This is a genomic window from Pseudomonas sp. 1121_17 (assembly GCF_052850745.1).
On the sequence record NZ_VXCX01000009.1, the window covers coordinates 1 to 56,585 of the forward strand.

Annotated in this window: 54 protein-coding genes (1 of these 54 running past the window's edge); 31 read left to right on the forward strand and 23 right to left on the reverse strand. The window is 61.9% G+C overall.

Features of this window, described 5'->3' with window-relative positions; genetic code table 11:
- Positions 1–155: 155 nt before the first annotated feature.
- Together FW789_RS16500 and FW789_RS16505 are read right to left on the reverse strand one after the other, a co-directional pair.
- Positions 156–1,376, reverse strand: coding sequence for a CaiB/BaiF CoA transferase family protein (locus tag FW789_RS16500; RefSeq protein WP_446431766.1), 1,221 nt, complete (start codon positions 1,374–1,376; stop codon positions 156–158).
- A 15-nt stretch (positions 1,377–1,391) separates the two neighbouring features.
- Entirely contained in the window at positions 1,392–2,573 is a 1,182-nt protein-coding gene (locus FW789_RS16505; RefSeq protein WP_101322669.1) for an acyl-CoA dehydrogenase, read from the reverse strand.
- A 165-nt stretch (positions 2,574–2,738) separates the two neighbouring features.
- Here FW789_RS16505 and FW789_RS16510 point away from each other — a divergent pair, with 165 nt between their 5' ends.
- From FW789_RS16510 to FW789_RS16555, 10 genes are all read left to right on the forward strand, one after another.
- Positions 2,739–3,656: a transcriptional regulator GcvA gene (locus FW789_RS16510; RefSeq protein WP_207072776.1), complete on the forward strand. Its 918-nt coding sequence runs from the start codon at positions 2,739–2,741 to the stop codon at positions 3,654–3,656.
- A gap of 425 nt (positions 3,657–4,081) precedes the next feature.
- A complete protein-coding gene (locus FW789_RS16515; RefSeq protein WP_186701655.1) occupies positions 4,082–5,203 on the forward strand; it encodes a Re/Si-specific NAD(P)(+) transhydrogenase subunit alpha in 1,122 nt (373 codons plus the stop codon).
- An 11-nt stretch (positions 5,204–5,214) separates the two neighbouring features.
- Positions 5,215–5,529 carry an NAD(P) transhydrogenase subunit alpha gene (locus FW789_RS16520; RefSeq protein WP_101322672.1) on the forward strand — a complete coding sequence of 105 codons (315 nt, stop codon included), beginning with the start codon at positions 5,215–5,217 and terminating at the stop codon, positions 5,527–5,529.
- Positions 5,530–5,531: 2 nt separating this feature from the next.
- Positions 5,532–6,968 carry an NAD(P)(+) transhydrogenase (Re/Si-specific) subunit beta gene (locus FW789_RS16525; protein ID WP_101322673.1) on the forward strand — a complete coding sequence of 479 codons (1,437 nt, stop codon included), beginning with the start codon at positions 5,532–5,534 and terminating at the stop codon, positions 6,966–6,968.
- A 179-nt stretch (positions 6,969–7,147) separates the two neighbouring features.
- A complete protein-coding gene (locus FW789_RS16530; protein ID WP_103435410.1) occupies positions 7,148–8,641 on the forward strand; it encodes an acetyl-CoA hydrolase/transferase family protein in 1,494 nt (497 codons plus the stop codon).
- 396 nt (positions 8,642–9,037) lie between these two features.
- Positions 9,038–9,250, forward strand: a complete 213-nt coding sequence (locus FW789_RS16535; RefSeq protein ID WP_101322675.1) for a DUF1127 domain-containing protein — start codon at positions 9,038–9,040, stop codon at positions 9,248–9,250.
- Positions 9,251–9,542: 292 nt separating this feature from the next.
- Positions 9,543–9,860 (forward strand): DUF2388 domain-containing protein, encoded by a 318-nt coding sequence (locus FW789_RS16540; RefSeq protein ID WP_101322676.1) that lies wholly within the window; start codon positions 9,543–9,545, stop codon positions 9,858–9,860.
- Between the two features lie 88 nt (positions 9,861–9,948).
- A complete protein-coding gene (locus FW789_RS16545) occupies positions 9,949–10,242 on the forward strand; it encodes a DUF2388 domain-containing protein (RefSeq protein ID WP_103435411.1) in 294 nt (97 codons plus the stop codon).
- A gap of 37 nt (positions 10,243–10,279) precedes the next feature.
- On the forward strand, positions 10,280–10,600 hold the full coding sequence (locus FW789_RS16550; RefSeq protein ID WP_103435412.1) for a DUF2388 domain-containing protein: 321 nt from the start codon (positions 10,280–10,282) through the stop codon (positions 10,598–10,600).
- Positions 10,597–12,555 (forward strand): DUF7844 domain-containing protein, encoded by a 1,959-nt coding sequence (locus tag FW789_RS16555; protein ID WP_207072778.1) that lies wholly within the window; start codon positions 10,597–10,599, stop codon positions 12,553–12,555. Before FW789_RS16550 ends, FW789_RS16555 begins: the two co-directional genes overlap by 4 nt.
- 31 nt (positions 12,556–12,586) lie before the next feature.
- On the opposite strand, the gene FW789_RS16560 is transcribed toward FW789_RS16555, so the two are convergent.
- Positions 12,587–12,988, reverse strand: coding sequence for a GFA family protein (locus FW789_RS16560; protein WP_207072779.1), 402 nt, complete (start codon positions 12,986–12,988; stop codon positions 12,587–12,589).
- A gap of 269 nt (positions 12,989–13,257) precedes the next feature.
- Between FW789_RS16560 and FW789_RS16565 the strand changes: the two genes are divergently transcribed.
- From FW789_RS16565 to FW789_RS16605, 9 genes are all read left to right on the forward strand, one after another.
- On the forward strand, positions 13,258–14,565 hold the full coding sequence (locus FW789_RS16565; RefSeq protein ID WP_101322682.1) for a CitMHS family transporter: 1,308 nt from the start codon (positions 13,258–13,260) through the stop codon (positions 14,563–14,565).
- Between the two features lie 66 nt (positions 14,566–14,631).
- The gene (locus FW789_RS16570; protein WP_101322683.1) at positions 14,632–15,402 is read left to right on the forward strand and encodes a TerC family protein; all 771 of its coding nucleotides are present in this window, start codon (positions 14,632–14,634) and stop codon (positions 15,400–15,402) included.
- A 346-nt stretch (positions 15,403–15,748) separates the two neighbouring features.
- On the forward strand, positions 15,749–17,407 hold the full coding sequence (locus FW789_RS16575) for a Na/Pi cotransporter family protein (protein ID WP_446431767.1): 1,659 nt from the start codon (positions 15,749–15,751) through the stop codon (positions 17,405–17,407).
- Between the two features lie 30 nt (positions 17,408–17,437).
- Positions 17,438–18,844: a M16 family metallopeptidase gene (locus tag FW789_RS16580; RefSeq protein WP_446431768.1), complete on the forward strand. Its 1,407-nt coding sequence runs from the start codon at positions 17,438–17,440 to the stop codon at positions 18,842–18,844.
- A gap of 75 nt (positions 18,845–18,919) precedes the next feature.
- Complete coding sequence (locus tag FW789_RS16585; RefSeq protein ID WP_103435417.1) at positions 18,920–19,948, forward strand: DUF5924 family protein; 1,029 nt, start codon at positions 18,920–18,922, stop codon at positions 19,946–19,948.
- Positions 19,949–20,019: 71 nt separating this feature from the next.
- A complete protein-coding gene (locus tag FW789_RS16590; RefSeq protein ID WP_446431769.1) occupies positions 20,020–21,153 on the forward strand; it encodes an MlaE family lipid ABC transporter permease subunit in 1,134 nt (377 codons plus the stop codon).
- Positions 21,147–21,944 carry an ABC transporter ATP-binding protein gene (locus tag FW789_RS16595; RefSeq protein ID WP_411563238.1) on the forward strand — a complete coding sequence of 266 codons (798 nt, stop codon included), beginning with the start codon at positions 21,147–21,149 and terminating at the stop codon, positions 21,942–21,944. Before FW789_RS16590 ends, FW789_RS16595 begins: the two co-directional genes overlap by 7 nt.
- Before the next feature lie 3 nt (positions 21,945–21,947).
- Entirely contained in the window at positions 21,948–22,886 is a 939-nt protein-coding gene (locus tag FW789_RS16600) for an MlaD family protein (RefSeq protein WP_103435420.1), read from the forward strand.
- Entirely contained in the window at positions 22,883–23,500 is a 618-nt protein-coding gene (locus FW789_RS16605; protein WP_103435421.1) for an ABC-type transport auxiliary lipoprotein family protein, read from the forward strand. The genes FW789_RS16600 and FW789_RS16605 overlap by 4 nt, the downstream gene beginning before the upstream one ends.
- Here FW789_RS16605 and FW789_RS16610 read toward each other — a convergent pair.
- The 6 genes from FW789_RS16610 to FW789_RS16635 all read right to left on the reverse strand — a co-directional run bounded on the left by FW789_RS16610 (position 23,482) and on the right by FW789_RS16635 (position 28,885).
- Entirely contained in the window at positions 23,482–24,711 is a 1,230-nt protein-coding gene (locus FW789_RS16610) for a nucleoside recognition domain-containing protein (RefSeq protein WP_207072784.1), read from the reverse strand. The genes FW789_RS16605 and FW789_RS16610 overlap by 19 nt on opposite strands.
- A gap of 148 nt (positions 24,712–24,859) precedes the next feature.
- Positions 24,860–26,194, reverse strand: coding sequence for a glutamate/aspartate:proton symporter GltP (gltP, locus tag FW789_RS16615; RefSeq protein WP_103435423.1), 1,335 nt, complete (start codon positions 26,192–26,194; stop codon positions 24,860–24,862).
- 730 nt (positions 26,195–26,924) lie between these two features.
- Positions 26,925–27,395 carry an inhibitor of vertebrate lysozyme family protein gene (locus FW789_RS16620; RefSeq protein ID WP_103435424.1) on the reverse strand — a complete coding sequence of 157 codons (471 nt, stop codon included), beginning with the start codon at positions 27,393–27,395 and terminating at the stop codon, positions 26,925–26,927.
- Between the two features lie 3 nt (positions 27,396–27,398).
- Positions 27,399–27,560: a DUF1328 domain-containing protein gene (locus tag FW789_RS16625; protein WP_101322694.1), complete on the reverse strand. Its 162-nt coding sequence runs from the start codon at positions 27,558–27,560 to the stop codon at positions 27,399–27,401.
- Between the two features lie 39 nt (positions 27,561–27,599).
- On the reverse strand, positions 27,600–27,887 hold the full coding sequence (locus FW789_RS16630) for a hypothetical protein (RefSeq protein ID WP_103435425.1): 288 nt from the start codon (positions 27,885–27,887) through the stop codon (positions 27,600–27,602).
- A 176-nt stretch (positions 27,888–28,063) separates the two neighbouring features.
- Positions 28,064–28,885: a BON domain-containing protein gene (locus FW789_RS16635; RefSeq protein WP_411562406.1), complete on the reverse strand. Its 822-nt coding sequence runs from the start codon at positions 28,883–28,885 to the stop codon at positions 28,064–28,066.
- A gap of 210 nt (positions 28,886–29,095) precedes the next feature.
- On the opposite strand from FW789_RS16635, the gene algB reads away from it, so the two are divergent.
- Together algB and FW789_RS16645 are read left to right on the forward strand one after the other, a co-directional pair.
- Positions 29,096–30,442, forward strand: coding sequence for a sigma-54-dependent response regulator transcription factor AlgB (algB, locus tag FW789_RS16640; RefSeq protein WP_101322697.1), 1,347 nt, complete (start codon positions 29,096–29,098; stop codon positions 30,440–30,442).
- Positions 30,443–30,450: 8 nt separating this feature from the next.
- Positions 30,451–32,217 (forward strand): KinB sensor domain-containing domain, encoded by a 1,767-nt coding sequence (locus FW789_RS16645; RefSeq protein ID WP_103435427.1) that lies wholly within the window; start codon positions 30,451–30,453, stop codon positions 32,215–32,217.
- Positions 32,218–32,223: 6 nt separating this feature from the next.
- Here FW789_RS16645 and FW789_RS16650 read toward each other — a convergent pair whose 3' ends face one another.
- The 7 genes from FW789_RS16650 to FW789_RS16680 form a co-directional block, all read right to left on the reverse strand.
- Positions 32,224–33,843, reverse strand: a complete 1,620-nt coding sequence (locus tag FW789_RS16650) for an EAL domain-containing protein (RefSeq protein ID WP_371411558.1) — start codon at positions 33,841–33,843, stop codon at positions 32,224–32,226.
- Positions 33,844–33,974: 131 nt separating this feature from the next.
- Positions 33,975–34,766 (reverse strand): N-acetylmuramoyl-L-alanine amidase, encoded by a 792-nt coding sequence (locus FW789_RS16655; protein WP_371918892.1) that lies wholly within the window; start codon positions 34,764–34,766, stop codon positions 33,975–33,977.
- A gap of 63 nt (positions 34,767–34,829) precedes the next feature.
- Entirely contained in the window at positions 34,830–36,839 is a 2,010-nt protein-coding gene (locus FW789_RS16660) for a GGDEF domain-containing protein (protein WP_207072788.1), read from the reverse strand.
- Positions 36,840–36,867: 28 nt separating this feature from the next.
- Complete coding sequence (locus FW789_RS16665; RefSeq protein ID WP_103435430.1) at positions 36,868–37,722, reverse strand: endonuclease/exonuclease/phosphatase family protein; 855 nt, start codon at positions 37,720–37,722, stop codon at positions 36,868–36,870.
- Positions 37,723–37,733: 11 nt separating this feature from the next.
- Positions 37,734–38,369 (reverse strand): thiol:disulfide interchange protein DsbA, encoded by a 636-nt coding sequence (gene dsbA, locus FW789_RS16670; RefSeq protein ID WP_446431770.1) that lies wholly within the window; start codon positions 38,367–38,369, stop codon positions 37,734–37,736.
- Between the two features lie 271 nt (positions 38,370–38,640).
- Positions 38,641–39,258, reverse strand: a complete 618-nt coding sequence (locus FW789_RS16675; RefSeq protein WP_101322703.1) for a c-type cytochrome — start codon at positions 39,256–39,258, stop codon at positions 38,641–38,643.
- Positions 39,259–39,289: 31 nt separating this feature from the next.
- Positions 39,290–39,577, reverse strand: coding sequence for a c-type cytochrome (locus FW789_RS16680; RefSeq protein WP_224785572.1), 288 nt, complete (start codon positions 39,575–39,577; stop codon positions 39,290–39,292).
- A 207-nt stretch (positions 39,578–39,784) separates the two neighbouring features.
- Between FW789_RS16680 and yihA the strand changes: the two genes are divergently transcribed.
- Positions 39,785–40,417: a ribosome biogenesis GTP-binding protein YihA/YsxC gene (yihA, locus tag FW789_RS16685; RefSeq protein WP_101322705.1), complete on the forward strand. Its 633-nt coding sequence runs from the start codon at positions 39,785–39,787 to the stop codon at positions 40,415–40,417.
- Between the two features lie 324 nt (positions 40,418–40,741).
- On the opposite strand, the gene polA is transcribed toward yihA, so the two are convergent.
- On the reverse strand, positions 40,742–43,510 hold the full coding sequence (gene polA / locus FW789_RS16690; RefSeq protein ID WP_446431771.1) for a DNA polymerase I: 2,769 nt from the start codon (positions 43,508–43,510) through the stop codon (positions 40,742–40,744).
- A gap of 74 nt (positions 43,511–43,584) precedes the next feature.
- On the opposite strand from polA, the gene FW789_RS16695 reads away from it, so the two are divergent.
- Positions 43,585–43,872: a DUF2782 domain-containing protein gene (locus tag FW789_RS16695; RefSeq protein WP_101322707.1), complete on the forward strand. Its 288-nt coding sequence runs from the start codon at positions 43,585–43,587 to the stop codon at positions 43,870–43,872.
- Between the two features lie 68 nt (positions 43,873–43,940).
- Positions 43,941–44,891, forward strand: a complete 951-nt coding sequence (locus tag FW789_RS16700) for a homoserine kinase (protein ID WP_103435433.1) — start codon at positions 43,941–43,943, stop codon at positions 44,889–44,891.
- A 43-nt stretch (positions 44,892–44,934) separates the two neighbouring features.
- Here the strand turns inward: FW789_RS16700 and znuA are convergent, their stop codons facing one another.
- A complete protein-coding gene (gene znuA / locus FW789_RS16705) occupies positions 44,935–45,906 on the reverse strand; it encodes a zinc ABC transporter substrate-binding protein ZnuA (protein ID WP_446431772.1) in 972 nt (323 codons plus the stop codon).
- 18 nt (positions 45,907–45,924) lie between these two features.
- Here znuA and zur point away from each other — a divergent pair, with 18 nt between their 5' ends.
- The 4 genes from zur (at position 45,925) to FW789_RS16725 (ending at position 48,790) form a co-directional block, all read left to right on the forward strand.
- Positions 45,925–46,410 (forward strand): zinc uptake transcriptional repressor Zur, encoded by a 486-nt coding sequence (zur, locus tag FW789_RS16710; RefSeq protein ID WP_101322710.1) that lies wholly within the window; start codon positions 45,925–45,927, stop codon positions 46,408–46,410.
- Positions 46,407–47,180, forward strand: coding sequence for a zinc ABC transporter ATP-binding protein ZnuC (znuC, locus tag FW789_RS16715; RefSeq protein WP_186700215.1), 774 nt, complete (start codon positions 46,407–46,409; stop codon positions 47,178–47,180). The genes zur and znuC overlap by 4 nt, the downstream gene beginning before the upstream one ends.
- The gene (znuB, locus tag FW789_RS16720; protein WP_186700217.1) at positions 47,173–47,955 is read left to right on the forward strand and encodes a zinc ABC transporter permease subunit ZnuB; all 783 of its coding nucleotides are present in this window, start codon (positions 47,173–47,175) and stop codon (positions 47,953–47,955) included. The genes znuC and znuB overlap by 8 nt, the downstream gene beginning before the upstream one ends.
- A gap of 127 nt (positions 47,956–48,082) precedes the next feature.
- Complete coding sequence (locus FW789_RS16725) at positions 48,083–48,790, forward strand: PA5502 family lipoprotein (protein ID WP_446431773.1); 708 nt, start codon at positions 48,083–48,085, stop codon at positions 48,788–48,790.
- A 38-nt stretch (positions 48,791–48,828) separates the two neighbouring features.
- Here the strand turns inward: FW789_RS16725 and katE are convergent, their stop codons facing one another.
- A complete protein-coding gene (gene katE, locus FW789_RS16730; protein WP_186700219.1) occupies positions 48,829–50,973 on the reverse strand; it encodes a catalase HPII in 2,145 nt (714 codons plus the stop codon).
- Positions 50,974–51,196: 223 nt separating this feature from the next.
- Here katE and FW789_RS16735 point away from each other — a divergent pair, with 223 nt between their 5' ends.
- From FW789_RS16735 to FW789_RS16745, 3 genes are all read left to right on the forward strand, one after another.
- Complete coding sequence (locus tag FW789_RS16735; protein WP_103435440.1) at positions 51,197–52,204, forward strand: methionine ABC transporter ATP-binding protein; 1,008 nt, start codon at positions 51,197–51,199, stop codon at positions 52,202–52,204.
- Positions 52,204–52,875, forward strand: a complete 672-nt coding sequence (locus FW789_RS16740; RefSeq protein ID WP_103435441.1) for a methionine ABC transporter permease — start codon at positions 52,204–52,206, stop codon at positions 52,873–52,875. The genes FW789_RS16735 and FW789_RS16740 overlap by 1 nt, the downstream gene beginning before the upstream one ends.
- 64 nt (positions 52,876–52,939) lie before the next feature.
- Positions 52,940–53,713 (forward strand): MetQ/NlpA family ABC transporter substrate-binding protein, encoded by a 774-nt coding sequence (locus tag FW789_RS16745; RefSeq protein WP_207072793.1) that lies wholly within the window; start codon positions 52,940–52,942, stop codon positions 53,711–53,713.
- A 90-nt stretch (positions 53,714–53,803) separates the two neighbouring features.
- On the opposite strand, the gene FW789_RS16750 is transcribed toward FW789_RS16745, so the two are convergent.
- The 4 genes in view from FW789_RS16750 to FW789_RS16765 are tightly spaced (at most 10 nt apart) and all read right to left on the reverse strand, a layout consistent with a single transcriptional unit that may run on beyond the window.
- Positions 53,804–54,436 carry an SCO family protein gene (locus tag FW789_RS16750; protein ID WP_101322718.1) on the reverse strand — a complete coding sequence of 211 codons (633 nt, stop codon included), beginning with the start codon at positions 54,434–54,436 and terminating at the stop codon, positions 53,804–53,806.
- Complete coding sequence (cyoE, locus tag FW789_RS16755; RefSeq protein ID WP_446431774.1) at positions 54,433–55,335, reverse strand: heme o synthase; 903 nt, start codon at positions 55,333–55,335, stop codon at positions 54,433–54,435. The genes FW789_RS16750 and cyoE overlap by 4 nt, the downstream gene beginning before the upstream one ends.
- Positions 55,320–56,387, reverse strand: coding sequence for a COX15/CtaA family protein (locus FW789_RS16760; protein ID WP_446431775.1), 1,068 nt, complete (start codon positions 56,385–56,387; stop codon positions 55,320–55,322). The genes cyoE and FW789_RS16760 overlap by 16 nt, the downstream gene beginning before the upstream one ends.
- Positions 56,388–56,397: 10 nt before the next feature.
- Positions 56,398–56,585: the 3' end of a hypothetical protein gene (locus FW789_RS16765; protein WP_446431776.1), read on the reverse strand. Its footprint extends 397 nt past the window's final position; 188 of the gene's 585 nt are visible here — the last part of the coding sequence; the start codon falls outside the window, past its right edge — the gene reads right to left on this strand; the stop codon is at positions 56,398–56,400.

A 56,585-nucleotide genomic window follows, 5' to 3' on the forward strand; every position in this document is an offset into this window, starting at 1 on the left:
CTGAAACTCAAGGAGTTTTCCGCTCCAACTACGCTGGAAGTGGGGCGCATTATAAGGGCTCACAGGAATGCGTCAAGCACTAATTCAACACGTTGCAATATTCCTGTAACAGAGGTGATGAACAGCGCACGCCACCTACAGAAGCATGCACAGTCTTAAAGGACGCCCGCCGCGCGCAGCTGCCGCACTGCCTGTTCATCCAACCCAAGCAGCTCGCTCAGCACAGCCTCGGTATGCTCCCCTAATAGAGGCGGCGCCTGGCGATACTCCACCGGCGTCTCGGACAGTCGAATCGGGCTAGCCACCTGCGGCACGCTACCTGCGAGTGGATGTGGGATACTCAGCGCCAGCCCTCGGGCCAGCACCTGCGGGTCCTGGAACATCTGCGCCAGGTTATTGATCGGCCCACACGGCACGCCGGCCAACTCCAATTGCGCAACCCACTCGGCCGTCGTCTTGAACACCGTCGCCTGACGGATCAGCGGAATCAGCTCAGCGCGATTGGCAACGCGCTGCTTGTTGGTGGCAAAGCGTGGATCATCCGCCCACTGCGGCTGACCAGCTACCTCGGCAAACTTGCGGAACTGCCCGTCATTACCCACGGTGAGAATGAAATCGCCATCGGCGGTAGGGAAGTCCTGATACGGCACTATATTAGGGTGCGCATTACCCAGGCGCCGCGGTGCATTGCCGGTAGTGAGGTAATTCATCGCCTGATTGGCCAGGCAGGCAACCTGCACATCCAGCAGGGCCATATCTATATGCTGGCCGACGCCAGCCTGATCGCGATGGGCGAGGGCGGCCAGAATCGCTACGGTGGAATACAACCCGGTGAGAATATCCGTCAGCGCTACGCCAACCTTGACCGGCCCCGCACCCGCTTCCCCTTCAGGCCGGCCGGTCAGGCTCATCAGCCCGCCCAACCCCTGAATCATGAAATCGTAGCCAGCACGCTTGGCATAAGGCCCGGTTTGGCCAAAGCCTGTGATCGAGCAATAGATAAGCCTGGGGTTGACCGCCTTCAAGCTCGTGTAGTCCAGGCCATAGGCCGCCAGCCCACCGACCTTGAAGTTCTCGATGACGATATCCGACCGGGCCGCCAGCTCACGCACCAGGCGCTGGCCCTCCGGCTGAGTAAAGTCGATGGTCACCGAACGCTTGTTACGGTTCGCCGACAGGTAATAAGCAGCCTCGCTGGTGTTCTCGCCATAGGCGTCCTTGAGGAAGGGCGGCCCCCAGGCGCGAGTATCGTCACCCGCACCTGGCCGCTCGACCTTGATCACGTCGGCGCCAAGGTCAGCGAGGATCTGCCCAGACCATGGCCCGGCCAGTACACGTGAAAGGTCAAGCACCCGCAGATGGGAAAGCGCACCCATGGCCCGGCTCCTCTATTAATAGAACGCCTGGATACCGGTCTGGGCGCGGCCAAGAATCAGCGCATGGATGTCATGGGTGCCTTCATAGGTGTTGACCACCTCAAGGTTGACCAGGTGACGCGCCACGCCGAACTCATCGGAAATGCCATTGCCACCGAGCATGTCCCTGGCCAGTCGCGCGACCTCCAAGGCCTTGCCGCAAGAGTTACGCTTCATGATCGAGGTGATCTCGACAGCTGCGGTGCCTTCGTCCTTCATCCGCCCAAGGCGCAGGCAGCCTTGCAGGCCCAGGGTAATTTCAGTCTGCATGTCAGCCAGCTTTTTCTGGATCAACTGATTGGCTGCCAGCGGGCGGCCAAATTGCTGGCGGTCGAGGGTGTACTGACGTGCGGTGTGCCAGCAGCTTTCGGCTGCGCCCAACGCGCCCCAGGAGATGCCATAGCGGGCCGAGTTGAGGCAGGTGAACGGGCCCTTCAGGCCGCGCACCTCAGGGAAGATGTTTTCTTCAGGGACAAACACGCTGTCCATGACGATCTCGCCGGTAATCGAGGCGCGCAGGCCAACCTTGCCGTGAATCGCCGGCGCACTCAGGCCTTTCCAGCCCTTTTCCAGAATAAAGCCACGGATATCACCGGCGTCATCCTTGGCCCAGACCACGAATACATCAGCGATCGGGCTATTGGTAATCCACATCTTGCTGCCGCTCAGGCTGTAACCGCCCTCGACCTTGCGCGCACGGGTGATCATCGCCCCCGGATCAGAACCATGGTTAGGCTCGGTCAGGCCAAAGCAGCCGATCCATTCGCCACTGGACAACTTGGGCAGGTATTTCTGCTTTTGCGCTTCGCTGCCGAATTCGTTGATCGGCACCATCACCAGCGAAGACTGCACGCTCATCATCGACCTGTAGCCGGAGTCGATGCGCTCGACCTCGCGGGCAATCAAGCCATAGCACACGTAGTTCAAGCCGCTGCCACCGTACTGCTCTGGGATGGTCGCGCCGAGCAGGCCGACTTCACCCATTTCACGGAAGATCTTCGGGTCGGTCTGCTCATGGCGGAACGCCTCGACCACGCGCGGCGCCAGCTTGTCCTGGGCGAACTGATAAGCGCTGTCACGGACCATGCGCTCCTCTTCAGTGAGCTGCTGATCGAGCAGCAACGGGTCGATCCAGTTGAAGCTAGCTTTACCGGCCATGGACGTAATCCTCGAATAGGGGGCAGGGCAGTAGGGTCATGGAATGATCCTAAGCCCGATCATCAGCCACGACAAACGACTATTACGCACCTACTAGTGACATTCCTTCACTCCGTATATCTTCAGCATTCGTAATTGCTGCACATATAAGTGAGGTTGACGTACATGCGGCGCAAGATCCCCAGCACGACCGCCCTGATCTGCTTCGAGGCAGCAGCTCGCCACGAGAGCTACACCAAAGCCGCCCTCGAGCTGGCCCTGACCCAAGGCGCTGTGTGTCGCCAGATCGCTGCGCTGGAGGCGTTTCTCAACGTCGAGCTGTTTCGCCGCTCCAGGCGCGGGGTGCAATTGACCGAGGCTGGCTTGTCTTACAGCCGCCAGGTCAGCACTCAGTTGGATGCTGTCGAGCGCGACACCTTGTCGGTGATGCGTCAGCAGGGCGCCAATGTGATCGAGTTGGCGGTGGTCCCAACCTTCGGCACCCAATGGTTGCTGCCGAGATTGAAGGATTTTCAACAGCGTCACCCCGAGGTGACCGTCAACCTGACCAACCGCACCCGGCCATTCCTGTTCGCCGACACCGCATTCGACGCAGCGATCTATTTCGGCGATGGCGACTGGTCAGGCACCGAGTCGCACCGACTGATGAGCGAGAACCCATTGCCGGTCTGCAGCCCCTCACTGCTGCAGGGCCAGCTGGAGCTGAGCGCTAAGCAGATCGCCGAGCGGCCTCTATTGCAGCAGACCACCAGACCCTACGCCTGGCGGCAATGGTTCAGCAGCCTGGAACTGAACATCGAGCGCGACATGACCGGTCCGCGCTATGAGCTGTTTTCGATGCTGGCTCAGGCGGCCATGCATGACATGGGCATCGCCCTGATTCCCCCATTCCTGATTCAACAAGAGCTGCAGCAGGGCAGGCTGGTGGTCGCTAACAGGCATGCGCTGTCCAGCACCAAGGCCTACTATTTGATGATTCCCGAGCGCAAGGTCGCTTCAGCTTCACTGCGCGCATTCCGAGATTGGCTGGCAGAGCAAGCCCGTATTTACGTAGAGACGCACAGCAGCAAACCGACAAGCTGACCCTGTAGTCAGATATTTTAAACACCTACAGATATACTCTTATGTCGCATATATGAAAACTGTAATGCTGGCTGTCTAAATCGCTATAAAGCCAGTAAAGACGGGGCTTTCAGCGTATTTTACGACCTCAAGCATGCTAGCTGCGAAATCACCAAAAAATAATTCGTTTTATCGCCTAATCTGCCAATGGCACGTGCTAGAGAGCTTCCGCCTGGTTACTTGCGACATACGGTCACAGGGTGACTTGTAGTTATACATCGGTATCACTCCAGAATCGGTTGATGGCCGCTGTGTTCCTCTGCAAAATGCTTCGCCCGCCCGGGATTCGGCGGGTTCGAGCCTTATGGCTGCGTCGCTGGCGTTGCGGTGTTGACCGTGCGCCTGCTGGCTTAAATAACGATAAGAAGGTCCGCAGGAGAAAAGTCGTGCACATTGGTGTTCCTCTCGAGACGCAGACGGGCGAAACGCGGGTCGCTGCGACCCCCGATACCCTCAAGAAGCTGGTTGGCCAAGGCCATCAGGTCACCGTCCAACGGGGGGCCGGGCTTAACGCCAGCATTCCGGACAGTGCCTATGAAGCCGCAGGCGCCACCCTTGGCAGCGCTGCCGATGCCTTTGGCGCGCAACTGGTGCTCAAGGTCGTTGCGCCGTCTGATCAGGAGCTGGCCCTGATCAATCGCGGCAGCCTGCTGGTAGGCATGCTCAACCCCTTCAACAGCGAATTGATCGGCAAGATGGCCGAATGCGGGATCACCGCCTTCGCCCTCGAAGCGGCGCCGCGTACTTCGCGGGCGCAGAGCCTCGACGTACTGTCGTCGCAGGCCAACATTGCCGGTTACAAGGCGGTGCTGTTGGCAGCCCATCATTACCCGCGCTTCATGCCCATGCTGATGACGGCGGCTGGTACGGTGAAAGCCGCCCGCGTGCTGATTCTGGGCGCCGGTGTCGCCGGCCTGCAGGCGATCGCTACTGCCAAGCGTCTGGGCGCGGTGATCGAGGCGTCGGATGTGCGTCCGGCAGTCAAGGAGCAGATCGAATCGCTCGGCGCCAAGTTTCTCGAGGTGCCGTTCGAAACCGATGAAGAGCGCGAATGCGCTCAAGGCGTCGGCGGCTATGCGCGACCAATGCCGGCCAGCTGGATGCAGCGTCAGGCGCAAGCCGTGCACGAACGCGCCAAGCAGGCCGACATCGTCATCACGACCGCATTGATCCCGGGCCGCAAGGCTCCCACCCTGCTCAGCGCCGAAACCGTGGCGCAGATGAAGCCCGGCTCGGTGGTTATCGACCTGGCTGCAGCGCAAGGCGGCAACTGCCCGCTGACCGTGGCCGACCAGGTCGTGCTGGAGCATGGCGTGACCATCGTCGGCCCGACCAACCTGCCTGCCCAGGTCGCGGCCGATGCTTCGGCGCTGTACGCACGCAACCTGCTGGACTTCATGAAGCTGCTGTTCGACAAGGACGGTGCGCTGGTGATCAACCTCGAAGATGACATTGTTGCTGCGTGCCTGATGTGCCGCGACGGCAATGTCATCCGCAACAACGGTTAAGGAGCACAGCTATGGAAGACATGTTGATTTCCCACGGCATCTACAACCTGATCATCTTCGTGCTGGCCATCTACATCGGCTACCACGTGGTCTGGAACGTGACCCCGGCACTACACACACCGCTGATGGCGGTGACCAACGCGATCTCGGCGATCGTCATTGTCGGCGCCATGCTCGCAGCCGCCCTGACCGTTACCCCAGCAGGCAAGATCATGGGGACCCTGGCCGTGGCCCTGGCTGCGGTCAACGTCTTTGGTGGCTTCCTGGTCACCCGGCGCATGCTCGAGATGTTCAAGAAGAAAACCAAGAACGAGGCGCAGAAGTAAGCATGAGCATGAATCTGGTAACGCTTCTCTACCTCGTCGCTTCGGTCTGCTTCATTCAGGCATTGAAGGGCTTGTCACACCCGACCACATCACGCCGCGGCAACCTGTTCGGCATGATCGGCATGGGCATCGCCATGCTCACCACGGTGGGCCTCATCTACAAGCTCGGCGCCGAGCTGGCCACTGCCGGTATCGGCTATGTGCTGCTGGGTCTGCTGATCGGCGGCACTGCCGGCTCGATCATGGCCAAGCGCGTCGAGATGACCAAGATGCCTGAGCTGGTCGCCTTCATGCACAGCATGATCGGCCTGGCGGCGGTGTTCATCGCCATCACCGCCGTGCTTGAACCGCAATCGATGGGCATCGTTGCTGCGATCACTGATCCGATCCCGACCGGCAACCGCCTGGAGCTGTTCCTCGGCGCGGCCATCGGTGCGGTGACATTCTCCGGCTCGGTAATCGCCTTCGGCAAGCTTTCGGGCAAGTACAAGTTCCGCCTGTTTCAGGGTGCACCCGTACAGTTTGCCGGCCAGCACAAACTCAACCTGATCCTGGGCTTGACCACGATCGCTCTGGGCCTGCTGTTCACCTTCACTGGGCACTACAGCGCGTTCACCCTGATGCTGATTCTGGCGTTCATCATGGGCGTGCTGATCATCATACCTATCGGCGGTGCAGACATGCCGGTAGTGGTATCGATGCTCAACAGCTACTCAGGCTGGGCCGCGGCCGGTATCGGCTTCTCGCTGAACAACTCGATGCTGATCATCGCCGGTTCGCTGGTCGGTTCGAGCGGTGCGATCCTCTCGTACATCATGTGCAAGGCGATGAACCGTTCATTCTTCAACGTCATCCTTGGCGGCTTTGGCGGCGCAACCGACAGCGGCGCAGCAGCCGGCAGTCAGGAGCAACGCCCGGTCAAATCCGGTTCGGCTGATGATGCGACGTTCCTGCTGAGCAATGCCGACACCGTGATCATCGTGCCGGGCTACGGCCTGGCGGTGGCCCGCGCGCAGCATGCGCTCAAGGAGTTGACCGAGAAACTTATCCACAACGGCGTGACCGTCAAATATGCGATCCACCCGGTGGCAGGGCGTATGCCTGGGCACATGAACGTGCTCCTGGCCGAAGCCGAAGTGCCTTACGACCAGGTGTTCGAGATGGAAGACATCAACGCCGAGTTCGGCCAGGCCGATGTGGTGCTGGTGCTGGGCGCCAACGACGTGGTCAACCCGGCGGCGAAGAACGATCCCAAGTCGCCCATCGCCGGCATGCCGATCCTTGAGGCATACAAAGCCAAGACCGTCATCGTCAATAAACGCTCGATGGCCAGCGGTTATGCCGGTCTGGACAACGAGCTGTTCTATCTGGACAAGACCATGATGGTGTTCGGCGATGCCAAGAAGGTCATCGAAGACATGGTCAAAGCCGTCGACTAAGCCGCTGCTATATAGATAGTCAAAAACCCCCGGAGCTGTGTTACCGGGGGTTTTTGCATTTGCCTGATCCAGATCAACGGCGCGACGCCGAGACCGCTCATACGACCATGGTCGTGGGACGGAGCAGGGCGAAATCACTAGACTGCGCATCTAGCTTGAGTAGCCTGAGATAACAATCCATGTACCGTGATCGTATCCGCTTGTCCTCCCTGCACAGCAAGGTAATGAGTGCGGCCGATGCCGCTGCCCTGATCGAGGACGGCATGACCGTCGGCATGAGCGGCTTTACCCGCGCCGGCGAAGCCAAGGCCGTGCCGCACGCACTTGCCGAGCGCGCGAAGACCTCGCCGCTGAAAATCACGCTGATGACCGGCGCCAGCCTGGGCAACGACCTCGACAAGCAGCTGACCGAAGCCGGTGTACTCGCCCGGCGCATGCCGTTCCAAGTCGACAGCACACTGCGCAAGGCGATCAACCAGGGCATGGTGATGTTCATCGACCAGCACCTGTCGGAAACCGTCGAGCAATTGCGCAACAAACAGCTGCCGCTGCCGGACATTGCCGTCATCGAAGCGGTCGCGATCACCGAACAGGGCCACATCGTGCCGACCACCTCGGTGGGCAACTCGGCCAGCTTCGCCATTTTCGCCAAACGGGTGATCGTCGAAATCAACCTGTCGCACAACCCCAACCTCGAGGGTTTGCATGACATCTATATCCCAAGCTACCGGCCGACCCGCACGCCAATCCCGCTGACCAAGGTCGACGACCGTATCGGCAGCCCGGCGATTGCCATCGACCCGGCCAAGATCGTCGGCATTGTCATCAGCAATCAGCCCGACTCGCCGTCTACTGTGCTGGCTCCGGATGACGAGACCCAGGGCATCGCCAACCACCTGATCAACTTCCTCAAGAGTGAAGTCGAAGCAGGGCGCATGACCAACAAGCTTGGCCCGCTGCAGGCTGGCATCGGCAACATCGCCAACGCGGTGATGTGCGGCCTGATCGACTCGCCATTCGAAGACCTGACCATGTACTCCGAAGTACTCCAGGATTCGACCTTCGACCTGATCGACGCCGGCAAACTGAGCTTCGCGTCAGGCAGCTCGATCACCCTGTCGAGCCGACGCAACGCCGATGTGTTCGGCAACCTCGAGCGTTACAAGGACAAACTGGTCCTGCGCCCACAGGAGATCTCCAACCACCCTGAAGTGGTGCGGCGTCTGGGTATCATCGGCATCAACACAGCGCTCGAATTCGACATTTATGGCAACGTCAACTCGACCCATGTCTGCGGCACGCGGATGATGAACGGCATTGGTGGCTCGGGTGACTTCGCCCGCAACGCGCACCTGGCGATCTTTGTCACCAAGTCGATCGCCAAAGCGGGCGCGATCTCCAGCGTAGTGCCGATGGTCAGCCACGTCGACCATACCGAGCACGACGTCGACATCCTCGTCACCGAGCAGGGCTTGGCCGATTTGCGCGGCCTGGCCCCGCGCGAGAGGGCTCGAGTGATCATCGACAACTGCGTTCATCCCGATTACCGGGCGGCGCTGAACGATTACTTCGAGCGCGCCTGCCAGCGCGGCGGACACACGCCGCACATTTTGCGCGAAGCGCTGAGCTGGCATGAAAACCTGGAAGAAACCGGGCGCATGCTGGTCGGCTGACTGCAGATGAGTAGGCTGGTTTGACCACCTACGAAGCCGCGTCGTGTACTTTTTGCCTTAGGCAGAAGGTGCTCGAGGCGGCTTTGTGCTACCTGAGTGCTTGGCAAGCAAACGCAACAAAACAGTTTGAGCGCTTCAACTCAAAAAAATTGTACTAGTGTACCGGTAAATACTGGCCAAATCGGCAAGCCAAGCAGCCCTAGCAGCCATTAATGCACCATAATGATGCTCACCAGTACAGTTTCGCCAATTAACAGTGCAACAGTCGTGTTATGCAGTTAACTGAACCCGCCCAATACAGGTGAACTGTACCTACTGTTATGGACACAAGAGGAGGATCATTGGCATCAGTTAAATCACTACCTAATGCCGCCACAAGCGGAAGGAAGACATATCATGGAACGCACCCTCAGTTCCGGTCTGGTTTTTGAAAGCAACAGCCAATCCAACACCTCGCTGCCTCTGCGCGCTCTGTCCACTCTGCTCCTGTGGCAGCGTCGCATTGCCAGCCGCCGTCAACTTGCTCGCCTGGATGGTCGCCTTCTGGCTGACGCCGGTATCAGCGAGTCGCAGCGTTACGAAGAGCTGAGCAAGCCGTTCTGGCGCTAAGCTCCGGCTTGCTGGCCCAGGCCGGCACCGTGAATTCCTGAAACCCGTCACAGGTAACTGTGACGGGTTTTTTGTTTTAACGGCTGATACGTAACCCCATATCTCGACAACCAGTACAATTTAAGGATCTTCGGTTTATACCGGTACAGTTCGCGCGTACGCTGCGTCACATCCAGAAACAGCGACGCGTGATACGCTTGCGTTAACGGCCGGTGAAATAAAGTACCGTTACAGGCCGAGTGAGCGTCCGATAACCACAAGCACACCGCCCTTATCTGCAGGAGTCATCGCCATGTCCCGTAACCACTTGCTGGGCGCCGCCCTGTTGCTGACCCTGACTGGCACAGCCAATGCCACCAGCTTCATCGTCACCACCGATGCCGTAGTCGGCGCCGTTGCTGCCACTACCGATGCCACCTCCGACGTAACTTCGTCATTCCGTGACGACAAGATCGTCAAGGCTGCGCGCGACGATGCCGCCAGCTTTGTTGGCAGCGAAGGTGTGATTCGTGGCGCCAAGCTGGAAAGCGCTTTCCGTCACATCCGCCAGCAGGCGCCAACCCTGCAGGCCAGTGATGCCCAACTAGCGCAGGCGATCCTCGCCCTGTAAAACCGCCCTGCGGCACACCCGGATGCACTGGCTCTGCGCCGTGTATTCGGGTTAGCCTTCGCCCTCCGAGTTCAAGCCTGCCAAGCCCATGCGTTATCTTTCGCCATTGCTGATTGCCCTCGCCGGAATGGGCAGCGCCCATGCCATGGACGTCTCGACCCAGAGCCTGGTTGTCACTGGCTACGTCACCAGCAAGGTGACCAGCGCACCGTTCGATCGCAAGCTGATGGTTCAGGCCCGTGATGATGCCGCAGCCTTTGTTGCCACCGACGGTCTGATCCGTGGTGTACGCCTGCAGGCGGCACTGCACACCTTGCGCCATCATGCTGGCTATCAATCTGCTGACGACCTTGAACTGGCAGAAGCAATTCTCGTCCAATGATTCAATTCGACTCCCTGTATTAGTTTGGAGATGCTCCATGCGTAAATCGCTGATCGCCGCTTCCCTCGGCATGCTGCTCCTGGCCGACCTGGCCCATGCACAGACTCTGGTGGCTACCAGCAATATCATCGTCCGCGCCTTTGGCCGTTCGATCGATTTCACTTCTGACACCACCACTTCGATCCGCGACTCGAAGATCGTTCAGGATGCCCACGACGACGCCGCCAGCTTCGTTGCCAGCCGCGGTGATATTCGCGGTGCACAGCTTGAATCTGCACTCAATACCATTCGCCAGCGTGTGCCTGAAGCACGCGACGCCAGCGATCAGGTGCTCGCCGAAGCTATTCTCGCGCTGTGAAGCGTATGCGTGCCTGGCTGCTGGGCAGCGTCCTGACGCTGCTGGGCGCGCCCGCGCTGGCCGACCTGCAGCTCGATCTGCAGGCCGACGGGCTTGACCAGCAACAACAGCAAGCGACCCAGGCGCTGCTTGATGAAGCGCTGGCAAAGCTGCCGCCGCGGTTCAAGCAGCGGCTGGATCGGCGCGTGCAGGTCAGCTGGAGCGAGCACATGCCCGCCGACGCTTATGGCCAGGCCTCGCTGGTGTCCACGCTTGACCTGAACCGGCGCTTGCTGCCCGCGCTTGCCGACGGCAGCGCGGCCAGCCAAGCCACCGGCCGGCCGCACGGCACGGTACGCCAAGAGCTGCTGGCCACCGTTCTCCACGAACTCACCCATATCTATGACCGCGCCCGCCTGTGGCCCAGCGTCGATCGCCTGCTGATCAACCGCTGCAAGCGCCAGCAAGACACGCTGGGCAAGATCGGCCTGCCAGAGGAGTGCCGCGGCGAAGGCGAACGTCGCTTCACCCTCAGCGATGACCCACGGCTGCTCGACCTGGCCGGCTGGCCGCAGTATGTAGGCCGCCGCGGCGAGCGCGAGCAACACAACAACCAGTTGGTGCGCAGCCCCGACAGTTATGAGCTGAGCAGCCCGAAGGAGTACGTGGCGGTTAACATGGAGTACTTCCTCCTCGACCCAAGCTACGGCTGCCGCCGGCCGGCCCTCAATCAGTACCTGCGGGAGCACTTTGCCTGGGCGCCGCAACAGAACGAATGCGCGAAAACCCTGCCATTCATCAATGCCGGCAATGACTTCGCCCGCCAGCCGCTGGGTGAAATCGACCCCGAGCGGGTCTACGAAATCGACTACCTGCTGGCCGAGGCCAACCAGAACCTGGTCAGCCGCTGGGGCCACAGCATGCTGCGCCTGGTGATCTGCGCACCGGGCCGGCCACGTGGCCCGGATTGCCGGCTGGATCTGGACCAGAGCCTGGTGCTGTCGTACCGCGCCTTCGTCAACGACGTGCAGCTGTCCAGCTGGTCCGGCCTGGTCGGCGCCTATCCGTCACGGCTGTTCGTTCTGCCGCTGAACCAGGTGATCGACGAGTACACCAAGACCGAACTGCGCAGCCTTGCCTCGGTGCCGCTCAAACTCAGCCGCACTGAAGTCGAAAACGTCGTGCGTCAGGCGGCAGAGATGCATTGGAGCTATGACGGCAACTACTGGTTCCTGTCCAACAACTGCGCAGTCGAAGGCCTCAAATTGCTGCGCAGCGGCAGCGCCAACCCGCGCCTGAAAGACCTCGACAACATCATGCCCAACGGCTTGCTCGAGGTGCTCAAAGGCCGCGGCCTGGCCGACACCAGCGTGCTTGAGGACCGCCGCGAGGCACTGCGCCTGGGCTATCGCTTCGACTCCTACCGCGACCGCTACCAGGCCATGTTCGACGTGCTCAGAAAGCAGTTGCCGGTCAAGCAGGTCGAGGTTGAAGACTGGCTGGCGCAAGATGCCGAACAGCGCCAGCCATGGTTCCAGCGGGCCGATCTGCGCACCAGCGCGGCATTGCTGCTGCTCGAACAAGCGGCGCTGCGCCGGCAGTTGCTGCTGGCCCAGGACGAGGTCAAGCAGCGTTACCTGAATTCCACCGCGCTGAAGGACGGCACGGTCGACAAGGCCAACGCCACCTTGCAGCAGATGCTGGCCAACAGCGGCTTCCTCAGCCGCCCGGCAGAGCTGCTGGGCACCGATGGCTACGGCTTGCCGCAGCCCGACGAGCGTAAACAGCTGGAGCAGGTCAGCCGTGAGCGGCAGGCGCAGTTGTTGCGCCTGAGCACCGACCTCGATACCGAAGTCCGCGCCTTGCTCGACCCGGCGCGCGGCAAGGAGATCAAAGCTGTGGAAGCCAACGTCAAGCAGATCGGTGAACACCTGCGCGCCCTGCACAAGGCGGCCGGCGGCTTGCAACTGCCCTGAGGCTTAGGCTGCCGTTGCCAGCAACGGCGGCTTACAGCGCTTCTTCGGCTTCTTCCGGCAACTGTTCATCCAGATGCAGCCAGGCTAACCGGCTGCTGGTCCAGATATGCCGGTTGGCCTGGACCCGCTCCGGCTGATCCAGAGTTGCCACAGTCACATCGATACTCTGCGGGCTGTGTTCGGTACTCAGCGCCAAGTGCGCGCCACAATCGCCACAGAAAAACCGGCTGCAACTGGCAGGCGCCACATACAGCCGCGGCCGCCCCTTGAGCCATTGAAAGTCGCGCCTGGGTAAAGTGATCCACGTCACTACCAGGCCACCGCTGACGCGCCGGCAGATCGAGCAATGGCAATGCGCAACATCGTTCAGATCGCCCGCCAAGCGATACCTGATGGCGCCGCAATGGCAGCCGCCCTCGACAAACTCAGACATGATTACCTCCCGTCACCTTGGCGCCAGCGAAAGCTGGCTGAAAGCTTGCGCTCATAGGATAGCCCCCACTACCGGCACAAGACCGGTCAGCCAGGGTACCCGGACCAGTCCGCACCCGGCCCAATCAACAACAACAATGGTGATTCTGATGTCTTCCTGTGTCCGCCTCTTAGCAGTGCCCCTCCGGCTATTCCAAGCACAGCGCCCCACGCGCTGATCCGCCCGAAGCATTTTTTTTTCATTCGTCGCGCCACGCCTGGAGTACTGCCATGCTGACCTTCCTCGGCTTTGCCATGGTCATCACCTTCATGTACCTGATCATGACCAAGCGCCTGTCGGCCTTGATCGCGCTGATCCTGGTACCGATCCTGTTCGCCCTGTTCGGTGGCTTCTCCTCCGAAATCGGCCCGATGATGCTGCAAGGCATCACCAAGCTCGCGCCAACCGGCGTGATGCTGATGTTCGCCATTCTCTACTTCGCCCTGATGATCGACTCCGGCCTGTTCGACCCGGCTGTGCGGCTGATCCTCAAGGCGGTCAAGGGTGACCCGCTGAAAGTCTCGGTCGGCACCGCAGTGCTGGCCCTGGTGGTCTCGCTCGACGGCGACGGTGCAACCACCTACATGATCTGCTGCGCCGCCATGCTGCCGCTGTACAGCCGCCTAGGCATGAGCCCGCGGATCATGGCCGGCCTGATCATCCTCGCGGGCGGGGTCATGAACATGACGCCATGGGGCGGGCCGACCGCTCGCGCCGCTAGTGCCCTGCATGTAGACCCGTCCGACATCTTCGTACCGATGATCCCGGCCATGGCCTTCGGCGTGGTGGCGATTCTGGTCATCGCCTACATGTACGGCAAGCGTGAGCGGGCTCGCCTGGGTGAACTTCACCTGCCGACCGACGACATCGACCACAGCGCTATCAGTGTGTCGCAGTTCCCTGAAGCACGCCGGCCGAAGCTGATCTGGTTCAACGGTGCCCTTACCTTGGCCCTGATGGTCGCGCTGATCGCTGGCCTGCTGCCACTGCCAGTGCTGTTCATGGTTGCCTTCAGCATCGCCATGATCGTCAACTACCCATGCCTGCAACAGCAGAAGGACCGCATTGCGGCCCACGCCGGCAGCGTGCTGGCAGTGACCGGGCTGATTTTCGCCGCGGGTATCTTCACCGGCATTCTGTCCGGCACCGGCATGGTCGACGCCATGTCGAAAAGCCTGCTGGCGGTCATCCCGGACGCACTCGGCCCGTACCTGGCAGTGATCACCGCCCTCGTCAGCATGCCGTTCACCTTCTTCATGTCCAACGATGCCTTCTACTACGGCGTGCTGCCGGTGCTGGCCGAAGCGGCCAGCCACTACGGCATCACCCCGGTGGAAATGGCCCGCGCGTCGATCGTCGGCCAGCCGGTGCACTTGCTCAGCCCGCTGGTACCCTCGACCTATCTGCTGGTCGCGCTGGCCGGCATCGAGTTTGGTGATCATCAGCGCTTCACGCTCAAGTGGGCAGTGCTGGTGTGCATGTGCATAATGCTCGGCGCACTGCTGCTGGGGACTTTCCCGCTGTTCAGCAGTCTCTAATTCATAAGCCCCATCGCGCTGCGTCCCTATCGGGCGCAGCGCCTTTTTACGTTCGAAGGAATACATATGGAATGGCTGACCAGCCCAGAAATCTGGGTCGCCTTTTTGACCCTGACGGCACTTGAGATCGTCCTCGGTATCGACAACATCATCATGATCTCGATCCTGGTCAGCCGCATGCCCAAGCACATGCAGCCGCGTACCCGGATCTTCGGACTGGCCCTGGCCATGGTCACGCGGATCCTGCTGTTGCTGTCGATCACCTGGGTAATGCGCCTTACCGCTGACCTGTTCGAAGTGTTCGGCCAGGGCATCTCCGGGCGCGACCTGATTCTGTTCTTCGGTGGCCTGTTCCTGCTGTGGAAAAGCTCGCAAGAGATCTATCACGGCCTGGAAGGTGAAGACGAGAGCAGCGACGGCCCGAAAGGCGCCGGTGGCAAGTTCCTCTACACCATCATCCAGATCGCCATCATCGACATCGTGTTCTCGCTGGACTCGGTGATCACAGCAGTCGGCATGGTCTCGCACGTGCCGGTAATGATCGCCGCGATCGTCGTGGCGGTACTGGTGATGATGCTCTGCGCTGGTGCTATCAGTAACTTCATCGACAAGCACCCATCGCTGAAGATGCTCGCGCTTTCGTTCCTGATCGTCGTCGGTACAGTGCTGATCGCCGAATCTTTCGACGTGCATGTGCCGAAGGGCTATGTCTACTTCGCCATGGCGTTCTCGCTGGCGGTAGAAGCCATCAACATCCGTATGCGTACTGCCCGTGCGCGCAAAGAAGGCGCCGAGCCCGATGCGGTGAAGCTGCGTAAGGACGTGCCTGGTCAGTAAGCCTGGCAGTTGCAGATAAAGGCCCTTCGGGGCCTTTTTTATGCCTGTGGGAGGCGGCCTTGTGTCGCGAAAGGCCCGCATCGCGGGCCCGGCAATTGATGCTGCTACACAATCCTGGGCCCGCTGCGCGAGCCTTTCGCGACACAAGGCCGCTCCTACAAGGGCCGCGCAACGGCTGGGGCAGTGAAATGTTTCAAATAGGTTTCAGCCATGCCAAGCTGGCAGCAGACGCACAAAACGACTAAAGCTTGAGTGAGCACTGGGAAAACCACCCAGCCCCGGGCCAGGCTCACGGCTTCATTTTTTTTGGCCCCGCGTTGGGGCAATTGCAACGGGGGCTTTGCCTATGCTGACTTTGCTCAATCTGCTCTCGGCGGTCGCGCTGCTGGTGTGGGGCACGCACATTGTGCGTACCGGGATCCTGCGGGTGTATGGCTCAAACCTGCGCCGGGTGATCAGCCAGAACATGAGCAAACGCCCGCTGGCGTTTCTCGCCGGCATCGTCGTCACAGCCATGGTCCAGAGCAGCAACGCCACTGCCATGCTGGTGACCTCGTTCGTCGGCCAAGGCCTGATGGCGATGACCCCGGCGCTGGCGATCATGCTCGGCGCCGACGTCGGCACGGCGCTGATGGCCCGGGTGCTGACCTTCGACCTGTCGTGGCTGTCGCCCCTGCTGCTGTTCATTGGGGTGATCTTCTTTCTCTCGCGCAAGCAGACTCGCCTCGGCCAGATGGGCAGGGTAGCGATTGGCCTGGGCCTGATCATTTTGGCCCTGCAACTGATCGTGCAGGCGGCTACGCCGATCACCCAGGCACAAGGGGTCAAGGTGCTGTTCGCCTCGCTGACCGGGGATATCCTCCTCGACGCCCTGGTCGGCGCCAAGTTCGCGATGATTTCCTACTCGAGCCTGGCCGCTGTACTGCTCACCGCAACCCTGGCCGGCTCGGACCTGATCAGCCTGCCGGTGGCCATCGGCCTGGTGATCGGCGCCAACATCGGCAGCGGTCTGCTGGCCTTTCTGACCACCAGTATGCAGAACTCGGCAGGCCGCCGGGTGGCGCTGGGCAGCCTGCTGTACAAACTGATCGGCCTGCTGCTGATGATCCCGGTGCTGCACCCGCTGGTCGACTGGATGGACACCCTCAAGCTCAGCCCGCAGGAGCTGGTGATCGGCTTCCACCTGCTCTACAACACGCTGCGCTGCGTGCTCATGCTACCGACCGTGACGCCGATGGCGCGGCTGTGCAACTTCCTTCTGCCGGAGCGCGATAGCAGCAACGGCCAGATCCGCCCGCGCCATCTCGACCCGTCCGCGCTGCAAACGCCAAGCCTGGCGCTGGCCAACGCCGCCCGCGAAACCCTGCGCCTGGGCGACATCGTCGAGAGCCTGCTCGAGGCCATGCTCGCCGCCTTGCGCGGCACTCAGACCGCATTGCCGCAGCAGGTCCGCGCCTACACCGAAGACGTCGACGCCCTGTACAGTGCGATCAAGCTGTACCTGGCGCAGATGGACCGCGAGGACCTCAGCGCCCAGGACAACCGGCGTTGGGCCGAGATCATCGAGATCTCGGTCAACCTGAAGATGGCCAGCGACCTGATCGAACGCATGCTGCGCAAGGTTCAGCAGCAGAAAACCTCGCAGCGGCGCGAGTTCTCCCAGGTCGGCCTGGAAGAGCTGACCGGCCTGCAGGAACAATTGCTGGCCAACCTGCGCCTGGGCCTGTCGGTGTTTCTCAGTGCCGACCCGCAAAGCGCGCAGTTGCTGCTGCGCGAGAAACGCCGCTTCCGCGCCCAGGAGCGGCGCCTGGCCCACGCCCATGTCAGCCGTTTGCAACGCAAAGTGGTGCAGAGTATCGAGACCAGTTCACTGCATCTGGAGCTGATCGCCGACATGAAGCGGTTGAACTCTTTGTTCTGCAGCAGTGCCTATGTGGTACTGGGCGGCTCGGACACCGGCGGGCTGATGCTCGACAGCGTGCCGGACGAAGCCCGCCAGCCCTGACCTGCACCACCTGGAGACCCTTGCTCGCCTATGCGTAGCCTGATGTTGATTTGCCTGCTGATCTGCAGCCTGCCGACCCTGGCCCTCGACCGTTCCAAGGTCGAAGGCTACCTGTTGCCCAACGGCCTGCAGGTCATCCTCAAATCCGGCTACGAGCGCGACCATGTCGCGATCCGCCTGATCGTCGGGGTCGGCCTCGACGACTTCGAGTGCGACCAGCGTGAGCTGCCGCACCTGCTCGAGCATCTGCTGTTCAGCGGCATCGATGAAACCGGCGAGGGCGGCCTGGAAGAACGCATGCAGGCAATGGGCGGTGAATGGAATGCCTACACCAGCAGCGCCGACACCACCTTCGTTATCGAGGCCCCGGCGCGCAACCAGCGCAAGGTGCTCGACCTGCTGCTGGCGGCCGTTCGCGATACCAAAATCGACGCCAAGGCCCTGGCCACTGCCAAGCAGATCATCGAGCGTGAAGACGGCGGCCACTACGGCCACCTGCAACGTTGGCTCGACCGCCAGGACATCGGCCATCGCGCCAGTGACCAATTGGCAGTCGAGCTGGGGCTGAAATGCCCGGCGCGCTCCAATCTCGACGACATGACTCTTGAGCAAGTGCAGGCCCTGCGCGAGCACTGGTACGCAGCCAACAACATGACCCTGATCGTGGTCGGCGGCCTTGACCGCTTGCTGCCGGCCTATCTCGAACGCAGCTACGGCGAGCTGCCGGCGACCGAGCCCGGCGAGCGGCGTAACCTCGACAGCATCAGCCAGCAGGCCGAGCAGCGCCGCGACCTGACCCGCGGCTGGCTGGGCGACAGCGTCAAACTGCACTGGCTGTTCATCGAGCCGGTGCTGAACAGCAGCCACGAGCAGACCCTCGACCTGGTTTCGCGTTACCTGGAGTGGGCAGTCTACGACCAGCTGCGCCTGCGCCACGGCCTGTCCTACGGGCCTTCGGTGCAGCGTGAAAGCTTCGGCGACAGCGGCATGCTCAGCCTCAACGCCGACCTCGAGCGCGAAGACCTCAACGCAGCGATCAAGGTGTTGCAGGAGCTGTTCGAGCACCTGCGCAAAAACGGCCTCGACGCGGATACCTTCGCCCGCATCAAGGAAGCCGCCATCGCCCGCGAGAGCTGGAACAGCCAGGGCAACAGCGCCTTGGCCGACTATTACTGGGGCGCTTTGAACAACTACACCGACGGTCGCTTCAGCGACCCGATCCGCGCATTGCGCCAGGTCAGCCTGAAACAGGCCGACGCCGCCTTGCAGGAGTTGCTCAAGGAGCCGGGTTACGTGCGCATCGAGCAGCCGCTGCTTGGCTATGACGAACTGTACGGCCTGGTGGCCTTGCTGCTCGGTGTGATTCTCGCCCTGGGCCTGCTGCGCCGTCGCCGTCACACACCCAGCAAGCCCAGCGGCGCTACACGCCAGCGCTGATTCAGCGGTATCCTGTGCAGAGCCATCGCGGGGCCGCCGCGATGGTGGCCCCCATCCTCTTTCTGTAGCCCGTCCATGCCGCCCATCCCGCATATCGTCCAGCGCATCATCGAACTGCTCAAACGCTACCCAGGCGTGATTGCGCTGGGCGGCTTCCTCTCCGGGATCGGCAGCTTCATCCTGGTCGACCGCCAGGCCGGACTGGCCAGCTGGGTGGCGATCCTGCTGTTGGTCAGCTGGATATGGCTGATGCTGGAGAACACCCTGACCGGTTTGTTCGCCCGCACCTTCAAGCGCGAGATTCCGCAGCCGCTGCTGCGCTACGCGACGCAGATGATCCACCAGGAGAGCCTGTTCTTCGTCCTGCCATTCTTTTTCATCACCACCACCTGGAACAGCGGCCAGTTGATCTTTACCGGCCTGCTCGGCGCCGCTGGGTTGATCTCGATCGTCGACCCGCTGTACTACCGCTGGCTGGCGCCGCGGCGCTGGCTGTTCATGGCCTTGCATACCCTGACCCTGTTTGCCGCGCTGCTGACGGCGCTGCCGATCATCCTTCACCTGACCACCGCGCAGAGCTTCAAGCTGGCGCTGATCGCGGCCATGGCGCTGTCATTCCCAAGCCTGGCCAGCAGCTTCCCGATCACCAACTGGCGCCGCGGCGTAGCACTGGTGCTGGTGACGCTGTCGGTGGGCGCCGGCGGCTGGCTGCTGCGCTCCTGGGTGCCGCCCGCCACGCTGTGGCTGACCGAAGTGGCGGTGAGCACCGAAGTGATCAACCGCCAGCCAGGTGATTCGCTGGATGAGATCCCGGTCAGCCAGATTCGCGGCGCGGGGCTGTATGCATACACCGCGATCAACGCACCGCGCGGGCTCAACGAGCGGATCTATCACGTCTGGCAGTTGAACGGTAAAGAGGTCGACCGGATTGCCCTGGATATTCATGGCGGGCGCAAGGAAGGCTACCGCGCCTGGACCCACAAGCAGAACTTCCCGCCCAACCCGGTAGGCCGCTGGCAAGTCCGCGTGCTGACCGAGGACGGCCAGGTTATCGGCGTGCTGCGCTTCAAGGTGGTCGACGCTGCTGCGGCCCCAGCCAGCTGAGCAGATCGCCATTGCCCGGCAGCGCCCGCACTGCGCTATGATCGGTGCCTTCCTCGCGCACTGTCAAAAGCATGGAGTCCATGACTACACCGAGCGCCACTCTGGACACCAGCAGCCAACCGCCGTGCCTGCGTATCAGCGGTGACTGGACCCTGGCCCACTACACCCAGCTCAAGCGCGACAGCGAGCGCCTGCGCAGTCAATACAGCAGTGACACCCGCGCCGACCTCAGCCAGCTCGGCCGCCTCGACACTGCCGGCGCGTCGCTGCTGGCCGAACTGCTCGGCAGCGAGCGCCTGTCGCGCTGCACCGATGACCTCGGCGCGGCCAACCGGGCCCTGCTGAAGACGGTCTACCACTCGGTGCAGGACTACTGCATCCCGCTCAAGCAAGCCGAACGGCCGGTGCTGCTGGTGCTGCTCGAACGCATCGGCTGCTCGGTCAACAAGCTGTGGGGCGACACCCTGCAACTGCTCGGCTTCTTTGGCCTGATCATCCAGACCCTGCTGTTGCGTGCGCTGCAGCCACACCGCTGGCGGCTCACACCGGTCGTTGCCCATATCGAGCAGACTGGCCTCAATGCCGCGCCAATCATCGCTTTGCTGACCTTTCTGGTCGGCGCAGTGGTGGCCTTTCTCGGCGCCACGGTGCTCGCCGCATTTGGAGCGACCATCTTCACCGTCGACCTGGTGGCGTTCTCGTTCCTGCGTGAGTTTGGCGTGCTGCTGACTGCCATTCTCATGGCCGGGCGCACTGCCAGCGCCTTTACTGCGCAGATCGGCTCGATGAAGGCCAACGAGGAGATCGACGCCATCCGCACCCTCGGCCTCAACCCGATCGAACTGCTGGTAGTGCCGCGGGTACTGGCATTGCTGATCACGCTGCCGCTGCTGACCTTTGTCGCGATGATCTGCGGCATCGTCGGAGGCGGCGTGGTCTGTGCGCTGTCGCTGGATATCTCGCCAGCCATGTTCCTTTCGCTGCTGCAGACCGATATCGGTGTGCAGCACCTGCTGGTAGGCCTGGCCAAGGCGCCGTTCTTTGCCTTTCTGATTGCCGCGATCGGTTGCCTGGAAGGCTTCAAGGTCAGCGGCAGTGCCGAGTCGGTAGGCGCCCACACCACCTCGGCGGTGGTCCAGTCGATCTTCGTGGTGATCGTGCTGGATGCCGTTGCAGCGCTGTTCTTCATGGAGATGGGCTGGTGAGTGCAGCAACCGAGGCAGTTATCGAGGCGCGCGGGCTGTGCAACCGCTTTGGCACCCAGAGCGTGCACGAGAATCTCGACCTCGATCTGTACAAAGGTGAGATCCTCGCGGTAGTCGGCGGCTCGGGTAGCGGCAAGTCGGTGCTGCTGCGCAGCATCGTTGGCCTGCGCCAGCCCGACGAGGGTCAGGTCAAGGTGTTCGGCCAGGACCTGGCCACCCTCGACAACGAACAGCGCTCGCAGGTCGAGCGGCGCTTTGGCGTACTATTCCAGAAGGGCGCGTTGTTCTCGTCGCTGACCATTACCGAAAACGTTGCCCTGCCACTGATCGAACACGCCGGCCTGTCGCGCACTGATGCCGAGCATCTGGCCGGGGTCAAGCTGGCCCTGGCAGGGCTGCCGATTTCCGCCGCCGACAAGTACCCCGCATCGCTGTCGGGCGGGATGATCAAGCGCGCGGCGCTGGCGCGGGCATTGGCGCTGGACCCGGACATCCTGTTTCTGGATGAGCCCACCGCCGGGCTCGACCCGATCGGTGCGGCGGCCTTCGACCAGTTGATCCTGACCCTGCGTGATGCGTTGGGTTTGAGCGTGTTCCTGATCACCCATGACCTGGATACGCTGTACACCATTACCGACCGCATCGCCGTGCTGTCGCAGAAAAAGGTGCTGGTAGCCGGCCCCTTGGCCGAGGTCGAGCTTACCGACGACCCCTGGATCCACGATTACTTTCACGGCCCACGCGGGCGCGCAGCGGCTCAAGCTGCCAGCCGTGTCGGGCAGGAGCGCTGAAGCATGGAAACCCGAGCTCATCATGTGTTGATCGGTCTGGTCACCGTTCTGGTCGTGGCTAGCGCCTTGTTGTTCGGCCTGTGGCTGACCAAGTCCAGCGTCGACTCGACCTTCAAGGACTATCAGGTGGTATTCAACGAGGCTGTCTCCGGCCTGTCGCGCGGCAGCCCGGTGCAGTACAACGGCATCAAGGTCGGTGACGTCACTACCCTGCGCCTGGACCCGCAAGACCCACGTCGGGTGCTGGCACGCATCCGCCTCAGTGCCGACACGCCGGTCAAGCAGGACACCCAGGCCAAGCTGACTCTGGCCGGGGTTACCGGCAACGCCTTTATCCAGCTCAGCGGCGGCACCCCACAAAGCCCCGAACTCAAAGGCAAGGACGGCCAATTGCCGGTGATCGTTGCCTCGCCATCGCCGATCTCGCGCCTGCTCAACGACAGCAGCGACGTGGTCGGCAACATCAATCTGTTGTTGCACAACGCCAATCAGCTGCTCTCCGACGACAACGTCAGCCGTCTCAGCAACACCTTGGCCAACCTTGAGCAGACCACCGGCGCTTTCGCCAGCCAAAAAGGCGGTATCAGCGACGCCATCGCCCAGCTGGCTGCAGTCGGCAAACAGGCCAACGCCACCCTGGCCGAGACCCAGGCGCTAATGCGCAACGCCAACGGCTTGCTCGGTACCCAGGGCAAGCAAGCCTTCGGCAGCGCCGAACAGGCCATGAACGCCCTGGCCGAGAGCACCGCGACCATCAACGACCTGCTCAAAAACAACCGCGAGGCCATCGACGACGGTGCCCAGGGCTTGAACCAACTGACCCCGGCGATCCGCGAACTGCGCGAAACCCTCAATGCCCTCAAGGGCATCTCGCGCCGCCTCGAAGCCGACCCCAGCGGCTATCTGCTGGGCCGCGACAATGACAAGGAGTTCCAGCCATGACCCCGCTGCGCCTGATCGCCCTGCTGGCCACGCTGAGCCTGGCCAGCGCCTGCTCGATCCTGCCGCAAAGCCCGCCGGTGGATCTCTACCGCCTGCCGGTCAAACAGCCCATCAGCAGCAACGCGCCGCTGACCTGGTCACTGCGGGTGAACAAGCCACTGGCCAGCGAGGCGCTCGCTGGGCAACGCATTGCGGTGATCGCCCAGGGCGACGTGATCAGTGGTTACAAAGGCGCCCGCTGGAGCGACCCGGTGCCGTTGCTGGTACGCAATCGGCTGCTCGATGGCTTCCAGCGTGATGGCCGGGTACAGCGTTTGAGCGCTGACGACAGCAATCTGCAAGCCGACTACGAGCTGGCCGGCGAGCTGCTGGCGTTCAACAGCGAATACCGCGAGGGCAGGGTGGAAGTGGTGATCAGCTACGATGCGCGCCTGGTGCAGGGTCGCAGCCAGCGCATCGTCGCCAGCCGGCGCTTTGAAGTGCGCCAGCCGCTAAGTGCTACTCAGGTGCCTGCGGTGGTCACCGGCTTTGGTGCCGCCAGCGACCAACTGATGAGCCAGCTGGTCGACTGGACACTGGCTCAGGTCGCTCAGGCTCAGGCGAAGAACCAGTAGCAGACGCAGATCGCCGTGATCACTCCGGACAGCTCGGCCAGCAGCGCGCAGCCCACTGCATGGCGCACGCGCTGGATGCCGACCGCGCCGAAGTACACCGCCAGCACATAGAAGGTGGTCTCGGTGCTGCCCTGGATGGTTGCCGCAACCAACGCCGGGAAGCTGTCGACGCCCTGGCTTTGCATGGTTTCGATCATCATGGCCCGCGCGGCGCTGCCAGAGAACGGCTTGACCAGCGCAGTGGGCAGGCCATCGACGAAGCGCGTGTCCAGGCCCACCCACTCGACCAGGTGGCGAATACCGTCCAATGCCAACTCCAGCGCCCCTGAAGCGCGCAGCACGCCCACCGCGCAGAGCATGGCGACCAGATACGGCAGCAGGCTCTTGGCGACGTCAAAGCCTTCCTTGGCGCCTTCGATGAAGGTTTCGTACACCTTGACCCGGCGCAGGGCGCCAACCACCAGGAACGACATGATGATGCCGAACAGGGTCAGGTTGCCCAGGATCGACGACAGGCCTGCCAGCGCAGTCGCCGACAGCGTGCCCAGAAACGCCATGAAGCCGCCCAGCAGCAGCGCGCCAGGGATTAGATAGGCGAGCACCACCGGGTCCCACAAGCGCAGCCGCTGCATCACCGCGACCGACAGCAGCCCGACCAGGGTCGAGACGCTGGTGGCCAGCAGGATCGGCAGGAACACCATGGTCGGATCAGGTGCGCCTTGCTGGGCGCGGAACATGAAGATGGTCACCGGCAGCAGGGTCAGCGACGAGGCGTTGAGCACCAGGAACAGTATCTGCGCATTGCTCGCCGTGGTGCTGCTCGGGTTGAGCTCCTGCAGTGCGCGCATGGCCTTCAGGCCGATCGGCGTCGCCGCGTTGTCCAGGCCCAGGCCATTGGCGGCGAAGTTCATGGTGATCAAGCCCAGCGCAGGATGGCCGCGGGGCACCTCCGGCATCAGCCGGGCGAACAGCGGGCCGAGCATCTTCGCCAGCCACTCGACAATGCCGGCCTGTTCGGCAATCTTGAGAAAGCCCAGCCACAGGGTCAGGGTGCCGAACAACAGGACCATGACTTCGACCGACAGCTTGGCCATGGCAAAGATGCTCTCGACCATCGCGGCGAAGATCCCGGCGTTACCGCCGACCAGCCACTGCGCCATGGCGGAGATGGCCGCGACCAGGAAAAAGCTGAGCCAAAGGCCGTTTAGCATCCGCGTGTTCCCCCGAAAAATGCCACGCATGATAACGCAAGCGGCTGGCTACTTTCTGCAGGCAACAAAAAACCCCGGCATGCGGGGCTCCTGTGGGTCTGCGTTGTCTGGGGCAGAGGCCGCTTTGCGGCCCCAACCACCGCAAATCTTACTGCTTGGCAGCTTCGCCCACAGCGCCAGCAGCCTTATTACCAGTCATGTGCGGCAGCGAGTTGTAATACGCCTCGCCCTTGGCCGAGTCGTACATACCTTCCCAACGAGCGATGACCAGCGCGGCCAGGGCGTTGCCAATCACGTTCAGGGCGGTCCGTGCCATGTCCATGATGCGGTCGACACCGGCGATGAATGCCAGGCCTTCCAGCGGAATGCCAACACTGCCCAGGGTCGCCAGCAGGACCACAAACGACACGCCCGGCACACCGGCGATACCTTTGGAGGTGACCATCAAGGTCAGCACCAGCAGCAGCTGCTGGCTCCACGACAGGTCGATGCCATACAGCTGGGCAATGAAGATTGCCGCGATGCTTTGGTACAAGGTCGAGCCGTCGAGGTTGAACGAATAGCCGGTCGGTACCACGAAGCTGCAGATCGACTTCGGCGCGCCGTACTTCTCCATCTTCTCGATCACACGTGGCAACACGGTCTCGGAGCTGGAGGTGGAGTAGGCGAGGATCATCTCGTCTTTCATGATGCGCATGATCTTGATGATCGAGAAGCCGAACATCCGCGCGATCAGGCCCAGCACCATGAAGGCGAAGAAGGCGATGGCGAAGTACACCAGCACCACCAGCTTTGCCAGCGGCAGCAGCGATGAGAAGCCGAAGTTGGCGACGGTCACGGCGATCAGGGCGAACACGCCGATCGGGGCGTAGTTCATGATCATGTGGGTGACCTTGAACATGGTTTCCGATACGGCCTGGAAGGTGCGTACCAGCGGATCACGCAGGTCAGCCTGCAGGCTCGACAGGCCCAGACCGAACATCACCGAGAAGAAGATGATCGGCAGCATTTCGCCGCGGGCAACCGCTGCAAAGATGTTCGAAGGGATCAGGTTGAGCAGGGTCTCGATGAACGCATGCTCATGCTGCACCTCGGCCGCAGTGGCCTGGTACTTGGAGATATCCACCGTACCCAGAGTGCTCATATCGATGCCGACACCAGGGTGGAACAGGTTGGCCAGGCCCAGGCCGACGACGATGGCAATGGTCGTCACCACCTCGAAGTAGAGAATGGTCTTCAGGCCGATGCTGCCCAGCTTCTTCGCGTCGCCAACCCCGGCGATGCCCACGATCAGCGACGAAATCACGATCGGGACGACGATCATCTTGATCAGGCGAATGAAGATATCACCGGCAGGCTGCAGGACATTGGTGATCCACCATGCCTTTTCTGCACTGAAATGGTTCAGCAGCGCGCCGATTGCAACGCCCAGTACAAGCCCTATGAGGATTTGCCAGGCGAGGCTTAGTTTTGCCTTCTTCATGTCGTTACCTTTTCTTCTAGTGGTCAGGGGCATCGAGCGGAAACGCGCGTACCAGAGCCATTAGAAGCATGCTTGGCAGCGAGATTGGTCCGTACGACGACTCCATCGAAGGTCAGCGCAAGCGAGCGGTTCGGCGCTCTGGCTAGCGAAAAAGGCGGCAACTATTGCTACGCAGGCGGGGCCAGTCTAATGCCGGAAACGACTACCCTATGCCGGATCGGCATAATAGTTCGAGGCAAAACGACGCAGCTGCAAGTCATTGATTTATAACGTTCGGCTTTCCGAACAAGGCCAAAGCGCCATGAAACGGCCAATTTGGCAGATATGGCATGGTCATGCACAACTACTGTTCGACAATCCGAATGGGATGAACAGGGTGTAGGAAGGGGGATGTTACGGAGGAAAATAATTCGATGTACGGTCACGACAAAATGTGTCTTCAGCACGATTTGGCGACAAGCGCTCGGAGCACATCCATAGACGCTTCGGAAGCCAAGCCTGGCACGGTGCATTCGGCACTGCCAGACCTGAGACTTCCGATGCCATCTTTTCCTGACCCGGCCCAATCGATGGAGGCACTCCCTGTACCCCTAGGCCACTCCGACCCTGCAACAGTCAGAACAGCCCGGCCCCATGGTCATGTGCCAACCCTCTTCGAGTCGGCGCATCATAGAAGCCTGAACCTTAGAAAGGTTCGGCTTCTATTGCATTACAGTTGCGTGAACTTTAGTCAGTACCACTTCGGATCACGCTTGAGTTGCTCCTGCAACATCGCCTTCATCCCGTCATCCGGCTTGCCCAGCCAGCGATATTGCGCATGACGGGTTGGCGACTTGTCCTTGGGCAATCCCTCGGGTACTTCCACGAGCATCCCGTAGGCATCGTCCTTGTCCCAGCTAAACGCCACGATCAGACGCTTGTAGGTGCAGTTGTCATCCGATTCGCACAGCGGACCGACAAGGTACTTGTCGCCATCCTCTGTCACCGCCGACATCTGCTCCTGCGAACTGCCGCTGAGGTTGATTACCCACTCGGGCAATCGCTCCTCCCCCTTGAGGGTGTCCTGCCAGGTTTCAACATACTCGCGGTCTGTCGCCAACAATTGGTTGGCGTGGACCTGGCCATCATTGGCCGCCATCGACGCCGCGCTACTGCCCAACAGCAGGGCAGTAGCCAGGGCTTTGCTGATCATCCGCTTCATGGCTTAGCGCCTGCCGCGCCCGAAGAAGAACGAGGCAATGAACAGCACCAGGAAAACGATGAACAGGATCTTGGCAATACCGGTAGCGGCGCCAGCGATACCACCGAAGCCCAGCACGGCAGCGACAATGGCGATGATCAGGAATGTGATAGCCCAACTAAGCATGATGAATCTCCTTTTTCCTTGAAATTGTATGCAGGCGCCTTAGAACACCCAGCGATCCTGCGGTACTACGTTTTGCACAGTGGCGGGGGACGAGGCATTTGGCGACGGCTGTGGATCTGCCGCACGCACCAGATTGTTGGCACGGGTCGCCTGAATCTGGCTCAACAGCGCTGTCTGCGCTGCCACCTGATCGGCCAGTCGTGCAGTCTGCAGGCTGTAGTAAAACTGGCCGGCGGCCAGGGTTACCAACAGGGCAAGTGCCACGAACAGAAACTGACGTACTGGCACTGCGGTGGTCTGCGACTGGTTGACTGGTTGGCGACTCATGTCGATGTCTCCTGCAATGTTCTTGTTAAACGCTATGAACAAGTAATTGCAGCCTGCATGCCAGTCTTGCCAATGTTAAAAAACGTATATATTTCAAACACTTAAAAACACGTAGGCAGTACCTGTAGGACGTATCCTGCACGATGGGGCCGTTAGCGTCGTGCGTATTGCACGACTCAGCCCTCGACCTTGGTCGCTACCTTGAGCAAATCAGCGTCAACCCCGCGCACACCAAGGATTTGCCGCGCTACCTCGACAGCGATGGTTTTCTGCTCCCGGCTGACCACCTCCCCCGCCAAGCGAACCATGCCTTGCTCACTGCTGACCTTCAGGTTGAGGCCATCCAGGTTACGGCTGTAGCCGTAGCTGCTCTGAATCTTGTCGATGATCCAGCTGTCCGAAGGTTGCTCGCCCTGCGCTGCGGCCACCGGCGTTTCCCGCGCTTTGGCCATCGCCGCTGTGTCGAGGCTGATCAGGTTGTTGACCAGGTGGATACCGTCGGTGGTGCGTGCCAGTACGCCTGCCACTTCCTTGGCTTCGACCCGGTCGACGCGGCCGCGCAAGGTGACCACACCATCGCGACTGTCTACTTCAAGCGGCGCCTTGCTGGTTACCTGCGCCCAGGACAAACGCGCACGGACGATAGCCGTCAGGGTCGCATCCTCCAGCCGCTGGGCGTAAGCGCGCAGGTCCAAGGACTGCTCGACCAGACCGGGGTTGACGTGCAACTGGTTATCCACCTGCTCGATGCCGCGGGTAGCCAGCGCTACGTCCTCGGCCAGCTGGCGCTCCACGGCGCTTTCGACCTCACCGGTGAGGCGCGCCTGCTGCTCCTGCACCGCCACCTCGATACGAAACGGATTGAGCAGACGGTTGAGCGACAGTGCGGTTTGCAGCGCGCCTTGCAGGCGGGCGTCTTGCAGCGGATCAGCAAACACCGGAGAGGCGAAAGCGGCGATGGACAGCGCTAAAACGGCGCTTCGTGGGGAAAATGCCATGCTGAGTGCTCCTTTTGAAACAAATCCAAATATCTTCGCAACCACCGTGCCAAGCAAAAAATCACTGGTAAAAACCTTTATATTCAATTGGTTAACCGAATACGCGACCAACGGCTAGCATGCAAAGGACGGAATCCTTCAGAATTGACCATGCAACTTGCCCGATCTTTCCGACACTAACTCAGATCAATCCTAATGGAGCGTAGGAAAATGGAGTCTACCCAGGACAATCAAGGCCGCATTCTGCTGGTAGATGATGAGTCCGCCATCCTGCGAACCTTCCGCTACTGCCTTGAAGACGAAGGCTACAGCGTGGCTACGGCCAACAGTGCGGCCCAGGCCGAGGCGCTGCTGCAACGTCAGGTATTCGATTTGTGTTTCCTCGATCTTCGCCTTGGCGAAGACAACGGGCTCGATGTGCTGGCGCAGATGCGCGTGCAGGCACCGTGGATGCGCGTAGTGATCGTCACGGCCCATTCGGCGGTCGATACCGCAGTAGATGCGATCCAGGCTGGCGCTGCTGACTACTTGGTCAAGCCGTGCAGCCCGGACCAACTGCGCCTAGCCACTGCCAAGCAGCTTGAAGTACGCCAACTGTCGGCGCGCCTGGAAGCCCTCGAAGGCGAAGTACGCAAGCCAAAGGACGGCCTCGACTCGCACAGCCCGGCAATGATGGCCGTGCTGGAAACCGCGCGGCAGGTGGCGACCACCGACGCCAACATCCTTATCCTCGGCGAATCCGGCACTGGTAAAGGCGAACTGGCCCGGGCCATTCACGGCTGGAGCAAGCGTGCGCGCAAGGCCTGCGTGACCATCAACTGCCCATCGTTGAATGCCGAGCTGATGGAAAGCGAGCTGTTCGGGCATACCCGCGGCGCCTTCACCGGTGCCAGCGAAAGCACCTTGGGGCGGGTCAACCAGGCGGATGGCGGCACGCTGTTCCTCGACGAGATCGGCGACTTCCCGCTGGCTCTGCAACCCAAACTGCTGCGTTTTATCCAGGACAAGGAATATGAGCGCGTCGGCGATCCGGTTACCCGCCGTGCCGATGTGCGCATTCTGGCCGCAACCAACCTCAATCTGGATGACATGGTCCGCGAAGGGCGCTTCCGTGAGGACCTGCTGTACCGCCTCAATGTCATCACCCTGCACCTGCCGCCACTGCGCGAGCGCAGCGACGATATCCTGACCTTGGCTGACCGTTTCCTCGCCCGCTTCGTCAAGGAATATGCGCGGCCGGCACGTGGGTTCAGCGACGAGGCCCGCGCGGCCCTGCTCAACTACCGTTGGCCAGGCAACATTCGCGAGCTGCGTAACGTGATCGAGCGTGCCAGCATCATCTGCCCGCAGGAGCGGGTTGAAGTCAGCCACCTCGGCATGGCCGAGCAAACCACCAGCAATGCACCGCGGATTGGTGCTGCGCTGAGCCTGGACGAGCTGGAACGGGCCCATATCGGCGCGGTGCTGGCCTCCAGCGATACCCTTGATCAGGCTGCCAAGACGCTTGGGATCGACGCCTCGACGCTGTACCGCAAACGCAAGCAATTCAACCTGTGAAGTGGCCCATGAAGCTGCGTGCGAGGCTCTTTTTAAGCATTTCAGCGCTGGTCACGGTGGCGCTGCTGGGCCTGCTGCTGGGCCTGGTCAGCGTTTTGCAGATGGCCTCAACTCAGCAAGCGCTGGTGCGTGATACCACCCACACGCTGGAGTTGGGCCTCAAACTGCGGCAGAACCTCGGCGAACAGTTGATTCTTGTTCTGGACGAGGACAGCGACGCCGACAGCCTCAACAACCTGCAGACCCAATTCCAGACCTTGCTCAGCCAGGGCTTGCAGGAAGGCGGCGAGAAAACCGGTTTCAGCAAGGCCAGCAGCAATTACCAGACCTTCCTCCAGGCCTACCGGCAAACCGCCAATCCTGCCCGCAGCATGGCCACCGACAAGCCCCTCGGCGCTGCTTTCAATCAGGTCCGTACTGACCTGATCGAATCCTACAAGCAGTCACTGGAGCAGATATCCCGCAGTGAAGAGGCCAGCCGTGACCGCGCGCTGCTGATCAGTGGCCTGCTCGGGCTGATGGGCTTGACTGTGCTGATCCTCGGCTTTGTCACTGCGCACAACATCGCGCGCCGCTTCGGCCTGCCGATCGAAGCCCTGGCCAAAGCCGCAGATGAAGTCGGCCAAGGCAACTTCAATGTCACCCTGCCACTGTCCCAGGCTACCGAACTGAACCAGCTGACCCGCCGCTTCGGGCTGATGGCAGACGCCCTGCGCAAGCATCAGGCGACCAATATCGACGAAGTCCTCGCTGGTCAGCAGCGCCTGCAAGCTGTGCTCGACAGCATCGACGACGGGTTGCTGATCATTGACCAGCAAGGCCACCTCGAGCATCTCAACCCGGTTGCCCAGCGGCAGCTGGGTTGGGAAACCAGCCGCCACGGCACCAGCCTGGTCGAGGCGCTGCAACGTCCCGAGCTTGAACAGCAACTGCGCCAGGTCTTGCGCGGTGGCAGCCTGGACCGGCCACCGGAAGACTTGAGCATTGAAGTCGAAGACGAAACGCGCCTGCTGTCGTACAGCCTGACCCCGGTCAGCCATCCGCAAGGGCCGATTCTGGGTGCGGTGATGGTGCTGCATGACGTCACCGAGCAACGTGCGTTCGAGCGCGTGCGCAGCGAGTTCGTCCTGCGCGCCTCGCATGAGCTGCGCACTCCGGTTACCGGCATGCATATGGCCTTTGGCCTACTGCGCGAGCGGATCTCGTTCCCGCCACAGGCCCGCGAAAACGACCTGCTCGACACCATCGGTGAAGAAATGCAGCGCCTGACCCAGTTGATCAATGATCTGCTCAACTTCTCCCGCTATCAGAGTGGTTTGCAGAAGCTCGAGCTGGCCCACTGCGGTGTCGAAGAGATGCTTGAGCGGGCGCAGGCGCGCATCGCCGAGCTGACAGCGGACAAACAGATCGAGCTGGTGATCGAGCTCGAACAGCCATTGCCACGTATCCAGGCCGACGTTGCGCAGCTTGATCGGGTGCTTGACAACCTCCTGCACAATGCCGTGCGCCATACGCCTGATGGAGGCAGGATTCGCCTGCATGCGCGGCGCCACGGCGAGCGGGTGATCATCAGCGTCGAAGACAACGGTGAGGGTATTGCCTACGGCCAGCAAGGGCGAATCTTCGAACCCTTCGTTCAGGTTGGACGCAAAAAGGGCGGGGCAGGGCTCGGGCTGGCCCTGTGCAAGGAAATCGTCCAGCTGCACGGTGGGCGCATGGGAGTCATTTCAAGGCCCGGCGAGGGCACCCAGTTCTACATGGCCCTGCCAGTCTGAACCCGCTCACGGCTCATCATCGATGCGCCGTGAGCGGACTCGCCGCCCGCGAGTAATCAGCTCGGCGAACTGGCGGGCGCTGAGTGGATGGGCAAACAGCCAACCCTGGCCATAGTTGACCCCTTCGCTGTTGAGCAGCAGCGCCTGATCTTCGCACTCGATGCCCTCGGCGATCACCCGCAGGTGCAGGTCGTGGGCCATGCGGATGATGTGCGGTGCCACGCCACTGCTGGCGGCATCATGGCCAAGCGCGTCGATGAACGCCTTGTCGATCTTCAGGCAATCCACCGGCAAGGTCTGCAGGTAGGCGAGGCTGCAATAGCCGGTGCCAAAGTCGTCGATCAGCACCTGATGGCCAACGGCGCGCAAGGCTTGCAGGTTGTCGCGCGCCACCACAACGTCGATCAGCCCGCGCTCGGTGACCTCAAAGGCGATCTGGCTGGCCGGGACCCGGTGCAAGGCCAGTAAACGCGCAGCCACCGGTCCGATGCGCGGCACCATCACATCGCACGCGGCAAGGTTGACCGATATGTACAGCTGGCGGTTGGCGCGCAGCAACTGGCCCAGTTGCTCCAGCACTCGCTGCAACACAAAGTCGGTGATTTCGCGGATCTGCCCGGTGTTCTCGGCCAACGGAATGAACAGGTCGGGGCTGGTCAGGCTGCCATCCGGGCGGCGCCAGCGCACCAACGCTTCGGCGCCGACGCAGCGCCGGCTGTCCAGCTCGAAAATAGGCTGATAAAGCACCTGCAGTTCACCCCGGCGTAGTGCGTGCTGCAGCTCGGAGCTCATCGAACGGCGCTGCCGAATCAGCTGCAGCACCAGCCAGCCGATGCAGCACGCCAACAACAAACTGCCCGGAAACAAAAGCCAGAGCAGGCCGTTCATCTTCAGCGGCAGGCCCACACGCGGGGCGATCAGCACCAGCTGATAGTCCGGCGACTTGGTCGGCATGCTGTAGATCAGCCGGTCGCTCTGCTCGAACAATGACTGGCCCGAAGGCGGCGGCCATTCGGCCAGCGGTGGCCACGGCTGGACCGGGCCCAGCACGGGGATCGCCCGGCTGCCATGATCGAGCACTACCAACAGGCTGCCTCCCGGTGGCAGATCGACCACATCGGTCAGATGCCCGCGCGAGGTCGACACCAGAAACTTGCCCCGGCCAAGCATCAACGCGGCCAGGTTTTCATCAGGTTCAGTGGTGGTGTTGAGCCAGTAGCTGTAGGTGGGCCCGCGGATATCTGGTGGGCGCAGCGGCTGCATGGCGCTTTCCTTGCCACGGCTGGAGCAGAGCACGTTGCCGTCCAGGTAAGCGGTTTCGTAGATGAAGCGCGAGCTCAGGCTGACCTGCTGCAACGCCGCCAGCATGCGCCCGTCGCAACCGCGCAAGGGCAGCGCCTGCAGCTGATCGACGCCCTCGCGCAGTTGCCCAAATACCTGCTCCAGACGCTCGAGAAACCGCTCGCCCTGGGCGTTCATCTGCGCGCTTTCGCTTTCTTTCATCTGTTGCAGGGCAACGCCAACGCTGCCGGCAATCAACAGGACGGCGCTGGCCAGGGCCGCGAATGCGGCCAGCAGCCAGGGACGGTGGAAAATTTGGCGCAACCCATCGAGAAAGGTCGGCATCGCACTCATCCAGTTGATTACCAAAGGTATAGCAACGGATCGGGTAATCAGCATGGCCGTCTGGCGTATTACTCACGACTGCCGCCCACGCATAGCTCGGCCGGCACACTCAGGCAGTCGGTGCAGCAGCCTCAGCGCATCTGATTGAGTACTTGCAGCATGGCCGCGGTTTGCGCGTCAGGTTGCCCGTCAAAGCGCTGCGGGCGGAAACGCATCTGGAACGCCGCCAGCACGTGCCGGGTAGCTACATCCAGCTCGCCGGTCTGCTCGATCGCGTAGCCAAACCGCGCCAGCTGCTGCTGATACCAGTTGATGCTGGGCGGATTGACCGCAAAGAAGCCCTGCTGACGCGCGACTGCATTGGCATCAGGCCAGATGCCGAGGCCTGCATCCGCCAGGCGCTTCCATGGGAACAGCGGGCCCGGGTCGAGCTTGCGCAGCGGTGCGATGTCACTGTGGCCAATGATGTAGCGAGGTTTGATGTTATTGCGTTTGACGATGTCTTTGAGCAGGGCAATCAGCGACTGTACCTGCGCCTCACTGTAGGGATACCAGACGCGGCCGTTGGGCGTGTCATCGAAACCGGGATTGACGATTTCGATACCGATCGAGGTCGAGTTGAGCCAGGTACGCCCATCCCACTGACTGTCGCCGGCATGCCAGGCGCGGCGGCTTTCGTCGACCAACTGATACACCGTGGCCGGGCCGTCGCCAATCAGGTAATGACTGCTGACTTCGCCCTTGGTGAGCAGCGCGAGCGAGCGCTCCAGTGAAGCGTTGGTGTAATGCAGCACGACAAACTGGATGCGCTCGTCCTGGTTCACAGAGGTGTGGCTGCGATCAATGCGCAGCCCCGAGCTACAGCCGGCCAGGGCCAGAACGAGCAGGGCGGTGAAGAGAGTTTTCATCGGCAGGGAACACATATCAGCAGCTACGAAGTTGCTACAGTATAACGTGCTCCCTGCCAACTGTTTGTAGGAAACCGCTTAGCCCTGCTCCACCCGATTGCGCCCCAGATCCTTGGCCCGGTACAACGCGGTGTCGGCACGCTTGAGCACCTGGTCATCGCGCTCGCCCGTGCGAAAGGCGCTGATACCAATGGAGGTAGTGATCACTACCCGCTCGCCCTTGAAGTGGAACGGGCAGGCTTCGATGGCCGCGCGCAGGGTTTCAGCCACCTGCAAGCCGGCTGCCGGGGAGGTCTGCGGCAGCAACACGACAAATTCCTCGCCGCCAAACCGGGCAATGAAGTCGCGCCCGCGCAAGCGCTTGCGCAACTGGTCGGCGACGATCTTCAAGACCTTGTCCCCGGCCAGGTGGCCGTAGCCATCGTTGATCCGCTTGAAATGGTCAAGATCGAGGATCGCCATCAGCAGGTGACCGCCATTTTCCTGCCAGTCGAGTACTTCGCGCTCGACCTGCTCGGACCAGGCGGCGCGGTTGGGCAGCCCGGTCAACGGGTCGATCAGGGCCTTCTGGCGTTGCTCTTCAAGGTGCTCGCGGTAGCCCAGCGCCTCCTGCTCCATGTTCGCCACCCGCTCGGCCAAGCCGTGCAGGCGCCCAGCCAACTCCTGTTCGCGGCGGTCACGTTCCTGCTGATGGTCGTCGATGGTGACCAGCAAGCCTTCAAGGCGATTGTCGAGGACATGTTTAAGGCTGTTGAGGTCAGCTGCGCCCTGAACGCTGCTTTGCAAACCATCAACCTGCTCCCGCAGCTGGGTGTCGAGTTCGCGAGCAGCACTGGTGTTGTCGGCATGCCCGGCACTGGCTTCGTGCAAGTGGCTCTGGAAGGTCTCCAGGCGCTCGTTCAGCTGCTGAAGGTACGCTTCGAACTCGTGCTGACCGCTGTCGGTAATGGCCAGCATCAATACGGCCAGGTCATCCAGCACCGGAATCAACTCGTACCAGTTCAAGCCACGTGCAACCCGCTCGCGCATTTCCAGCGCCTGCGCCTTGTGCCGTTCGGGCAGGCTGAGGTCGTCGAGCAGGCCGATCAAGGTCTGTTCGATATGCAGGGCAACCTGGCTGTAGGGCGGCTCGACGGCGTCGGGCAAAGCGTAGGGGCCGTCGTCGTCGACTGGCTCAGCATCCACCTCTGGCGCCTCGCTCGGCACCAGTTCGTCGGGCTCGACCTCAGCCAATGCTTGCTGCTGCGGTTCGCCGGGCTGTTCGTCACTCTCGGCAACCGATGTCAGTGGCTCGACCAGTGCAGGCCCTGACGACTCGGGCTCTACGGGTTGTACTTGCACGGGCTCAGTGAGTGCTGGCTGAACATCTTGCTCAACGACTGTAGGGAGGACATCGGCTGCGCGGATGGGGATGACCGGCTCAGGAGCTGCTGGAGCCTGTACTTCGGCCGGCACGACGGGCGGCTGGGGTTCACTGGCGAGGACTTGCAGAGCCTGCGCTTCAGCAACGGGCACATTCGGCGCGGGGCTGCTCGGCTCCGACGTATCCGCGCGCGACTCGCTGTCGCTTTTGCCGAACAATCGTTGCAGAAAACCCGGGCGATGCTCATCGTCCTGGTTTTGCAGCGAACTCAGCGCTTTGCCCTGCAGGCCACTGAGTTCGCCTAGCAATGGCGGCAGTTCGCGAGACTGGCCAACGCCGCCGTCGAGTTTTTTCGCCAGTTTTTTCAGCGGCCGGGCGACTTCGCCAGGCAGCGGCAAACTCTGCAACTGGGTAACCAGTGCTGTCAGCGCGTCGCTGACCTGATTCATGCGGGTTTCGCGCCGCTGCTCGGAGTCGAGCACGGTTTTTTCCAGGCGCGGGATCAGGTTGGCCAGGCCAGCGTCCATGTTGTCGCTGCGGATCACCTCGCGCATTTCCTTCATGCACTGGTCCACCGCCTTGTCGCTACCCTCAGCCGCCAGGGTGCTGCGCACCAGGCCACGACGCAGCAGGTCGAGCCGGGCGTCCCAGCGACGCTCGAGCTTTTCCTGCTGTTCGATGCTTTTAAGGTATTTTTCTTTCCAACGCTCTGCGTCGTCTGTCATGCCCGGATCCACTGCGCGGTGATGGCAATTAGCTCAAGACGGGCAGGGTATCCACAGTCAATGCGTCAGGCAATCGAATCTCGACCGCAACGGGTAGGTGATCGGAAATTGGCTGGGCCAATACCTCGACACGCTCCAGCGTCAGGCTCGGGCTGAGCAGAATATGATCAAGGCAGCGCTGCGGGCGCCAACTCGGGAAGGTCGCTTGGACCTGCGGCGCAATCAGCCCAAGGTCGCGCAGTGGCGAGGTTTCCAACAGATCGTTGGCGTGGGTGTTCATGTCTCCCATCAACACCTGGTGACGATAGCCGCCAATCAGCTCGCGGATGTAGCTGAGCTGCATCGCACGGGTCTTGGCACCGAGCGCCAGGTGCATCATGACCACGATCAGCGCATCTTCACCCTCGCCGAAGCGCACCAGGATTGCACCGCGACCGGCGGGGCCGGGCAGCGGGTGATCTTCCAGATGAGTCGGTTTGAGCCGGCTGAGGACGCCATTGCTGTGCTGGGCAAAACGCCCCAGGTTGCGATTGAGCTGCTGATACCAGTAAGGGAATGCGCCCAACTGCGCCAGGTGCTCGACCTGGTTGATGTAGCCCGAGCGCATGCTGCCACCATCGACTTCCTGCAAGGCCACCAGATCGAAGTCGCTGATCAGCGCACCGATCTTCTGCAGATTGCCGGCCCGACCGGTGTGCGGCAGCAGGTGCTGCCAACTGCGGGTCAGGTAATGGCGGTAGCGCTCGGTACTGATACCAACCTGGATATTGAAACTGAGCAGGCGCAGGCGACCATCTTCCGGGAGGCCGGGCGCCTGCAGGTGATGCTCGTTGACCTGCGGTTGATGCAGGCCAACGCCTCGGGTGGTTCGCACGCGAGCCATGGATTCGCCGCTTACTTAGCGGCGCGCTCCTTGGCGATCAGCTGGTCGGCAACGTTGAGTACGCCTTCCGGGCCGCCGGCAGTGCCGAGGTCAAAGCGGTATTTGCCGTTGACGATCATGCTTGGAACACCGGTGATTTCGTACTTCTTCGCCAGTTCTTTGGCCTGTTTGACCTGGCCTTTGATAGCGAAGGAGTTGAAGGTGGCAAGGAACTTGTCTTTATCGACGCCCTGAGTGGCGAGGAACTCAGCCATCTCTTCAGGATCGGTCAGGCGCTTGTGCTGGTTCTGGATCGCATCGAACACTGCGGCGTGAACCTTGTGCTCGGCGCCCATTGCTTCGAGGGTCAGGAACATCTGGCCGTGAGCATCCCACGGGCCGCCAAACATGGCTGGAATGCGTTTGAAATTGACATCGGCAGGCAGTTTTTCAGCCCACGGATTGATCACCGGCTCGAAGTGGTAGCAGTGCGGGCAGCCATACCAGAACAGCTCGACGACTTCGATCTTGCCTGGCTGGGAGACTGCAACCGGGTTGCTCAGCTCGATATATTCTTTACCCGCGGTAGCCGTATCGGCTGCCTGAACGGCGGTGATACCGAAAACGCTGGCGGCGACCAGCGCAGCGCTGAGAATCAGTTTACGCATGCATTACTCCTGAGCATTCAGTGGTCACCTCGACGCGACCTCAACTAAGACCGGCCGGGAAGGGTGCGAGTTCGATAGTGTAACGGCAACAGACGAAAAAAAGGGCAGCCGGGGCGCAGCGCGTCAGCCGAGCCTCGCAACACCGCCGCTCCCTGTAGTGCGGGCTTGTGTCGCGATGGGCTGCAAAGCAGCCCCAAACTCGACCGACTGGCACCAACCCAGCCACCCTTCATCATTTACCAATCAATCATTAACTGAAGGTTAAAACCCCTCAGTGCAGCCCCTGAATATAGCTCGCCAACGCCTCCACATCCTTGTTGCTCAGCTTGCTGGCGATGCTGCGCATGGTCATCGCATCACCATCGTTGGTGCGATTGCCTTCACGGAAGTCGGTCAGCTGCTTGCTGATGTATTGAGCGTGTTGGCCACTCAGATGTGGGAAGCCTGCCAAGGCAATCCCTGCGCCATCGGGCGAATGGCAGCCGGTACAGGCAGGCATGCCCTTGCTCAGGTCGCCACCATTGAACAAGGCGCGCCCGCGCTCGACCAGCTTCGGATCGGCTGCGCCGACGCTGCCTTTTTGGCTGGCGAAGTAGCTGGCGATGTCGGCCAGGTCCTGGTCATTGAACGGTTCGAGCATGCCGGTCATTTCCAGCACCACGCGCTTGCCGGTTTTGATGTCGTGCAGTTGTTTTTCCAGGTAGCGTTCGCCCTGGCCAGCGAGTTTCGGGAAATTAGGCGCCAGGCTGTTGCCGTCGGGGTTGTGGCAGGCACCACAGACGGCGGTTTTCGCCTGACCGGCGGCGGCGTCGCCTTTGATAGGGTCCGCAGCACTTGCCGCACCTGCAACCCCCATGGTCAACAGCAGACTCACGAATAGTTTGTTCATCAGCTAATCCAACACGGCTAAGGGTGAAATGTTATGTATCGGGACTGCCGCTCATCCAAAGGATGACCAAACGGTAGTCCTCGGTACTGCAGTCCATGCACAATCCACGCGGCGGCATAGCCTTGAAACCCTTGTTAACATGCGCCACCAGTACCTCCATACCCTGCGCCAGCCTTGGCTCCCAGGCCGCCACATCACCCTTCATAGGGGCCTGTGGCAGTTGTCCGGCGTGACAGGCAGCACAGCTGCGGTTGTACAACGCCTCGGGATCCTGTGTAGCCTGTGCACTGAAAAACGGTAGGAACATACCAACAGCCATTAGCCATTGCGCCTTGCGTAACGACCTTTCAGGGTTGGGGGCCGCGCTGCGTTCTAATGCGCGAGCTATTGTTCGACACCCCATGTGCGCCTCCTTCGCTGGGAGAATGCACACACAAAAACTGGGGCATTATATACTTCCGCGATCCAAACGGAAACGACACTGCTTGCCGAGCCTGGCTCAGGCAACACCCACATCGGATATCCCATGCAAGTCAAGAACCCCATCCTCGGCCTCTGCCAGAAAGCCACCTTCGCCCTTAGCGCCGCCAAGGTCGATCAATGCCCGGAAGACCAGGGTTACGAGGTGGCTTTCGCCGGCCGTTCCAACGCCGGTAAATCCAGCGCCCTCAACACCCTGACCCATGCCAGCCTGGCGCGGACCTCGAAAACCCCAGGCCGCACGCAGCTGTTGAACTTCTTCAGTCTGGACGATGAACGGCGTTTGGTCGACTTGCCGGGCTACGGTTATGCCAAGGTGCCGATCCCGCTCAAGCAGCACTGGCAGCGCCACCTGGAAGCCTACCTGGGCGGCCGTGAGTGCCTGCGCGGGATCATTTTGATGATGGACGTGCGCCATCCGATGACCGATTTCGACAAGATGATGCTGGACTGGGCCAAGGCCAGCGGCATGCCCATGCACATCCTGCTGACCAAGGCCGACAAGCTCACCTACGGCGCAGCGAAGAACACCCTGCTGAAAATCCAGGCAGAAATCCGCAAGGGCTGGGGCGATACCGCGTCCATCCAGTTGTTCTCCGCTCCCAAGCGCCAGGGCCTGGAAGAAGCCTATGTGGTCCTGGCCGGCTGGATGGAACTGGAAGACAAGCCTGTCGAGTAAGCGCTGACGCGAGGGTGCTGTTAGCGGCAAATTGCCGCTGCAGCCAAATCGCAGGCAAAAAAAACCCCGGACTTCGTATGGGGAGGGGGAAGTTCGGGGTTCAAGTCCGGACCCTTAGGGCGGGGTCCAGATATTCTGCCAACACTTAACACAACATAGGAGCATCGAACGGCTTCACCAGCCATTCAGTAGATCTGAGTCCCGCTTCACTGGTTTAGTTCCTCAGCGCTTGCAATTATTTGCGCTAACAGGGGCTGCCTAGCCTGCAAAAACGCCTAAGCCAACGCGGGTCCACGGATAGCCGTAGCCCCCGCGCCAGACGTCTTAGTGCGCCTCGTCCCAGTTCGCCCCGACGCCGACTTCGACCAGCAACGGTACGTCCAGCTGAGCCGCGTCGCTCATGTGCGGGCGGATCTCGGCTTTGATCTGCTCGACCAGGTCTTCACGCACTTCCAGCACCAGTTCATCGTGTACCTGGAGGATCACCCGCGCATCCAGCCCACTGCTGCTCAACCAGTTATCCACAGCGACCATGGCGCGCTTGATGATGTCGGCGGCAGTGCCTTGCATCGGGGCGTTGATCGCGGTGCGCTCGGCGCCTTTGCGCAGGGCCTGATTCTTTGCGTTGATATCCGGTAGGTACAGGCGACGACCGAAGAAGGTTTCGACATAGCCCTGCTCGGCAGCCTGGGCGCGGGTGCGCTCCATGTAGGCGAGCACGCCTGGGTAACGGGTGAAGTAGCGGTCAATATAGTCCTGCGACTGTTTACGGTCGACGCCAAGCTGCTTGGCCAGGCCAAAGGCGCTCATACCATAGATCAGGCCGAAGTTGATCGCCTTGGCGCTACGGCGCTGGTCGGTGGTGACGGCAGCCAGATCAACGCCAAATACCTCTGCAGCAGTCGCCCGGTGCACGTCCAGGTTGTTGCGGAAGGCATGCAACAGGCCTTCGTCCTTGGCCAGGTGGGCCATGATCCGTAATTCGATCTGCGAGTAGTCGGCCGCGAGCAATTTGTAGCCAGGGCTGGCGATGAACGCCTGCCGAATCCGCCGGCCTTCGGCGGTGCGGATCGGAATGTTCTGCAGGTTCGGATCACTCGACGACAGGCGCCCAGTGGCTGCCACAGCCTGCTGATACGAGGTGTGAATACGGCCGGTGCGCGGGTTGATCTGGTGCGGCAGCTTGTCGGTGTAGGTGCTTTTGAGCTTGCTCAGCGAGCGGTACTGCATCAACACCTTGGGCAGCGGATAATCCTGCTCGGCCAACTCGGCCAGCACCGCCTCGGCGGTAGATGCCTGGCCTTTGCTGGTCTTGCTCAGGATCGGCATGCCCAGCTTGTCGTAGAGGATCACGCCGAGTTGCTTGGGCGAGCCAAGGTTGAACTCTTCCCCGGCCAGGGCATACGCCTCGCGCTCCAGTTCGGCCATTTTCAAGCCAAGCTCGCCGCTCTGGATGGCCAGCAGATTGGCATCGACCAGCGCGCCCTGGCGCTCGATCCGCGCCAGTACTGGCACCAGCGGCATCTCGATGTCCATCAGCACCGGCTGCACGCTGGGGGTCTTGGCCAGGTGCACCTGCAGTGCCTGGTGCAGGCGCAGGGTAATGTCGGCGTCTTCGGCGGCGTAAGGGCCGGCCTTGTCCAGTGGGATCTGGTTGAAGGTCAGCTGCTTGGCGCCTTTGCCGGCGATCTGCTCGAAGGTGATGGTGGTGTGGTCGAGGTACTTCTGCGCCAGGCTGTCCATGTCATGGCGGGTAGCGTTGGAGTTGAGCACGTAGGATTCGAGCATGGTGTCGTAGGCGACACCCCGCATGTCGATGCCGCTGGCCTGATCGCCGCCAATTGCGCAGTTGGCCAGAATATTGATGTCGTACTTGGCGTTCTGGCCGATCTTGCCTTTGTGCGGGTCTTCCAGCAGCGGCTTCAGCGCCAGCAATACCTGGTCACGGTCGAGCTGGGCCGGTGCGCCTTCGTAGTCATGGGTCAGCGGTACATAGGCGGCCACATGCGGTTCGACCGCGAACGACACGCCAACCAGCTGCGCCTTTTGCGCGTCCAGCCCGGTGGTCTCGGTGTCGAAGGCGAACAGCGGCGCCTGGCGCAGTTTTTCCAGCCAGGCATCGAAACGGGCCTGCTCGAGGATGGTCTCGTATTGCGGCTCGACCTTGGCCTGCGGTGCTTCTACTACCGGCGCCAGCTCGTCGCCAACCTTTGCCGCATCACGCTGTACATCGGCGATCCAGCTCTTGAATTCCATTTCGGCATACAGCGCCAGCAGCGCGTCGCGATCCGGCTCGGCGCAGACCAGCGCATCAACTTCGATATCCAGCGGCACATCAATTTTGATGGTAGCCAGCTCATACGACATGAACGCCGCATCGCGGTGCTCCTCGAGCTTGGCAGGCAGGCTCTTGGCGCCGCGAATCGGCAGCGCCGGGATCTTGTCGAGGTTGGCGTAGACGTCCTTCAAGCCACCGCCGATGCCGGTCAGCAGGCCGACGGCAGTTTTTTCGCCAACGCCGGGCACGCCGGGGATGTTGTCGACCTTGTCGCCCATCAACGCCAGGAAGTCGATGATGTGCTCAGGGCCGACGCCGAACTTCTCGTACACACCGGCAATGTCCATGACGCTGCCGGTCATGGTGTTGACGAGGGTGATGTGGCCGTCGACCAGCTGGGCCATGTCCTTGTCGCCGGTGGAGATGATCACCGGGCGGCCGGCCGCCGCACTGCTGCGGGCCAGGGTGCCGATGACGTCGTCGGCTTCGACCCCTTCCACGCACAGCAGCGGATAACCCAGCGCCTTGACGCTGGCGTGCAATGGCTCGACCTGCACCCGCAGGTCGTCCGGCATGCTCGGCCGGTTGGCCTTGTAGTCGGCGAACAGGGCATCGCGGAAGGTCCCGCCCTTGGCATCGAAGACCACCGCGAACAGGCTGTCCGGATACTGCCGGCGCAGGCTCTTGAGCATGTTCAGCACGCCCTTGACGGCACCGGTGGGCATACCCTTGGAGGTGGTCAGCGGCGGCAGCGCGTGGAAGGCGCGATACAGGTAGGACGAACCGTCCACCAGGACGAGGGGAGCTAGGCTCATGAGCAGAATCAACCTTTTCGACGGGTCCGGCGCTAGAATAGCCAGATCAATGACGACAAAGGGACAAGGTTATCATGCGGACACTCAATCGCCTGTTACTGCTCGGCCTTCTGGCAACCATGCCGATCGTCTCCCAGGCGGCGGACGACGCCCCATCGGCTGATCCCGATGTGACCATTCGCACGGAAGGCGATAAAACCATTCAGGAATACCGGCAAAACGGCTTCCTGTATGCGATCAAAGTCACGCCGAAAGGCGGCAAGCCTTATTTTCTGGTACGCGCCGATGGCTCGGATGGCAATTTCATCCGCTCCGACCAGCCGGACATGCTGATTCCATCGTGGAAGATCTTCGAGTGGTAATCTGACGCGTACCGTCACATCAACCTGGCACTTCCCGGCGGAAGTGCCCGCATGGGCAACTTTTCATCATGTCAGTTTTCACCCCTGTGTCCCGGCCCGAGCTGGAAACCTTTCTGGCGCCGTATCAGCTGGGCCGTCTGCTCGACTTCCAGGGCATCGCCGCCGGTACCGAGAACAGCAACTTCTTCGTCAGCATGGAGCAGGGTGAGTTTGTCCTGACCCTGATCGAGCGCGGCCCGGCAGAAGACATGCCGTTTTTCATTGACCTGCTGGATGTGCTGCACCAGGCCGACATGCCAGTGCCCTACGCCCTGCGCGACCGTGACGGCCATGGCCTGCGGGAGCTGTGCGGCAAGCCTGCGCTGCTGCAGCCAAGGCTGAACGGCAAGCATGTGATGGCGCCGAACAACCAGCACTGCGCCCAGGTTGGCGAGCTGCAGGCGCATATCCATCTGGCGACCCGCGAGCAGATCCTTGAGCGCAAGACTGACCGTGGCCTGGACTGGATGCTGGAGTCGGGCGCCGAGCTGTTGTCGCACCTGAGCGAGCAGCAGCAAGCCCTGCTGCAGCCGACCCTGGCTGACATTGCCGCGCACAAGGCGCAGATCCTGGCGCTGCCACGGGCCAATCTGCACGCCGACCTGTTCCGCGACAACGTGATGTTCGAAGGCACCCACCTCACCGGCTTGATCGACTTCTACAATGCCTGCTCAGGGCCGATGCTGTATGACATCGCAATTACCGTGAACGACTGGTGCCTGGACGAAGCGGCGGGGATCAACCTGCCGCGCGCACAAGCTTTGCTCGGCGCCTATGCCGCGCTGCGCCCGTTCACCGCGGCCGAAGCCGAGCTGTGGCCGCTGATGCTGCGTGTGGCCTGCGTGCGCTTCTGGCTGTCGCGGCTGATTGCCGCCGAGCAGTTCGCCGGCATGGACGTCACCATTCATGACCCACGCGAGTTCGAAGTGCGCCTGGCCCAGCGTCAGCATATCGACCTGAAGCTGCCGTTCGCGCTCTAAGCCTTTCAGGAGCGCCCTTGCCGGGACGCTCCTTTAAGAGCCGTCAGAGCTGTTCCAGACAACCGGCCAGGCCGTTCGCAAGGTTTTCCAGCAAGCGCTCGTAGCCTTTGCTGTCCACCGGCTCGCTGCCACCCAGCGCATCCAGCTCGGCCAGCCGCACCGGCAGCCCTGCGGTCAGCGTTTCAGCCAGCCGTGGACGCAGCGGCGGCTCGCTGAACACGCAGGTCTTGCCCACTTCCTGCAAGCGCTTGCGCATCGCCGCCACGTGTTGAGCACCCGGCTGCACTTCCGAAGCCACGCTGAACACGCCGGTGTGCTTGAGCCCGTAAGCCGCTTCGAAGTAATCGAACGCCTCGTGGAAGACGAAGTAGGGCTTGTCGGCAATGCCCGCCACACGGGTCTTGATGCGCTGATCAAGTGCATCCAGGCGCGCATTGAAGGCGTTCAGATTGCTCTGATAATGCGCCGCATTGGCCGGGTCGAGCTTGCTCAGGTCGGCCGCCATCTGCCCGGCAATTACCCGTGCATTGACCGACGACAGCCACAGGTGCGCGTCCAGGCTACCCGGGCGGTGGTCATGATCATGCTCGTCATGGTCAGCTTCATCCTGACCGGCCTCATCATGGGAATGGCTGTCCTCACCAAAATGACGCAGGTGCATGCCCTTCAGCCACTGCACCGCCACGGTCTGCTTGCTGCGGCTGCCGAGCACCCGCGGCAAGAAGCTCTCCATGTCCGGGCCGATCCAGTACAGCAGGTCGGCATCGGCCACGCGCCGTACGTCGGACGGACGCAGCGCATAGTGGTGCGGCGAGGCACCCGGCGGCAGCAGCACTTCAGGGCTGCCGACACCGTCCTGAACGGCCGCAGCGATCTGCTGCAGCGGTTTGATACTGGTCAGCACACGCACGTCGGCATGGGCCGAGCAGGCGAGCAAAGCGACAAAAAGCACAAGGAAACGGGGCACGGTGAATACTCGACGTGTCAGAAACAGGTAACATAATAACGTCTCCATTAAGAACCGTCGCCGCCCATGTCGATTACCCCGCTGGCTCACCGTCCCCACGACCACTCGCATTGCGTGCACAGTGCGCTGGCTGAAGCCGACGCCATCTGCGTGCGTCAGGGCCTGCGTTTGACTGCCCTGCGCAAGCGGGTGCTGGAGCTGGTGTGGCAGAGCCACAAGCCGCTGGGTGCCTACGATATTCTTGCCGTGCTGAGCGAGCAGGATGGCCGCCGCGCGGCGCCGCCTACCGTTTATCGGGCGCTGGACTTCCTCCTCGAGAACGGTCTGGTGCACCGCATCGCCTCGCTCAACGCCTTCATCGGCTGCAGCCACCCGGAACACGCCCATCAGGGCCAGTTCCTGATCTGCCGCGAGTGTCATATCGCCATCGAGCTTGAACAGGACAGCATCAGCGGCGCGATCATCGCCAGCGCCAACGCGGTCGGCTTCAAGGTTGAAACCCAGACCGTGGAAGTGGTCGGCCTGTGCGGCAACTGCCGAGGCGCGGCATGAGCGACGCCCTGATCCGCCTTGAGCAAGTCGGCGTCAGCTTTGCTGGCGAAGCCGTACTGGACAACATCGACCTGGCGGTTGCGCCAGGCCAGATCGTCACGCTGATCGGCCCCAACGGTGCTGGCAAGACCACCCTGGTGCGGGCCGTGCTCGGCCTGCTCAAGCCGCATCGTGGCAGCGTCTGGCGCAAGCCCAAGCTGCGGATCGGCTACATGCCGCAAAAGATCCAGGTCGACCCGACGCTGCCACTGTCGGTACTGCGCTTCCTGCGTTTGGTGCCTGGGGTAGACCGCGGCGCAGCTTTGGCGGCATTGCAGGAAGTCGGTGCCGAGCAGGTTATCGACAGCCCGCTACAGACTGTTTCCGGCGGCGAGATGCAACGCGTGCTGCTGGCCCGAGCCCTGCTGCGCAAGCCGCAATTGCTGGTGCTCGATGAACCGGTACAAGGCGTCGATGTGGCGGGGCAGTCCGAGCTGTACAGTTTGATCACACGCCTGCGCGACCGTTACGGCTGCGGCGTGCTGATGGTCTCCCACGACTTGCACCTAGTCATGAGCACCACCGATCAGGTGGTCTGCCTGAACCGCCATGTGTGCTGTTCCGGCCACCCCGAGCAGGTCAGCGGCGACCCGGCCTTTGTTGAGCTGTTCGGCCAGAACGCCCCGAGCCTGGCCATCTATCACCATCACCACGACCACAGCCACGACCTGCACGGCGCAGTTGTCACCTCTGGCGCCCATGTTCACGGAGAGCACTGCAAGCATGGCTGATTTTCTTCTTTACGCCCTGCTGGCCGGTTTGTCCCTGGCAATTGTTGCAGGTCCGCTGGGCTCATTCGTGGTCTGGCGGCGGATGGCCTATTTTGGCGACACGTTGTCGCACGCGGCCTTGCTCGGCGTTGCCTTGGGCTTCGTGCTGGATGTCAGCCCGGCGTTGGCGGTAACCGTCGGCTGCCTGCTGCTGGCGATCTTGCTGGTGACACTGCAGCAGCGCCAGCCGCTGGCGTCGGATACGCTGCTGGGGATTCTTGCTCCAAGCACCTTGTCGCTGGGCCTGGTGGTGCTGAGTTTCATGCACGACGTGCGCATCGACCTGATGGCCTATCTGTTTGGCGACTTGCTGGCGATCAGCCCAACTGACCTGGGCTGGATCATAGGCGGCAGTTCGGCCGTGCTGCTGTTGCTCGCCGCGCTCTGGCGCCCACTGCTGGCGGTGACCGTACATGAAGAGCTGGCCACCGTCGAAGGCCTGCCGGTAGCGGCGCTGCGCCTGACCCTGATGCTGCTCATCGCCGTGGTGATTGCGGTGGCGATGAAGATCGTCGGCGTGCTGCTGATCACCTCGCTGTTGATCATCCCGGCCGCGGCCGCCCAGCGCCATGCGCGCTCGCCCGAGCAGATGGCGCTGGGTGCCAGCCTGCTCGGTGTGGTGGCGGTATGTGGCGGGCTGGCAATGTCCTGGTTCAAGGACACGCCGGCGGGCCCATCGATCGTGGTCTGCGCGGCAGTGCTATTCTTGCTGAGCCTGGCCCTGCCCAAACGCTGAGACACGGGTCGCACTTTGGCGCATCTCGCAACCAATGCGCGGGTAAAGGGTCTGTAAGACTTGTTTTCGAGCGTGCGCACCTGGGTGTAGACTTGCTCGCTTTTTGCGCAAATAGAGAGTCGCAGGAATGAAGCCGTTCGCCTCCCGTTATCTGCTTGTTGCCGTATTGTCGCTGGGCCTGGCCGCGTGTGCCAGCGCCCCGGTTCAACAGCCGAGCGTGCCTGCCCAGGCCGACCCATGGGCCGAGCTGCAGCAGAACATCGCCAGCAACGAACTGGCCACCGCTGAAGATCAACTGACCGCCCTGCAAGCCCAGGCGCCGCAAGACCCGCGCGTGGAGCAGCACCAGCGCCAGCTCGCCGAAGCCTACTTGCAGCGCAGCCAGATCGTCCTCCAAAAGGGTGACGTGAATGCTGCCGCGACCGCGCTGGCGCGGGCCCGGGCATTGATGCCGCAAGCGCCGGCGCTGGCCGCCGGAGATGCCGTGGCCCATGCGCGCAAAGCCGAGCTGGACCGTGCCGAAGCTGCCTTGAAGGCCGCTGAAGCCAAGCCCAAGGCGCGCGTGATCGACCCCACCGCACCGAGCACCGTGATCGCCCTGAAGACCACAGACAGCCGCGCCCTGCGCCGGCAGCTCGATGACATCGCCGCAGACGTGGTCAGTTATCAGTGTGAAGTGGTGTTCCAGGTGCCACGCAAGGACGACGCGCCGTGGCTGAAAACGCTGCTGGGCAAGCGCGTACACAAGCTCGACAGTGGCTATGAGCTCAACCAGCGCCACGAAATCCAGCGCTCATTGCCCGCTCAGGTCGTGCTGGTACCACATCAGCGTTGAAGTGAGACCCCGGCAGGTCCCCCTGCCGGGGTGATCGATCAAGCCGGAATGGCTTCAGCAGCAGCTTCGCGCTCCCAGACCCGGTGCGCTTCGACGGCTTTGACGAAGGCGTCGATGGCTGCCTGATCATTGCCCAGCAGCAAGCCCTTGTCTTCGGCCAGGCCAAGCTTGTCGACCAACGCCTTGCCGTCTTTGGCAAAAGCGATGGCCTTCAGGTGCTTGTACGCTTCCAGCAGGAAGTGCTTGGCCAAACCGCTCTGCCCCAGCGCATCAATTGCGGCCTTGCCAGCCGGCACCAGCACACCATCGAACATGATCGACGGCATGCCTTCCATCGACGCATCCACCGCCAGGCTGGAACCATCGGCGGCTTTTACTGGCGCCGAGGTTGGGCCCAGCAGCATTGGCCTGGCGCTGTGCGCCTCAAGTGCCTTGACCAGACGATCGACGTCCGCCGCATCCACACCGTCAGCCAGCAGCAGGGCAATCTTGCGGCCCTTGATACCCACGCTGCCCGGGTGATTGAGCTGACTCAGCGCTGGCGACTCGGCCAGGCTCGAGCCCTTGACCTGCACGGTGCCTTTGCTCGGCGCCGGCAGACCCAGGTTGGCCGCTACTGCCGCAGCCAGCTTCAGGTCGATATTGGCGAGGATCTCGTTGACCTGACGGGCACGGATGTATTCCCGCTCGACCTTGCCCAGCTCAAAGCTGTAGGCCTTGATGATGTGCTGCTGCTCGTTCGGGCTCATGCTGTGGAAGAACAAGCGCGCCTGCGAGAAGTGATCGCCGAACGACTCGCTGCGCTCGCGAACCTTGCGTGCATCGATCCGTTCCTGATAGCTGTCGAAGCCACCGTCTTCAGCCGCTGCCGGGGTTTCCTTCGGCCAGCCGCCATCGATGCTGTTCGGCTCGTACGAGGCACGGCCCTTGTTGATTTCCATGCGGTGCATGCCATCGCGCTGGCCGTTGTGGTTGTGCGCGATCGGGCGGTTGATCGGAATCTCATGGAAGTTTGGGCCACCGAGGCGGCTGATCTGCGTATCGGTGTAGGAGAACAGGCGGCCCTGCAGCAGCGGATCGTTGGTGAAATCGATACCCGGCACGATATGGCCAGGGCAGAAGGCGATCTGCTCGACCTCGGCGAAGAAGTTGTCCGGGTTGCGGTTGAGCACCATCTTGCCCAACGGCGTCACCGGCACCAGCTCTTCGGGGATGATCTTGGTCGGGTCGAGCAGGTCGAAGTCGAACTTGTGCTCGTCGGCCTCAGGCACGATCTGCACGCCAAGTTCCCACTCAGGGTAATCGCCGGTTTCAATCGCTTCGGAAAGGTCGCGACGATGGAAATCGGTGTCCTTGCCGGCCAGCTTCTGCGCCTCGTCCCACAGCACCGAGTGCACGCCTTGCTTCGGCTTCCAGTGAAACTTGACGAAGCTGGCCACGCCTTCGGCGTTGATCAGGCGGAAGGTATGCACGCCAAAGCCTTCCATCATCCGCAGGCTGCGCGGGATAGCCCGGTCGGACATCGCCCAGATGACCATGTGCGCCGACTCCGGCACCAGCGAGACGAAGTCCCAGAAGGTGTCATGGGCCGAGCCGCCGGTGGGCATTTCATTGTGGGGCTCAGGTTTCACCGCATGGACGAAGTCGGGGAACTTGATCGCGTCCTGAATGAAGAACACCGGCATGTTGTTGCCGACCAGGTCGAAGTTGCCTTCGTCGGTGTAGAACTTCACGGCGAAGCCGCGCACGTCGCGCACCGTGTCACCGGAGCCGCGGGGGCCCTGCACGGTGGAGAAGCGCACGAACACCGGAGTGATCTTCTCCGGATCCTGGAGGAAACCGGCCTTGGTCAGCTCGGCATGCTTGCCGTAGCTCTGGAAGTAACCATGGGCGCCAGTGCCGCGGGCATGGACGATGCGCTCGGGGATGCGCTCATGGTCAAAGTGGGTGATTTTTTCACGCATGATGAAATCTTCGAGCAACGACGGCCCGCGCGCACCCGCCTTGAGGGTGTTCTGGTTGTCAGCGATCTTGACACCCTGATTGGTCCGCAGCGCCTCGCCGGTAGCGTCGCTACGGTAGGCTTCCAGACTCTGCAGTTTGGCGTTGGTGTTGGCACGGTCCGGGGTGTCGGTACCGGCCATCTCACTCTGTTTCGGGGTATCCGGGTGCTTGCGTGACATGTCGGCTCTCCTCATCGGTCTTCAGGGCGGCCCGTTCGGGCTCGTTAGCTAGTGACTGATGACCGTGCACATGCGTTCAATTCCGTTGCCGACTGTCGCGTTATGCCGGTTGGATTGGACCAATACGAAATAAATGCTAAGAAGACCCAGGGGAAAAGGCTAAAATGCGCCCCCCGGCTAACCGCCAGACCCTATTTCCATTGCGCCCCACAAGGTTCGCTCAGTGATCGAGTTTCAACATGTGCACAAGACCTACCGCGTCGCCGGTAGGGACATCCCCGCCCTGAACCCGACCAGCCTGACCATTGAAAATGGCCAGGTGTTCGGCCTGATCGGCCACTCCGGCGCTGGCAAGAGCACCTTGCTGCGCCTGATCAACCGCCTCGAAGCGCCCAGCGGTGGCAAGATCATCGTCGACGGCGAAGACGTCACCGGCTTCGATGCCAACCAGCTGCGGCGCTTCCGCCAGCAGGTCGGCATGATCTTCCAGCACTTCAACCTGCTGGCCTCCAAGACCGTGGCCGACAACGTGGCGCTGCCGCTGACCTTGGCCGGTGAGCTGTCGCGCAGCGAAATCGACCAGCGAGTCACCGAGCTGCTGGCGCGGGTCGGCCTGTCCGATCACGCCAAAAAATATCCGGCGCAGCTCTCCGGCGGGCAGAAGCAACGTGTCGGCATTGCCCGCGCGCTGTCGACCCGGCCGAAGATTCTGCTGTGCGACGAGGCCACCAGCGCCCTCGACCCGCAGACCACCGCCTCGGTCCTGCAACTGTTGGCCGAGATCAACCGCGAGCTGAAGCTGACCATCGTCCTCATCACCCACGAAATGGACGTGATCCGCCGGGTCTGCGACCGCGTGGCCGTCATGGACGCCGGCCTGATCGTCGAGCAAGGCACGGTTGCCGAGGTGTTTCTGCACCCGCAGCACCCGACCACCAAGCGCTTTGTGCAGGAAGACGAGCAGGTCGACGAAGGCGAACAGCGCGACGACTTTGCCCACGTGCCAGGCCGAATTGTGCGCCTGACCTTCCAGGGCGATGCCACCTACGCACCGCTGCTCGGCACTGTCGCCCGGGAAACCGGGGTCGACTACAGCATCCTCGCCGGGCGTATCGACCGCATCAAGGACGTGCCTTACGGGCAATTGACCCTGGCTGTTACCGGCGGCGACATGCAAGCCGCGTTTGACCGTTTCAGCGCAGCTGATGTGCATATGGAGGTACTGCGTTGATGGACGCTTTGAATTTCTTCGCCAACGTCGACTGGGCCGAAATCTGGCTGGCGACCATCGACACCATGATCATGTTGTTCGGCTCGCTGTTCTTCACCGTGCTGCTGGGCCTGCCGCTGGGTGTGCTGCTGTTCCTGTGCGGGCCGCGGCAGATGTTCGAACAGAGGGGCCTGTACGCGCTGCTGTCGCTGGTGGTTAATATCCTGCGCTCGCTGCCGTTCATCATCCTGCTGATCGTGATGATCCCGTTCACCGTACTGATCACCGGCACCTCGCTGGGCGTCGCCGGGGCCATCCCGCCACTGGTGGTCGGCGCCACGCCGTTCTTCGCCCGCCTGGTCGAGACGGCGCTGCGCGAAGTCGACCGCGGCATCATCGAAGCGACCCAGTCGATGGGCGCGACCACCCGCCAGATCATCACCAACGCATTGCTGCCCGAGGCGCGCCCGGGCATCTTCGCCGCGATTACCGTGACCGCAATCACCCTGGTGTCGTACACCGCCATGGCCGGTGTGGTCGGTGCCGGTGGCCTCGGCGACCTGGCGATCCGCTTTGGTTATCAGCGCTTCCAGACCGATGTAATGGTGGTCACCGTGGTGATGTTGCTGATCCTGGTTCAAGTTCTGCAAAGCGTCGGCGACAAACTGGTCGTGCATTTTTCCCGTAAGTAACCCCAATGGGGTCGGCCAGGCCGACCCGTTCGGGGGCCGTCGCGGCCCTCACAAGGAGTGTTTGATGAAAAAACTGCTTGCTGTTGTTGCCGCTGTGGCGGCTTTTTCGGCGCACGCTGCCGAGACCATCACCGTAGCTGCCAGCCCGGTGCCGCACGCCGAGATCCTCGAGTTCGTCAAACCAGTACTGGCTAAAGAAGGCGTCGACCTCAAGGTCAAGGTCTTCACCGACTACGTGCAGCCAAACGTGCAGGTTGCCGAGAAGCGCCTGGATGCCAACTTCTTCCAGCACCAGCCGTACCTGGATGAGTTCAACAAGGCCAAAGGCACCAACCTGGTCAGCGTTGCCGGCGTGCACCTGGAGCCACTGGGCGCTTACTCGAGCAAGCTGAAGAAGCTCGACGAGCTGCCGTCCGGCGCTACCGTGGTCATCCCCAACGATGCTACCAACGGCGGCCGCGCGCTGCTGCTGCTGGACAAGGCCGGTGTGATCAGCCTGAAGGACAAGAGCAACATCCTGTCGACTGTGAAAGACATCACCACCAACACCAAGAACCTCAAGTTCCGCGAGCTGGAAGCGGCCACCATCCCGCGTGTGCTGACTCAGGTCGATCTGGCCCTGATCAACACCAACTACGCGCTGGAAGCCAAGCTTGATCCGTCCAAGGATGCCCTGGTGATCGAAGGCAGCGACTCGCCTTATGTCAACATCTTGGTGGCACGCCCGGACAACAAGGACTCGGACGCAATGAAGAAGCTGGTTGCAGCGCTGCATTCGCCTGAAGTCAAAGCGTTCATCACCGAGAAGTACAAAGGCGCGGTACTGCCGGCGTTCTGATCGAGCTGACCGCAACACCTGCGGGGCAAGCCCGCCGCCTGCGCCTTGTGCACTGCAGGCGGCGGGCTTGCCCCGCAGTGCTTTCTGGCCTCAGTCGCGCTTGACCAGCCCCGGCAGCTGCGCCGCCAGCTTCTGGTTGTTGAACGGCGCACGGATAAAGCCGCGCTGGCGCCCATCGGGCCCGACCACAGCCAGGTTGCCGCTGTGATCGACGGTGTAGCCAGGCTTGCTGGTGTCAGCAGGGATAAACGGAATGCTCAGGGCATTGGCCAGCTTCTGGGTGTCCTCGATCGAGCCGGCCAGGCCGACGAAATCCTTGTCGAAGTAGCCCAGGTACTGCTTCAGCTGAGTGGCGGTATCGCGGTGCGGATCGACGCTGACCAGTACCACCTGCAAGCGCTCCAGGGCTTCCTTGGGCAGCTCGCTCTTGACCTGGCGCAGCTGCGCCAGGGTCGTCGGGCAGATGTCCGGGCAGTAGGTATAGCCGAAGAACAGCAACGACCATTTGCCCTTGAGCTGATCGAGCTCGACCGGCTGGCCGTTCTGGTCGGTCATGCTCACCGCCGGCACGCTGCGGCTCTGCGGCAGCAGGATGATGCCGGCATCGATCAGTTCAGCTGGGTTGGCCTCGCTGCGGCCGTTGAGCACCTTGTTGACGGTCAGGCCGAGGATCAAGGCAACCACGGCAACGAGAATGAAGACGGTTTTCTGGGTTCGGGTCATAGATTCAGCATCAACAGATAGTGGTCAACGAGCAGGGCGATGAACAGGGCGAACAGGTACCCGATAGAGTACTTGAAGGTCTTGATCGCCGCGTGCGGCCGGGTGCCACGGTACAGCACCCAGGCCCAGCGGACAAAACCCAGCCCCAGCAGCAGCGCACAGGCCAGATACAGCAGGCCGCTCATGTGGATGGCGAACGGCAGCAGACTTGCCGCCAGCAGCACCCAGGTATACAGCAGGATATGCAGCTTGGTGTAGGCCTCGCCATGGGTCACCGGCAGCATCGGGATCGCTGCCTTGGCGTATTCCTCCTTGCGGTGGATGGCCAGCGCCCAGAAGTGCGGCGGCGTCCAGGCGAAGATGATCAGCACCAGCAGCAACGGCTCGGCGGTGATCTGCCCGGTCACTGCAACCCAACCGAGCAACGGCGGCGCGGCCCCGGCCAGGCCACCGATGACGATATTCTGCGGTGTCGCACGCTTGAGAAACCCGGTGTAGAGCACCGCATAACCGAGCAGTGAAGCCAGGGTCAGCCAGGTTGTCAGGGCATTGGTGAACACCAGCAGCAAGCTCATGCCGAGCACCGCCAGAAGCAAGGCAAAGGCCAGCGCCGACGCGGGCCCAATCCTGCCGTCGGCCAAAGGCCGCTTATGGGTGCGCGCCATCAATCCATCAATACGCCGGTCGACCACATGGTTGACCGCAGCCGCAGCGCCAGCACACAGGCCGATACCCAGATTACCGAACAGCAACACCGTCCACGGCACGCCCGCACGGGTCGCGAGAAACATCCCGACCAGCGCGGTGATCAGCATCAACACCACCACCCTGGGCTTGGTCAGCTCGACATAATCGCGCCAGCTGGCCTGCTGCCGCGGCGTGCTCAGAACCGTCGCCATGCGTCACTCCTCATCGGTACATGTGCCCCGGCCACGCGGGTCAAGCGCCAGCCATGGCCGACGCGGACCTTGTCGACCACGCGAATGCGGTAATTCACCAACACCATGCACAGCAACAGCGCAGCACCACCGGCGTTGTGCGCCACAGCGACCGCCAGCGGCAGGTGCAGCAGGACATTACTGATGCCCAAACTGATCTGCACTGCCAGCGCCAGCATGACCAGCCCGGCCAGGGCGCGCAAACCATTGCGGTAGAGCTTGTGGCTGAGCAGCAACAGTACGGCCATGACCAGCAGTGCACCTAACCGATGGCCAATATGAATTGCCGTGCGTGCGTCACTGTCGAGCTGGCCGCCAAGGTAATTAGGGCCGACATGCTGAGTCAGGTGAAAGCCGTTGCTGAAGTCAGCCGCAGGCCACCACTGGCCATGGCATGTCGGCAGGTCGATACAGGCGACGGCGGCATAGTTGGCGCTGACCCAGCCGCCCAGAGCGACTTGGCCAATCACGGTCAGCAGCCCCAGCGCTGCGACTCGGCGCAGGCTCAACGGCAGTTTCGGCAATGGTGCAAAGGCCCGGGATAGACGCAGTGATAGCAGCAACAGCAGGCTCAACGTAGTGAAGCCGCCAAGCAGGTGCGCCGTGACCACCTGCGGCCACAGCTTCAAGGTCACCGTCCACATACCGAACGCCGCTTGCGCCAGCACCACCGCCAGCAGCAGCAGTGGCAGACGGTAGGGCTGGCCGTCACGGGCATGCCGGCGCAGCGCCTGCAACGCCAGCCAGGCAATCACCATCGCCAGGCCACCGGCAAAGTAACGATGGACCATCTCGGCCCAGCCCTTGGCTGCTTCAACGGGATGCTCAGGGAAGTGCAGCTCGGCATGGGCCAGCTGCGCGTCGCTCTTCGGCACGCTGATAAAGCCGTAGCAACCGGGCCAGTCCGGACAGCCGAGGCCGGCATGGGTCAGCCGGGTATAGGCGCCCAGCAGTACCACCACCAGCGCCAGCAAGGTTGCGAACACAGCGAGGCGATAGCCGGGTCTGGCCATGGCAGAGCTCCTATCCGATGTTGGACAGCTTGAGCAGGTGACGCAGGTCGTCGAGCACGTGCTTACCCTTGACCGTGGCGTTGTAGCGCAGCACCAGGTTGCCGTGCGGGTCGACAATCCACAGTTGTGGCCCCGGCTCGTTGACGTGCTCGCCATAGCGCTGCAGGTCCAGCGGATAACGCTGCAACTGCGGGTACT

Excerpts from the sequence above, each read along its gene's own strand:
- FW789_RS16500 (WP_446431766.1), bottom strand. The coding sequence starts at position 1,376 with ATGGGTGCGCTTTCCCATCTGCGGGTGCTTGACCTTTCACGTGTACTG.
- FW789_RS16505 (WP_101322669.1), bottom strand. The coding sequence starts at position 2,573 with ATGGCCGGTAAAGCTAGCTTCAACTGGATCGACCCGTTGCTGCTCGAT.
- FW789_RS16510 (WP_207072776.1), top strand. The coding sequence starts at position 2,739 with ATGCGGCGCAAGATCCCCAGCACGACCGCCCTGATCTGCTTCGAGGCA.
- FW789_RS16520 (WP_101322672.1), top strand. The coding sequence starts at position 5,215 with ATGGAAGACATGTTGATTTCCCACGGCATCTACAACCTGATCATCTTC.
- FW789_RS16525 (WP_101322673.1), top strand. The coding sequence starts at position 5,532 with ATGAGCATGAATCTGGTAACGCTTCTCTACCTCGTCGCTTCGGTCTGC.
- FW789_RS16530 (WP_103435410.1), top strand. The coding sequence starts at position 7,148 with ATGTACCGTGATCGTATCCGCTTGTCCTCCCTGCACAGCAAGGTAATG.
- FW789_RS16535 (WP_101322675.1), top strand. The coding sequence starts at position 9,038 with ATGGAACGCACCCTCAGTTCCGGTCTGGTTTTTGAAAGCAACAGCCAA.
- FW789_RS16540 (WP_101322676.1), top strand. The coding sequence starts at position 9,543 with ATGTCCCGTAACCACTTGCTGGGCGCCGCCCTGTTGCTGACCCTGACT.
- FW789_RS16545 (WP_103435411.1), top strand. The coding sequence starts at position 9,949 with ATGCGTTATCTTTCGCCATTGCTGATTGCCCTCGCCGGAATGGGCAGC.
- FW789_RS16550 (WP_103435412.1), top strand. The coding sequence starts at position 10,280 with ATGCGTAAATCGCTGATCGCCGCTTCCCTCGGCATGCTGCTCCTGGCC.
- FW789_RS16560 (WP_207072779.1), bottom strand. The coding sequence starts at position 12,988 with ATGTCTGAGTTTGTCGAGGGCGGCTGCCATTGCGGCGCCATCAGGTAT.
- FW789_RS16565 (WP_101322682.1), top strand. The coding sequence starts at position 13,258 with ATGCTGACCTTCCTCGGCTTTGCCATGGTCATCACCTTCATGTACCTG.
- FW789_RS16570 (WP_101322683.1), top strand. The coding sequence starts at position 14,632 with ATGGAATGGCTGACCAGCCCAGAAATCTGGGTCGCCTTTTTGACCCTG.
- FW789_RS16575 (WP_446431767.1), top strand. The coding sequence starts at position 15,749 with ATGCTGACTTTGCTCAATCTGCTCTCGGCGGTCGCGCTGCTGGTGTGG.
- FW789_RS16580 (WP_446431768.1), top strand. The coding sequence starts at position 17,438 with ATGCGTAGCCTGATGTTGATTTGCCTGCTGATCTGCAGCCTGCCGACC.
- FW789_RS16585 (WP_103435417.1), top strand. The coding sequence starts at position 18,920 with ATGCCGCCCATCCCGCATATCGTCCAGCGCATCATCGAACTGCTCAAA.
- FW789_RS16590 (WP_446431769.1), top strand. The coding sequence starts at position 20,020 with ATGGAGTCCATGACTACACCGAGCGCCACTCTGGACACCAGCAGCCAA.
- FW789_RS16600 (WP_103435420.1), top strand. The coding sequence starts at position 21,948 with ATGGAAACCCGAGCTCATCATGTGTTGATCGGTCTGGTCACCGTTCTG.
- FW789_RS16605 (WP_103435421.1), top strand. The coding sequence starts at position 22,883 with ATGACCCCGCTGCGCCTGATCGCCCTGCTGGCCACGCTGAGCCTGGCC.
- FW789_RS16610 (WP_207072784.1), bottom strand. The coding sequence starts at position 24,711 with ATGCTAAACGGCCTTTGGCTCAGCTTTTTCCTGGTCGCGGCCATCTCC.
- gltP (WP_103435423.1), bottom strand. The coding sequence starts at position 26,194 with ATGAAGAAGGCAAAACTAAGCCTCGCCTGGCAAATCCTCATAGGGCTT.
- FW789_RS16620 (WP_103435424.1), bottom strand. The coding sequence starts at position 27,395 with ATGAAGCGGATGATCAGCAAAGCCCTGGCTACTGCCCTGCTGTTGGGC.
- FW789_RS16625 (WP_101322694.1), bottom strand. The coding sequence starts at position 27,560 with ATGCTTAGTTGGGCTATCACATTCCTGATCATCGCCATTGTCGCTGCC.
- FW789_RS16630 (WP_103435425.1), bottom strand. The coding sequence starts at position 27,887 with ATGAGTCGCCAACCAGTCAACCAGTCGCAGACCACCGCAGTGCCAGTA.
- FW789_RS16635 (WP_411562406.1), bottom strand. The coding sequence starts at position 28,885 with ATGGCATTTTCCCCACGAAGCGCCGTTTTAGCGCTGTCCATCGCCGCT.
- algB (WP_101322697.1), top strand. The coding sequence starts at position 29,096 with ATGGAGTCTACCCAGGACAATCAAGGCCGCATTCTGCTGGTAGATGAT.
- FW789_RS16645 (WP_103435427.1), top strand. The coding sequence starts at position 30,451 with ATGAAGCTGCGTGCGAGGCTCTTTTTAAGCATTTCAGCGCTGGTCACG.
- FW789_RS16650 (WP_371411558.1), bottom strand. The coding sequence starts at position 33,843 with ATGCCGACCTTTCTCGATGGGTTGCGCCAAATTTTCCACCGTCCCTGG.
- FW789_RS16655 (WP_371918892.1), bottom strand. The coding sequence starts at position 34,766 with ATGTGTTCCCTGCCGATGAAAACTCTCTTCACCGCCCTGCTCGTTCTG.
- FW789_RS16660 (WP_207072788.1), bottom strand. The coding sequence starts at position 36,839 with ATGACAGACGACGCAGAGCGTTGGAAAGAAAAATACCTTAAAAGCATC.
- FW789_RS16665 (WP_103435430.1), bottom strand. The coding sequence starts at position 37,722 with ATGGCTCGCGTGCGAACCACCCGAGGCGTTGGCCTGCATCAACCGCAG.
- dsbA (WP_446431770.1), bottom strand. The coding sequence starts at position 38,369 with ATGCGTAAACTGATTCTCAGCGCTGCGCTGGTCGCCGCCAGCGTTTTC.
- FW789_RS16675 (WP_101322703.1), bottom strand. The coding sequence starts at position 39,258 with ATGAACAAACTATTCGTGAGTCTGCTGTTGACCATGGGGGTTGCAGGT.
- FW789_RS16680 (WP_224785572.1), bottom strand. The coding sequence starts at position 39,577 with ATGGCTGTTGGTATGTTCCTACCGTTTTTCAGTGCACAGGCTACACAG.
- yihA (WP_101322705.1), top strand. The coding sequence starts at position 39,785 with ATGCAAGTCAAGAACCCCATCCTCGGCCTCTGCCAGAAAGCCACCTTC.
- polA (WP_446431771.1), bottom strand. The coding sequence starts at position 43,510 with ATGAGCCTAGCTCCCCTCGTCCTGGTGGACGGTTCGTCCTACCTGTAT.
- FW789_RS16695 (WP_101322707.1), top strand. The coding sequence starts at position 43,585 with ATGCGGACACTCAATCGCCTGTTACTGCTCGGCCTTCTGGCAACCATG.
- FW789_RS16700 (WP_103435433.1), top strand. The coding sequence starts at position 43,941 with ATGTCAGTTTTCACCCCTGTGTCCCGGCCCGAGCTGGAAACCTTTCTG.
- znuA (WP_446431772.1), bottom strand. The coding sequence starts at position 45,906 with ATGGAGACGTTATTATGTTACCTGTTTCTGACACGTCGAGTATTCACC.
- zur (WP_101322710.1), top strand. The coding sequence starts at position 45,925 with ATGTCGATTACCCCGCTGGCTCACCGTCCCCACGACCACTCGCATTGC.
- znuC (WP_186700215.1), top strand. The coding sequence starts at position 46,407 with ATGAGCGACGCCCTGATCCGCCTTGAGCAAGTCGGCGTCAGCTTTGCT.
- znuB (WP_186700217.1), top strand. The coding sequence starts at position 47,173 with ATGGCTGATTTTCTTCTTTACGCCCTGCTGGCCGGTTTGTCCCTGGCA.
- FW789_RS16725 (WP_446431773.1), top strand. The coding sequence starts at position 48,083 with ATGAAGCCGTTCGCCTCCCGTTATCTGCTTGTTGCCGTATTGTCGCTG.
- katE (WP_186700219.1), bottom strand. The coding sequence starts at position 50,973 with ATGTCACGCAAGCACCCGGATACCCCGAAACAGAGTGAGATGGCCGGT.
- FW789_RS16740 (WP_103435441.1), top strand. The coding sequence starts at position 52,204 with ATGGACGCTTTGAATTTCTTCGCCAACGTCGACTGGGCCGAAATCTGG.
- FW789_RS16745 (WP_207072793.1), top strand. The coding sequence starts at position 52,940 with ATGAAAAAACTGCTTGCTGTTGTTGCCGCTGTGGCGGCTTTTTCGGCG.
- FW789_RS16750 (WP_101322718.1), bottom strand. The coding sequence starts at position 54,436 with ATGACCCGAACCCAGAAAACCGTCTTCATTCTCGTTGCCGTGGTTGCC.
- cyoE (WP_446431774.1), bottom strand. The coding sequence starts at position 55,335 with ATGGCGACGGTTCTGAGCACGCCGCGGCAGCAGGCCAGCTGGCGCGAT.
- FW789_RS16760 (WP_446431775.1), bottom strand. The coding sequence starts at position 56,387 with ATGGCCAGACCCGGCTATCGCCTCGCTGTGTTCGCAACCTTGCTGGCG.